At 51.1% G+C, this 57,671-nt stretch carries 51 protein-coding genes (2 of these 51 only partly in view); 21 read left to right on the top strand and 30 right to left on the bottom strand.

Translation table 11 applies throughout. From position 1 onward, the window contains the following. Together VGN67_RS06340 and VGN67_RS06345 are read left to right on the top strand one after the other, a co-directional pair. On the top strand, positions 1–1,191 hold the 3' portion of the coding sequence (locus VGN67_RS06340) for an NAD-dependent succinate-semialdehyde dehydrogenase (RefSeq protein ID WP_327485943.1). The gene continues 261 nt to the left of window position 1, outside the view; the window shows 1,191 of its 1,452 coding nt (coding positions 262–1,452); its start codon lies off the left edge, out of view; it ends in the stop codon at positions 1,189–1,191. A gap of 7 nt (positions 1,192–1,198) precedes the next feature. Continuing rightward, positions 1,199–1,507 carry a GNAT family N-acetyltransferase gene (locus tag VGN67_RS06345; protein WP_327485944.1) on the top strand — a complete coding sequence of 103 codons (309 nt, stop codon included), beginning with the start codon at positions 1,199–1,201 and terminating at the stop codon, positions 1,505–1,507. Positions 1,508–1,523: 16 nt separating this feature from the next. Here the strand turns inward: VGN67_RS06345 and VGN67_RS06350 are convergent, their stop codons facing one another. The 8 genes from VGN67_RS06350 to VGN67_RS06385 all read right to left on the bottom strand — a co-directional run bounded on the left by VGN67_RS06350 (position 1,524) and on the right by VGN67_RS06385 (position 6,936). Then, positions 1,524–2,369 (bottom strand): metallophosphoesterase, encoded by an 846-nt coding sequence (locus VGN67_RS06350; protein WP_327485945.1) that lies wholly within the window; start codon positions 2,367–2,369, stop codon positions 1,524–1,526. A gap of 35 nt (positions 2,370–2,404) precedes the next feature. Beyond that, positions 2,405–2,818 (bottom strand): hypothetical protein, encoded by a 414-nt coding sequence (locus VGN67_RS06355; protein WP_327485946.1) that lies wholly within the window; start codon positions 2,816–2,818, stop codon positions 2,405–2,407. A 394-nt stretch (positions 2,819–3,212) separates the two neighbouring features. After that, a complete protein-coding gene (locus VGN67_RS06360) occupies positions 3,213–3,611 on the bottom strand; it encodes a hypothetical protein (protein ID WP_327485947.1) in 399 nt (132 codons plus the stop codon). A gap of 337 nt (positions 3,612–3,948) precedes the next feature. After that, a complete protein-coding gene (locus tag VGN67_RS06365; protein ID WP_327485948.1) occupies positions 3,949–4,572 on the bottom strand; it encodes a hypothetical protein in 624 nt (207 codons plus the stop codon). A 357-nt stretch (positions 4,573–4,929) separates the two neighbouring features. Further along, positions 4,930–5,295, bottom strand: a complete 366-nt coding sequence (locus tag VGN67_RS06370) for a hypothetical protein (RefSeq protein WP_327485949.1) — start codon at positions 5,293–5,295, stop codon at positions 4,930–4,932. Positions 5,296–5,741: 446 nt separating this feature from the next. Beyond that, positions 5,742–6,164, bottom strand: coding sequence for a hypothetical protein (locus VGN67_RS06375; RefSeq protein WP_327485950.1), 423 nt, complete (start codon positions 6,162–6,164; stop codon positions 5,742–5,744). 442 nt (positions 6,165–6,606) lie between these two features. Continuing rightward, positions 6,607–6,759, bottom strand: coding sequence for a hypothetical protein (locus VGN67_RS06380; RefSeq protein WP_327485951.1), 153 nt, complete (start codon positions 6,757–6,759; stop codon positions 6,607–6,609). Next, positions 6,760–6,936, bottom strand: a complete 177-nt coding sequence (locus VGN67_RS06385) for a hypothetical protein (RefSeq protein ID WP_327485952.1) — start codon at positions 6,934–6,936, stop codon at positions 6,760–6,762. Between the two features lie 355 nt (positions 6,937–7,291). Here VGN67_RS06385 and VGN67_RS06390 point away from each other — a divergent pair, with 355 nt between their 5' ends. Next, entirely contained in the window at positions 7,292–8,644 is a 1,353-nt protein-coding gene (locus tag VGN67_RS06390; RefSeq protein ID WP_327485953.1) for a M28 family metallopeptidase, read from the top strand. A 107-nt stretch (positions 8,645–8,751) separates the two neighbouring features. Here the strand turns inward: VGN67_RS06390 and xylA are convergent, their stop codons facing one another. The 3 genes from xylA to VGN67_RS06405 all read right to left on the bottom strand — a co-directional run bounded on the left by xylA (position 8,752) and on the right by VGN67_RS06405 (position 13,017). Further along, a complete protein-coding gene (gene xylA, locus VGN67_RS06395; RefSeq protein WP_327485954.1) occupies positions 8,752–10,080 on the bottom strand; it encodes a xylose isomerase in 1,329 nt (442 codons plus the stop codon). A gap of 155 nt (positions 10,081–10,235) precedes the next feature. Then, on the bottom strand, positions 10,236–12,353 hold the full coding sequence (locus VGN67_RS06400; protein WP_327485955.1) for a peptidylprolyl isomerase: 2,118 nt from the start codon (positions 12,351–12,353) through the stop codon (positions 10,236–10,238). Between the two features lie 169 nt (positions 12,354–12,522). Further along, the gene (locus VGN67_RS06405) at positions 12,523–13,017 is read right to left on the bottom strand and encodes a hypothetical protein (RefSeq protein WP_327485956.1); all 495 of its coding nucleotides are present in this window, start codon (positions 13,015–13,017) and stop codon (positions 12,523–12,525) included. A gap of 134 nt (positions 13,018–13,151) precedes the next feature. Between VGN67_RS06405 and VGN67_RS06410 the strand changes: the two genes are divergently transcribed. The 3 genes from VGN67_RS06410 (at position 13,152) to VGN67_RS06420 (ending at position 17,233) form a co-directional block, all read left to right on the top strand. After that, positions 13,152–13,451, top strand: coding sequence for an SCP2 sterol-binding domain-containing protein (locus tag VGN67_RS06410; RefSeq protein ID WP_327485957.1), 300 nt, complete (start codon positions 13,152–13,154; stop codon positions 13,449–13,451). A gap of 193 nt (positions 13,452–13,644) precedes the next feature. Then, positions 13,645–15,090, top strand: coding sequence for a Gfo/Idh/MocA family oxidoreductase (locus VGN67_RS06415; protein ID WP_327485958.1), 1,446 nt, complete (start codon positions 13,645–13,647; stop codon positions 15,088–15,090). A 127-nt stretch (positions 15,091–15,217) separates the two neighbouring features. Then, the gene (locus VGN67_RS06420) at positions 15,218–17,233 is read left to right on the top strand and encodes a S9 family peptidase (protein WP_327485959.1); all 2,016 of its coding nucleotides are present in this window, start codon (positions 15,218–15,220) and stop codon (positions 17,231–17,233) included. Positions 17,234–17,380: 147 nt separating this feature from the next. On the opposite strand, the gene VGN67_RS06425 is transcribed toward VGN67_RS06420, so the two are convergent. Beyond that, positions 17,381–19,249, bottom strand: a complete 1,869-nt coding sequence (locus tag VGN67_RS06425; protein WP_327485960.1) for a peptidase M61 — start codon at positions 19,247–19,249, stop codon at positions 17,381–17,383. 207 nt (positions 19,250–19,456) lie between these two features. Beyond that, positions 19,457–20,392, bottom strand: coding sequence for a helix-turn-helix transcriptional regulator (locus VGN67_RS06430; RefSeq protein ID WP_327485961.1), 936 nt, complete (start codon positions 20,390–20,392; stop codon positions 19,457–19,459). Positions 20,393–20,557: 165 nt separating this feature from the next. Here VGN67_RS06430 and VGN67_RS06435 point away from each other — a divergent pair, with 165 nt between their 5' ends. From VGN67_RS06435 to VGN67_RS06445, 3 genes are all read left to right on the top strand, one after another. Further along, positions 20,558–21,217 (top strand): hypothetical protein, encoded by a 660-nt coding sequence (locus tag VGN67_RS06435; RefSeq protein ID WP_327485962.1) that lies wholly within the window; start codon positions 20,558–20,560, stop codon positions 21,215–21,217. 74 nt (positions 21,218–21,291) lie between these two features. After that, positions 21,292–21,465 carry a hypothetical protein gene (locus VGN67_RS06440; RefSeq protein ID WP_327485963.1) on the top strand — a complete coding sequence of 58 codons (174 nt, stop codon included), beginning with the start codon at positions 21,292–21,294 and terminating at the stop codon, positions 21,463–21,465. A 535-nt stretch (positions 21,466–22,000) separates the two neighbouring features. Next, positions 22,001–22,432 carry an EamA family transporter gene (locus tag VGN67_RS06445; RefSeq protein WP_327485964.1) on the top strand — a complete coding sequence of 144 codons (432 nt, stop codon included), beginning with the start codon at positions 22,001–22,003 and terminating at the stop codon, positions 22,430–22,432. Between the two features lie 98 nt (positions 22,433–22,530). Here VGN67_RS06445 and mnmH read toward each other — a convergent pair whose 3' ends face one another. Both mnmH and VGN67_RS06455 read right to left on the bottom strand, forming a co-directional pair. Continuing rightward, positions 22,531–23,571, bottom strand: a complete 1,041-nt coding sequence (gene mnmH, locus VGN67_RS06450) for a tRNA 2-selenouridine(34) synthase MnmH (protein ID WP_327485965.1) — start codon at positions 23,569–23,571, stop codon at positions 22,531–22,533. A gap of 139 nt (positions 23,572–23,710) precedes the next feature. Next, positions 23,711–24,433, bottom strand: coding sequence for a pyridoxine 5'-phosphate synthase (locus VGN67_RS06455; protein ID WP_327485966.1), 723 nt, complete (start codon positions 24,431–24,433; stop codon positions 23,711–23,713). Between the two features lie 169 nt (positions 24,434–24,602). On the opposite strand from VGN67_RS06455, the gene VGN67_RS06460 reads away from it, so the two are divergent. The 8 genes from VGN67_RS06460 (at position 24,603) to nadB (ending at position 33,218) form a co-directional block, all read left to right on the top strand. Continuing rightward, the gene (locus VGN67_RS06460) at positions 24,603–25,055 is read left to right on the top strand and encodes a GatB/YqeY domain-containing protein (protein ID WP_327485967.1); all 453 of its coding nucleotides are present in this window, start codon (positions 24,603–24,605) and stop codon (positions 25,053–25,055) included. Then, entirely contained in the window at positions 25,052–25,603 is a 552-nt protein-coding gene (locus tag VGN67_RS06465) for a CvpA family protein (protein WP_327485968.1), read from the top strand. Before VGN67_RS06460 ends, VGN67_RS06465 begins: the two co-directional genes overlap by 4 nt. Positions 25,604–25,706: 103 nt before the next feature. Then, entirely contained in the window at positions 25,707–26,756 is a 1,050-nt protein-coding gene (gene rlmN / locus VGN67_RS06470) for a 23S rRNA (adenine(2503)-C(2))-methyltransferase RlmN (RefSeq protein ID WP_327485969.1), read from the top strand. 117 nt (positions 26,757–26,873) lie between these two features. Beyond that, entirely contained in the window at positions 26,874–28,295 is a 1,422-nt protein-coding gene (locus tag VGN67_RS06475; RefSeq protein ID WP_327485970.1) for an inorganic phosphate transporter, read from the top strand. A 200-nt stretch (positions 28,296–28,495) separates the two neighbouring features. Next, entirely contained in the window at positions 28,496–30,010 is a 1,515-nt protein-coding gene (locus VGN67_RS06480) for a VCBS repeat-containing protein (protein WP_327485971.1), read from the top strand. A 68-nt stretch (positions 30,011–30,078) separates the two neighbouring features. Continuing rightward, on the top strand, positions 30,079–31,077 hold the full coding sequence (gene nadA, locus VGN67_RS06485; protein ID WP_327485972.1) for a quinolinate synthase NadA: 999 nt from the start codon (positions 30,079–30,081) through the stop codon (positions 31,075–31,077). An 8-nt stretch (positions 31,078–31,085) separates the two neighbouring features. Beyond that, positions 31,086–31,556, top strand: coding sequence for a hypothetical protein (locus VGN67_RS06490; protein ID WP_327485973.1), 471 nt, complete (start codon positions 31,086–31,088; stop codon positions 31,554–31,556). A gap of 69 nt (positions 31,557–31,625) precedes the next feature. After that, positions 31,626–33,218 carry an L-aspartate oxidase gene (gene nadB / locus VGN67_RS06495; RefSeq protein ID WP_327485974.1) on the top strand — a complete coding sequence of 531 codons (1,593 nt, stop codon included), beginning with the start codon at positions 31,626–31,628 and terminating at the stop codon, positions 33,216–33,218. An 81-nt stretch (positions 33,219–33,299) separates the two neighbouring features. Here nadB and VGN67_RS06500 read toward each other — a convergent pair whose 3' ends face one another. The 10 genes from VGN67_RS06500 to VGN67_RS06545 all read right to left on the bottom strand — a co-directional run bounded on the left by VGN67_RS06500 (position 33,300) and on the right by VGN67_RS06545 (position 49,379). Beyond that, positions 33,300–34,808: an arylsulfatase gene (locus VGN67_RS06500; protein WP_327485975.1), complete on the bottom strand. Its 1,509-nt coding sequence runs from the start codon at positions 34,806–34,808 to the stop codon at positions 33,300–33,302. 166 nt (positions 34,809–34,974) lie between these two features. Next, positions 34,975–36,333 (bottom strand): vanadium-dependent haloperoxidase, encoded by a 1,359-nt coding sequence (locus VGN67_RS06505; protein WP_327485976.1) that lies wholly within the window; start codon positions 36,331–36,333, stop codon positions 34,975–34,977. A 253-nt stretch (positions 36,334–36,586) separates the two neighbouring features. Then, positions 36,587–37,123: a hypothetical protein gene (locus tag VGN67_RS06510; protein WP_327485977.1), complete on the bottom strand. Its 537-nt coding sequence runs from the start codon at positions 37,121–37,123 to the stop codon at positions 36,587–36,589. 116 nt (positions 37,124–37,239) lie between these two features. After that, entirely contained in the window at positions 37,240–37,416 is a 177-nt protein-coding gene (locus VGN67_RS06515; protein WP_327485978.1) for a hypothetical protein, read from the bottom strand. A 68-nt stretch (positions 37,417–37,484) separates the two neighbouring features. Then, complete coding sequence (locus tag VGN67_RS06520) at positions 37,485–37,622, bottom strand: hypothetical protein (RefSeq protein ID WP_327485979.1); 138 nt, start codon at positions 37,620–37,622, stop codon at positions 37,485–37,487. 69 nt (positions 37,623–37,691) lie between these two features. Further along, complete coding sequence (locus VGN67_RS06525) at positions 37,692–37,859, bottom strand: hypothetical protein (protein WP_327485980.1); 168 nt, start codon at positions 37,857–37,859, stop codon at positions 37,692–37,694. Then, positions 37,846–41,226: a VCBS repeat-containing protein gene (locus tag VGN67_RS06530; RefSeq protein WP_327485981.1), complete on the bottom strand. Its 3,381-nt coding sequence runs from the start codon at positions 41,224–41,226 to the stop codon at positions 37,846–37,848. The genes VGN67_RS06525 and VGN67_RS06530 overlap by 14 nt, the downstream gene beginning before the upstream one ends. A gap of 36 nt (positions 41,227–41,262) precedes the next feature. Next, positions 41,263–44,634 carry a VCBS repeat-containing protein gene (locus tag VGN67_RS06535; protein WP_327485982.1) on the bottom strand — a complete coding sequence of 1,124 codons (3,372 nt, stop codon included), beginning with the start codon at positions 44,632–44,634 and terminating at the stop codon, positions 41,263–41,265. Positions 44,635–44,800: 166 nt separating this feature from the next. Continuing rightward, entirely contained in the window at positions 44,801–46,282 is a 1,482-nt protein-coding gene (locus VGN67_RS06540) for a RagB/SusD family nutrient uptake outer membrane protein (protein ID WP_327485983.1), read from the bottom strand. A 91-nt stretch (positions 46,283–46,373) separates the two neighbouring features. Continuing rightward, positions 46,374–49,379 carry a TonB-dependent receptor gene (locus VGN67_RS06545; protein ID WP_327485984.1) on the bottom strand — a complete coding sequence of 1,002 codons (3,006 nt, stop codon included), beginning with the start codon at positions 49,377–49,379 and terminating at the stop codon, positions 46,374–46,376. Between the two features lie 450 nt (positions 49,380–49,829). On the opposite strand from VGN67_RS06545, the gene VGN67_RS06550 reads away from it, so the two are divergent. Further along, on the top strand, positions 49,830–50,579 hold the full coding sequence (locus VGN67_RS06550; RefSeq protein ID WP_327485985.1) for a DeoR/GlpR family DNA-binding transcription regulator: 750 nt from the start codon (positions 49,830–49,832) through the stop codon (positions 50,577–50,579). Positions 50,580–50,645: 66 nt separating this feature from the next. Then, a complete protein-coding gene (locus VGN67_RS06555) occupies positions 50,646–53,591 on the top strand; it encodes an FAD-binding and (Fe-S)-binding domain-containing protein (RefSeq protein ID WP_327485986.1) in 2,946 nt (981 codons plus the stop codon). Positions 53,592–53,626: 35 nt separating this feature from the next. Here the strand turns inward: VGN67_RS06555 and VGN67_RS06560 are convergent, their stop codons facing one another. From VGN67_RS06560 to VGN67_RS06575, 5 genes are all read right to left on the bottom strand, one after another. Next, complete coding sequence (locus VGN67_RS06560; protein WP_327485987.1) at positions 53,627–54,865, bottom strand: MFS transporter; 1,239 nt, start codon at positions 54,863–54,865, stop codon at positions 53,627–53,629. Positions 54,866–55,050: 185 nt separating this feature from the next. After that, positions 55,051–55,458, bottom strand: a complete 408-nt coding sequence (gene arfB, locus VGN67_RS06565; RefSeq protein WP_327485988.1) for an alternative ribosome rescue aminoacyl-tRNA hydrolase ArfB — start codon at positions 55,456–55,458, stop codon at positions 55,051–55,053. Between the two features lie 21 nt (positions 55,459–55,479). After that, positions 55,480–55,677 carry a DUF86 domain-containing protein gene (locus VGN67_RS24505; RefSeq protein WP_414717291.1) on the bottom strand — a complete coding sequence of 66 codons (198 nt, stop codon included), beginning with the start codon at positions 55,675–55,677 and terminating at the stop codon, positions 55,480–55,482. A 93-nt stretch (positions 55,678–55,770) separates the two neighbouring features. Beyond that, positions 55,771–56,067 carry a nucleotidyltransferase family protein gene (locus tag VGN67_RS06570; RefSeq protein WP_327485989.1) on the bottom strand — a complete coding sequence of 99 codons (297 nt, stop codon included), beginning with the start codon at positions 56,065–56,067 and terminating at the stop codon, positions 55,771–55,773. 53 nt (positions 56,068–56,120) lie between these two features. After that, entirely contained in the window at positions 56,121–56,630 is a 510-nt protein-coding gene (locus VGN67_RS06575; RefSeq protein ID WP_327485990.1) for a GNAT family N-acetyltransferase, read from the bottom strand. Between the two features lie 102 nt (positions 56,631–56,732). Between VGN67_RS06575 and VGN67_RS06580 the strand changes: the two genes are divergently transcribed. Further along, positions 56,733–57,287, top strand: coding sequence for a DUF1572 family protein (locus VGN67_RS06580; RefSeq protein WP_327485991.1), 555 nt, complete (start codon positions 56,733–56,735; stop codon positions 57,285–57,287). Between the two features lie 86 nt (positions 57,288–57,373). Continuing rightward, on the top strand, positions 57,374–57,671 hold the start of the coding sequence (locus VGN67_RS06585; RefSeq protein ID WP_327485992.1) for a hypothetical protein. Its footprint extends 449 nt past the window's final position; 298 of the gene's 747 nt are visible here — the first part of the coding sequence; the start codon lies at positions 57,374–57,376; the stop codon falls past the right edge of the window.

A 57,671-nucleotide genomic window follows, 5' to 3' on the forward strand; every position in this document is an offset into this window, starting at 1 on the left:
CTGGCCCGGATCATGACCATTGAGTCCGGCAAGGTACTTACCGAAAGCCTGGGGGAAGTCAGCTACGGTGCTTCCTTCGTCGAATGGTTTGCCGAGGAGGCCAAACGTGCCTATGGCGATGTTATTCCTCCACCTACCAAAGACCGGCGGCTAGTGGTCATTAAGCAGTCCATAGGGGTAGTAGCCGCCATTACTCCCTGGAACTTCCCGCTGGCCATGATTACCCGTAAGGTAGGTCCCGCCCTGGTTGCGGGTAGTCCGGTATTGATCAAACCCCCATCAGAAACTCCCCTGACCGGACTAGCCATCGCAGCCCTGGCTGAGCAGGCCGGGTTTCCGCCCGGCGTTTACAACACGATCACAACTACTGACAGCAAAGGCATCGGAAAAGAGCTTTGTGAGAACCCCAAAGTGCGCAAGCTTTCCTTTACCGGCTCCACGCCCGTAGGCAAGGTACTTATGAGCCAGTGTGCCTCTACGCTGAAAAAGCTGTCGCTGGAGCTGGGCGGTAACGCTCCCTTCATTGTCTTTGACGACGCGGATGTGGATGCGGCCGTAAAGGGTGCAATCGTATCCAAATTTCGCCACAACGGCCAGACCTGCGTTTGCGTCAACCGCTTACTGGTACAAGAAAAAATATACGACGAGTTTGTGGAGAAGTTCTCGCGGGCGGTAGCTGAACTAAAGATTGGCAACGGTCTTGATAAAAGTGTGCAGTTGGGTCCTCTGATTAGTGAAAAAGCTATTGAAAAGGTAACCGAACACGTAGAGGATGCCGTCTCAAAAGGAGCCAGGGTTACCTACGGCGGCGAACGCATGAAAGGCCTTTTTTATAAGCCAACGGTACTGGCCGACGCTACCGCAGATATGATCATTGCCAGAGAAGAGGTATTTGGTCCGGTGGCTCCTGTTTTCCGGTTCAGTACCGAGGATGAGGCCATAAAGATGGCAAATGATACCCAGTACGGTCTGGCCTCATACTTTTACAGCCAGGATGTGAACCGCTGCTGGCGGGTAGCCGAAGCCCTGGAATATGGTATGGTAGGGATTAACGAAGGCTTAATCTCGACGGAAGTAGCTCCCTTTGGGGGTATAAAAGAATCCGGCTTTGGCCGCGAAGGCTCAAAGTACGGCATGGACTACTTTATGGAAATTAAGTACCTGTGTTTTGGGGGAGTAGATAAACCATAAATAAACAATGAACAAAGCAGAATTTGTATCCAATGATAAAGGCTCTTTTGTCGTGAAGGAAAACGGCGAGCGGGTAGCCGAAATGGTAATTGGTATAGTAGGCAACGAGATGGCCGTGTACCATACGGCCGTTTTGGAAAGGTTACAGGGCCAGGGGCTCGCTAAAAAACTTCTTGACGCCATGGCCGACTACGCCCGCGACAACAACCTGATGGTAACTACCTACTGTCCTTTTGTACAGGGCCAGTTTAAGAAGCAGGAAGAGCAGTACGGCGACATCTGGAAAAAGGATAAGCCGCAGCTGAAAGCGATGTGAGCAAATAATAAGCTGACTATCCTTGGGCTTTTTGAAGGCTGAATAAAGTAATTTCTGGCCGGACGTTGAACCGAACCTGCCACAGGTGCCCCAGCGCCCGGTTTATGTAGAGCGTTCTTCCATCTTCCAGGTCTATCATGCCAGCCGTATATCTTTTGTTCTTTACTGGTAACAGAGGCGCACGCAGAAAGGGAGGCTTGCACTGCCCGCCGTGGGTATGTCCCGATAGTACCCAACCCCGGTAGCCGTTCCAGACGGGCTGGTCAGCGGCATCCGGGTTATGGCAAAGCAGTACACTGGGCTGCTGTGGATCTACGGAGTTCATAACGGCTTGGGGATTAAAGTTGGGACTCCAGTAGTCGTCAATCCCAATGATATTCAAGCCCTGAAAGTCCTTCTGCTCGTTCCGCAGAATGGTCACCCCCTTTTCTGTAAGTAAGCCGGAAATATGGTCGGCTACTGGCTTTTCGGCCCAATTTTCACCGTAATCATGATTCCCCAGTACTCCTGCGGTACCTAACCGACCAACTACGGCATCTCTGAACACTTCTTCCAGCTGATTCAACTGCTCCTTCGACTCGTAGCTGACAAAGTCGCCCGTGTACACGACAAAGTCAGGGTTGTACTGCTGCGCTTTCTTAAAAGAATCAACGAGGTACTTGCGGTCAAACCGGTTGCCGACATGGATGTCGCTGATCTGCATCAGGGTCTTGCCCACCAGCCTATCGGGCAGGTTCCTGACGGGCATATTGACCCTCACGAATTCCAGCCAGAAGGGTTCAATCTGCCAGGTATACAAGCCCGTGAGCAATCCGGCTGCGCCCATTGCTGCCGCGCCTTTCAGGAAATTTCTTCTGTTCACAATAGTACTGTATTAGTGGGTAAATCTGCCATGGGTCAGGTCGGTAAGTCCTTGTTGGGAGGGGCCACTGCCCGGGCTGCCGGAGGAGTTCTTTCGGCTGCAATGGAAAGGTACTTCTCGCGGCCCAGGGTCAGAAAATAAAGTACTACAACCAGAGCAGGTACCAGCAATAGCAGTAAGAAAGTACTTTCTACGTTAAACAAAAACCGGAGGGTATTGTACAGAACCACCAGAAAAAGGGCGATCACCAGCAGGTTTACATTCCGGAAGCCACTCACGGCATAGGTTATTGTTTCGTTTTCAGAAATATCAAACGTCAGGCCCGGACTTTTCAGCCAGTCAATCCGGGCATAGAGGGTATGCCGACCCGGCGCTACCTTCACCGTAAGGAAACCTTCGTTGGCAAGGCTTCCTACTTTAGTACCATCCATGTAAATACTATATGCCATGAATCGGTTTATCGATTCATCATTCCGCTTGATCCTGACCGTCGCCATAGCCGTTCTCTCTCTACCTGAAACCCAAACTTTCACCAGGTACCTATTCCGTAGGTACCTGCTAACTTCTCAAATATAAAAGTATTACCATAGTTTTTTTATCGTCCGGGTTCTGGAATTTTTCGAATCTAAAAATTTTCAGCGGCCCTGAAAAAACCGGAGCTAAATTTCTATACCGGAAAACTACTTTATGCCTTCGCCTTATACTGCAAACTACCATAGTCGATTTCCAGCAGGTACATGAATAACCCTACCGACCAGCAAAACCAAACGCTATGGACAGAAACAGTGCCATTTTTCAGGTATTCATCAAACTACATCGGATAGTAGAAACAGCACCTGCTTTTCAGGCCCTGCTGGTAGCCAACCGAAAGCAGAATACCGAAAGTAACAGCGTTATGGGTGTAAAAAGTATGGTTTCCAGGGTTGCGACGGCCAGGAGGTTGCCCACGGTATTGAGCAGAAAAAGCGCGAACATGGTCCAAAAGAAAATTTTGAAAAAGAGAGGAGGCAGGTTTACCCGCAGCAGCCCGCCCTTTATGGCTACCATTGCCAGTAGCAGCAAATTGATGGCAATGGATACGGCCTCCATAGTATATAACTGCGAAGAGTTCTGTATCCTACCACCCCATACTATTCCCGAAGGTACTACGCCCAGTACTACCAGCACATGGAACGCTAGTATCAGGGTGAGCAGGGCCAGTACACCATTAATGGCAAATCGTTCAGTAATAAGGGTTTTCATAGCGTGGGTTTACCCGGTACCCTGTGAGGGTACCTATAGTAGTTTAGCGCCTCAAATTTATTGAAAAAATCAGCGTATATGCCAGCTGAAACCTATTTTTAAGCCTTTTTTGGAGTTATCTCCGACAATTATTCTACGGTTTCTACCTTTTTTAAAAGCACTGATTCCAAAGGTGCATTTGAATATCCAAGTCCGGCGGGTTTCTAACTTGGTAGGTCGTTGGAGAGAACTCTGACAACGGCATCAATGTTTTTCTAGTCCATTTAATCATTAGTCCATTTGCTTGATTAAGTCCAATAAATTGGAAACTAGGTTTGAAATAAACTACTTTCCATGTTTAATCATTATTTATCCATTCTATTTTTTCGTCGATAGATTGGATATTTTTGAACCTCATGTTTTTAAAACTTTCGATAAGTTCGACACTTTCTGAAACGACATATTTTTCTAATTCCTTATTTAGACTGTTAATTTCAAGCTTAACTACTATGTAATCTGATTCTTTAAAAGTGATTAAATCATCATTTAAACTAAACCTACTTTTGAAGATAAAGGTTTTATTCCCTGTTTTTCCAAGAGCAAAGTTGTTATATGAATTTGTATCGAAGTAGCGATTGCCATATGGCGGAGCCATATATTCAGGAACTTTTTCGAGTAGCAATATTAAATTAGATTCAATTTTAAAGTTGTTTGAAAATAGCTCTACCTTTTTTATAGCGAAATTGAAATCTTCTAAAGTTGAGTTTTCTAAATAAAATTCTACCCAGTATTCTTTTTCATGAGCATACTTGTAAATTCTGCTTAATCTGTTTAGGCTAACGTATTCTCCTTTGGTTATCGAAACGACAGTGTTGTTATTACTTTGTTCAACTTTATCAATGTCTGAAATGCCATCTGATAACGACCTTATTTTGGCATATAAATCTTCCGTTTCTTGGTTACTTTTCGTCTCTTTCTTCATAGCATAAATAAATGCTACTATAAACAGAATAAAAATTATCGATACTACTAATATTATCATGTTGTAGGTCAATCTGTATGCTATGGTCGTGTTTACGCCTTTGTTGGAGTTATCTCCGACAATTATTCTACGGCATCTCCTTTTTGTAAAAGTACTGATCCCAAAGGTGCATTTGAATATCCAAGCCCGGCGGGTTTCTAACTTGGTAGGTCGTTGGAGAGAACTCCAACAACGGCTGTAAAAAGACTTTCAGAAGGCATACCTTGTTGATTTAAATTACCGCTAACGGTTAGTATAAACAACGTGCTAGGCCGTCGGCCGTAGTATGATGTTTATACAATGTTAGGCATAGGCATTTTATATTTTTTTTACTTCATACAATTCATAGCGTAAATCTTCCATATCACCAACGCCTATATTGTCATACCATGGTTCGTAATTCCAAAAAGTTAGATATTTTTCTTTTTGCTCAATAAAGAAAAGAACATTTGTATTTAAATATCTACTCTTAATACCATCATAAAAATCTAATACATTACCGCCAGTAATTTTTATTTCTATTTTACTATTAACTATGAAAAATTCTTGTCTGATTCTTTCTGGGTAGTTTAACTCAATCGGTAAAGTATAAAAGTTTGGTTCGATGGTTAAAGTCAATATGATGCTATTATTTAATTTTTTAATTGATGACAGCTTGAGAACGTCTGTAATACCTTCTTTCATTGTTCTACTATTTTAAATTTTTTACGCTTTTGTTGGAGTTATCTCCGACAATTATTCTACGGTATCTACCTTTTTTAAAAGCACTGATCCCAAAGGTGCATTTGAATATCCAATCCCGGCGGGTTTCTAACTTGGTAGATCGTTGGAGATAACTCCAACAACGGCATCAAATAGTGCGTTGGAAATACTTTGAAATTTTTATTCTTCGAGTCAACAATTGTATTAGTTTTATCATCAATAATTGTAAAGGACATATCATAGCCACCGAAAGGGCCTGGCTGCGCAACAACACTTTTTATTGAAATAATAAGGAGTATTAAAATAAGTCGTATCATTAAATTATAATGTTTTGTGTCTCCAAAAATTGCACAGAACGTACTGGTGTAAACGGCGGCCTCGGCCGTCGGCCGAGGCTAGCGTTTACACGTTGTTAGGTGCAGGCATTTTTATAGGTCAGCTTTGATTTTCTCCTTAGCAAGCCAGTTAGTCAGTTCTTGTTTTAGTTTTATATTTTCTTCCTCTGTCATTTCACGTTTTGGTTGTGACCATTCTTTTAAACTATCAAAGAAAATGAGTATGTCGAATTGAGGAACCGCTGATAATTCATAATATATTTCGCAAAATTGGTCATTGGAAACATAGTAGATAGTTCCTGCTCGTCCATCCTGCTTCAAATGAAATCCGTGTGTTAACAATATCTCTGGCAGTTTGTCCTTATCCCATTTGTCAATTAGCCATTTGTCTTTTTGTTCTTGAGGAATATGAGTGATATAGTTATCTTCAGAAATCTTAGTTTCAGTCCAACCATCAGGCAGATTGTACTCCCTTGGTTTTCTTTTATAACTGAACAATCTTTTTATAAAGTTCATAGGTTTTTATGCTTGCACCTAACATCTGTATAAACGCAACCAGTTGCGTTTATTTCCGTTATAGATTTAGTTCATCAGGTTTGTCCAACATAATAAAGTTTTCTCCCGCGGCGGCGGTCCGAAATAATCTCTGTGACATAGCGTTTGTTCCCGCTAACCCTGATTTGAAATCAGGGTTATATCTTCTCGCGTTTGCAACGCAAATAATAGCAAAGACATCCTCCAAATCCAAGTAAGCTGATTCAGAAGTTTTATTCTGATACTACCATTTGCGCACCTTTTTTTTCGGGCTTATACCAAATCCTAGCCCTACCAATCCATAACGTCTTTAAAGTGATAGCTGAGTTCATAGGTCATGGAATGGGCCTGGGCGTTAACGCAATCATAGGCCCTATGCTAGTAGACAGACTAAACCAGCAAATAAAGTTAGCAATTCTTTTCATTAAACCTCACTACTCTCTCCTGCCAACGCCGTCACCAGAAACCCCGTTAAAAACAGCCCCATCGTCCCAAACACAATGGCCAGGTAGGAGTGGAACGAACTGGCGTAATCCTGTAGGGTACCTTCTGTCCAGATCAGGGGCGAGAGACTCATTCAGAGGATTAGAAGTACACCAAGTACCACGCTAAGGATGGGTGCCGTTTCTCCCCGTAATGTCTTGTACTGCTGTGGTCCCGGCCCCTGATTGGAAAAAATCCCGGTTGCGGCAGCTATGGTAGCAATCGCCGCTATACTGACAGTGAGCAGTGTAATTGTATTTTTTGGTTTCATGAATTTAATGCTTTTCTCTTCAGGTATTTCTGCACACTATGGCAAAGTAGGTGGTGTTTCGATAAGTTACCTTTCACGACAAAGGTGTCACCAGAGACTCAGGGTACCTATTGACCGGCATTGGGTAAAATCAGCGTATATGCCAGCTGGAAGTTACTTCTCCGTCCACTAAAATTTCTCCTGTATAATAGTGAGCTTTTGCTGTTTGAGGTAGTCTAAAAAGGAGTCTGCCACGGGCGACAGCTTGCCGACACGGGTTCCCCGGCCGAAATCCTTTCTTCTGTTTTCACAACAAGTTGACAGGACTTTTGTATTTTTACTACTTATCCTGAATTCAATTGGTCCTACTACTTCTATGAAACAAGTCTTTTTTCTTTTTTCGATCCTGCTTTTAACCATACCTAATACCCATGCCCAAACCGTCGTTCAGCGTGACCCTGCCATTTCACAAATGGTAGCTGAGATTTCTGAAGACAGCCTGCGGGCGCATATCGACGGACTGGTAAGCTTTGGTACCCGCCACACCCTAAGCGCCACTACCGGCCCGCAGGGTATAGGAGCGGCCCGGCGCTGGACACTGGGCAAATTTCAACAGTACGCCAGGCAGTCGGGGGGCCGCATGACGGCTACCATCGATACCTGGACCTTGCAGCCCGACGGCCGCCGCATTGACAAGCCCGTGGAAATGGGCAATGTCATGGCTACTTTGAAAGGTACCGATCCTGCGGATACACGCGTATTTCTGGTGAGCGGGCACATCGACAGCCGCGTCACTGACGTCATGAACCGTGAAAGCAAAGCCCCCGGTGCCAACGACGACGGCTCCGGTACGGCGGCGGTAATAGAACTGGCTCGTGTGATGAGTAAGTACAGCTTTCCGGCAACCATTGTATTTGTAGCAGTGAGTGGCGAAGAACAGGGCTTGCTCGGGGCAGAGCACCTGGCACAGCGGGCCCTGGACGAAAAGTGGAACCTCGAAGCCCTGCTCAATAACGACATTATGGGTTCCAACAACAGCCATGACACCCGGATTATTAATAACACCGTGGTGCGGGTATTCAGCGAGGGGCTTTCGGGCTTCGAAACCGACAAAAGGGCCGCTAACGTCCGGCAGTATGGTCTGGAAAACGATGGCAAGTCACGTACACTGGCGCGTTATGTCAAAGAGGTAGGCGAACGCTATGTAGATAATCTGGAAGTTCGCCTCATCTACCGCAACGACCGCTACCTGCGCGGCGGCGACCATACGCCTTTTGTCAACCGCGACTTTGCAGCCGTTCGTATTACCGAGATGAATGAGAACTTTGAGCACCAGCACCAGGACCTGCGCACCGAGAAAGGCGTGGAGTACGGTGACTACGCTAAGTTCATGGATTTTGAATACCTGCATAAAAACACGGCGCTGAACCTGGCTAATCTGGCCAATCTGGCTAAGGCACCCGGTCAGCCGCAGAACGTAACCATGGAAGCCCGGAACCTGACCAATGCTACCTCCCTCTTCTGGCAGGCTCCCAAGAGCGGTAAGGTAAAAGGGTACTATGTGCTCATGCGGGAAACGCATTGGCCCTTCTGGCAAAAGAAATTTTTTACCGACAAACTGGGCCTGACCCTGCCCTACTCCAAAGACAACTACTTCTTTGCGGTGCAGGCCGTCAGTGAAGACGGCAACGAGAGCCTTCCGGTACTACCCCGCCCCGGCATGCGGTAAGTACCTTAAATAAGAAGCCCCGCCAGTGCTGGCGGGGCTTCTTATTTAAAATTATAAAAGGCTGTTGCAGCCATTAGCTAAAAGCTAACCCGCTAATACCTAACCACCTAAATAAACCGGGCCAGTAGGTTCTCGAGGTACTCCTGGCGTCCGGAAATCATCGTAGGCTCACCACCGTCTACCGCCATCTGAAAGAGGTCCTCCAGTTGCAGTTTACCGGCCTCGTAGTCGGCGCCCTTACCGCTGTCAAAGCTGGCGTAGCGTTCGGTACGTATTTTATCAAATTCTCCGTGCTGGATGACCTTATCCGCTATTACCAGAGCGCGGGCTACGGTATCCATACCACCAATGTGGGCGTAGAATATATCCTCCATATCGGTTGAGTTGCGGCGGCGTTTAGCGTCGAAGTTGATACCTCCACCGGCCAGTCCACCTGCTTTCAGGATTACCATCATGGCCTGCGTCCACTCCATAAGGTCATTCGGAAACTGGTCGGTGTCCCAGCCGTTCTGGTAGTCGCCGCGGTTGGCATCAATGGAACCCAGCACACCGGCATCGGCCGCTACCTGTAATTCGTGGTCAAACGTATGACCGGCCAGCGTAGCGTGGTTTACTTCAATATTAATAGCGAAGTCGTCCAGCAGGTCAAACTGACGGAGGAAGCCTATAACGGTAGCGCAGTCGTAGTCGTACTGGTGCTTGGTAGGCTCCATGGGTTTAGGCTCAATGAAGAACTTGCCCTTAAAGCCATTTTTACGGGCATAGGCTACGGCCATTTTGAGCATTTGGGCAAAGTGCTCCTGCTCACGCTTCATGTCAGTATTCAAGAGGGTCATGTACCCCTCACGACCACCCCAAAACACGTAGTTCTCACCGCCCAGAGCAATGGTAGCATCCAGGGCCATTTTAACTTGTGCACCGGCGTGGGTTACTACCTGGAAGTCAGGATTGGTGGAAGCGCCGTTCATGTAACGGTGGTGACTGAACAGGTTAGCAGTTCCCCACAGCAGCTTCACGCCCGACTCCTTCTGCTTAGCGCCCAGGTAGTCGGTCATGGTCTGGATGCGCTTTTCGTTGGTACGTACTTCGTCGGCGTAGTCTATCACGTCTAAATCGTGGAAGCAGTAGTAGGGGGCACCCATCTTGGTAATAAATTCAAAGGCAGCATCCGCTTTATCTTTGGCCCGGTCAATAGGGTCACTTTTTTCATCCCAGGGATAAAACTGGGTAGGCCCGCCGAAGGGGTCCAGCCCGGAACCAACGAAGGTATGCCAGTAAGCGATGGCAAACCGCAGATGCTCTTTCATGCTTTTGCCGACAATAATCCGATTTTCATCGTACCAGCGGAAGGCAAGTGGATTATCTGTTTCAGGACCTTCGTAGGCTATTTTGCCAACGCCTTTAAAATACTCCCGATCACCAAGTAAAATACCCATGTTTGTAGTGATAATAGTGGTTAAATATTAGAGTTAGTTTGTTAAGTGTAAAATTGACAATTTTTACTCGAATTACAGTAATAAATTAAAAAGAGTAGGTCAGGGCTATACGCCCTGACCTACTCTTTTTATAAGATAGTCGCTATGTTAATCTACTAAAAGAATCTGGCGCGGTGGTCAGCGATATTGGCCTTATCACGGATGGCCTCACTCAACAGGAAGCTGGTACGGCTTTCGAGCGCCTGCAGAAGCTGGGTTTTGTAAGGTGTATAATCCGCAATTTGGGGGGCGTCGGTGCGTCCTTTCAGCTCAACGACGAACACGCCATTTTCACCGGTGAATACGCCCGTTTTCTGACCTACTTTCAGCCCAAAGGCTTTACCCAGTGCGATAGGGTCAAAGCCGGCACTGCTCAGGAAGCCGGTAGCCAACGAAAGATCTTCGGCCTCTTCAACGAGTGCTCCGGCACCATACTTGGCCGACATGGCAGTCAAATCTCCGTTGAGTCCTTTCAGTTTGGCGGTAATCTGCTCAGCTTTGAGTTGATTACGTACCTTGGCGGTCAGTTCATCCCGGAAATCGTCAACCTTTACTTTGTCCTGGTCGGTTTTGCCGGTCACTACGGCTACTACATACTGCTCGTCCGTTTCGAATACTTCCGATACATCGTTGATATCGGTTTTATCATTGAAAGCCCAGCGTACAATCTCCCGGGCGTTCTGGACAGCGTTAATAGTAGTACCTGTTTCGGGTACGCGGTTAGCCGTAGCTACTACCAGCGACTTGTCTTTCTTAACAGCTTCATCAAATTCTGCTTTGGTATCTACCGAAGTAGCAAATTCATCGGCTTTCCGGTAGGCCTCGTCACGAGTCGCCTGGCTGGGGGCGATGGTCTTACCAATGGCTGCGATGCGGTACAACGTGTTAGTTTTGGCGTCGGTTACTTTGATGATGTGGAAACCAAACTGGCTTTCTACAACCCTGTTCACCAGACCGGTACCATTCATAGAGAAAACGGCATCTTCAAAAGGCTTCACCATAGAGCCGTTATTCTGGAAGTACCCCAAATCGCCACCGCGCTGCGCCGAACCCGGATCGGCACTGGAAGTAGCCGCCAGGGCTTCAAAACTGGCACCGCCCCGGATTTGGTTGATCAGAGCCTCGGCCCGCTGGCGGGCAGCTGATTTAGCTGAGTCCGAAGGATTTTCGGGACGAATAAGAATATGGCTGGCCCGGGCTGTATACACCGAATCTTTTACGGTACCTCCGTACTTATATATAAAATAAGTATTGCCTTCGCGATAAGGACCGTACACACCACCCGGTACAAATGTATTCACCGCTTCTTTAAGCTGATCCGACATATTCGCAAACGACATAGTAGTAGGCATGGGAATATCCGAGTTCATGCGGGCGTAGGATGAATCATTCTCCGCCGCCGCCAGACCACGTGCCAGATCTTTGATGTCGGTATAGAGCGCTGAGCTATCGTCTTTGGCGGGTTGTATCGGGAACGTTACGTACTGAATGGTACGGGTTTCGGCGCCTTTGTATTCGTCGCGGTGGTCGTTCAGGTACTTCTCCAGCTGAGCATCCGTCACCTTTATCGTCGTGTCAGGAATTGAATAGAAAGGCACGTACAGATAACGGATAGAAGCCTTTGTATTTTGGGCTACGTATTCCTTTTCGGATTCGGCCTTGGTCACATACGACGACAACCGTAGCAGGTTTTCGTATTTCTGACGGAGGCGATCGTCCCGCAGACTTTTCTCAAAAGCTACCCACGACTGCTGCTGAGGCAGGGGCAGACTTTTCAGGTTTTTGAGGTAGCTGACAACGGCGGTTTTATCAAACCGGCCCGTGGTAGGATCAGCAAAAGCCTGCTGGATAGCGGGGCTGATATGATTCCCCTGCACCATGTCAAACAATTCTTCGTCCGTTACTTCCAGACCCAGTTTTTCGTACTGCTCTCTGTAAGCAATATCAATAATCATCTGGTTCCAGGCCTGCTCCCGCAGCGCAACCACCTCCTGCTCATTAGCACTACGGCCGGTTTGGGCTTCGTAGTTCTGGCGAAGTACATCCACCCGATTCTGGAAATCTTTGATGTCGATGTCTCTTCCGGCAATCTCTCCTACCGTCTGGTTATTGCCTCCGCCAAACAGGGTGTTGGGGCCCAGCAGGTCACCACCCACGATGAACAGGATTAAGCTCACGGCAATAACCGTAACGGCAATACCTGACTTCTCTCTGATTTTTGTAATTAATGCCATTTTGTACTATTTCAAAAATTTGACCCGCAAAATAAAATCTTTTATTCTTACTATCCAAGATTGTTTGGACTCTAATCCGTCAGGATGTCAATAAAGTCACTTCTTTTTCAAAACTTTTTCCAACCCAACAGGTTACCTACAACGTTCGGGGCGGCCAAAAGACTATATATTACTGCATGTATTTTAAATTCAGCGCGTACAAGCCCAAAAAAATAATACTAAAGAAAGCTTCGCCCAGCGTCACTACTAAGCCCAGCCAACCGCCTATGAGCAGTACCGGTACCAGCAGCGCTACGGCTACCCCGCCCGCGTAAAAGTAAAAGCCCCGTTTCTGAAGCCCCCACATCAGATAGGCCCCAAACAAAGTCAGTGATTCGTAAATGAGCAGGATAATGGCGCTGGTCTGGATGGTATCAGCATCCAGGCGGGTCAGGACCGAGTCAAAAAGGCTATTGACTATATCGGAGTCAGCCTCCTGGCTTCGTTCCTCCATATTTTCCCTGAATGTCTCGAACATCTGCTGCATCTGATCGGCCACCACACCGGGAGTCCAAAGCCGCTCCGACTGCGTCCATAATCCCGACACCGCACTGATAAAAGTCAGCACACACAGCACCGTCAAAAATAAAGGCCGTTGGGCGGGTGCTTCTGTCTGATTTTGCATGAAATTGAAAAATTACTTAAAAAGAGGCCAAAAATTGCCGATTTCAATGAAAACACCAAAAGCATTTGATTTTTATTACTGCGCCGATACATTTACACGTTATTAACAATAATTAACTAAAAACCGACCGAAGAATGAGTTTACAAATCCTGACCGACCGCATACGAAACATAGTAGGAAATGACAGCGGACTCGACGCAACCGTTAAGTTCAAAACCGAAGAAGGGGTGGTGTTTGTAGATTCAACCCAGGTACCAAATGTGGTATCCAACGAAGACCGGGAAGCTGACTGTAACCTGGAAATATCTACCAAGAACGCCCTCCAGCTCATGGACGGAGACCTTAACCCCATGACCGCTTTCATGATGGGCAAGCTGAAAGTAAAAGGCGACATGGGCATTGCCATGAAAATAGCCCAGACCTTCGGCAGCTGACAAGGCCGGTGCTAAAATAGCCGGTGTCACTGGTATAGTAACCTGTAACGACCAGTGGCACCAATTGTACGCCTGCCCGGTGCCACTGGTGAAGACAACCGCAAACCGCCAGTGACACCGATTCTACCTAAGTACCAGTGAGTAAGTTAAAGGCCGCCCGGGCTTTGTCTGCTAAATTACTTTTTGGCTCTTTATGGAAAAGAATAAAGTACCCTCCCCGACCCGGCGTCAGTTTATAAAAGGTAGTACCCTGGCAGCGGCCGGATTCATGATAGTACCCCGCCATGTACTTGGCAAAGGGTACATAGCCCCCAGCGACAAGCTTAATATAGCGGCCGTAGGCTGCGGTGGCAAAGCCGACTACAACATTCAGCAGGCCTATAACAAAGGTACCGATAACTTCGTGGCCCTGTGCGACGTGGACGACCGGCAGTCGGTCAAGTACCGGGCGCAGTTTCAGCAGGCTCCCTACTACCGCGACTACCGCCAGATGCTGGAAAAGGAAGCTAAAAATATTGACGCCGTTATCGTCACTACGCCCGACCACATGCACTACCCTATAGCCATGGCCGCCATGCAACTGGGAAAGCACGTGTACGTAGAAAAACCCCTGACCAAGGATATATGGGAAGCCCGTATGCTAACCGAAGCCGCCAAAAAATACAAGGTAGTAACCCAGATGGGCAACCAGGGCAGCAGCGGCGACGGTACCCGCCAGACCGAAGCCATTGTGCAGTCGGGTATGATTGGTGACGTGCATACGGTAGAAGTATGGACTAACCGGCCGGTGTGGCCGCAGGGGGTCAAATCGCCCAAAGACCGGGGGGAGTCACAGCCCGTTCCCGAGGGAGTAGACTGGAACCTGTGGCTGGGTACTGCGCCTCAGCGCCCCTACCACGAAGCATACATGCCCTTCCGCTGGCGCGGCTACTGGGACTTCGGTACCGGTGCGCTGGGCGACATGGGCTGCCACTTTATAGATGTCCCTTTCCGGGCGCTGAAGCTGGGGTACCCAACCTCCGTTGAATGTAGCGTGGGTTCGGTATACGCGGATTTCTTTCAGGAAGCCTTCTTCGATGACGTCTGTCCGCCTTCTTCTTCCATCCACCTCCGTTTTCCTTCGCAGGTGAAGAATGGGGAAGAAATCCGGCTTAACTGGTACGACGGCGGCATTCGCCCCGCCTTACCCGACGGCTGCGACTACCAGACTGTATTTGGCAGTTCCGACGGCGGTATCATGTTTATTGGTACCAAAGGTATAGTAAGTGCCGAGCTGTTTGGGGCTAATCCGCGGCTGTGGCCGGAGGCAAAGTTTAAGGGTACCAATTTGCCCAAACCTACCCGCCCGCTCGTGGAAGGTGGCTGGCCGGGGCACCAGCAGCAGTGGGTAAAGGCCTGCAAGCAGGGGTACGGCGCCTACACCAGTTCGTCATTTGACCAGTCCGGCCCCCTCACCGAAACAGTACTGATGGGCAACCTGGCGGTGCGGTCGTTCCTGTACCGGGAGCCCAAAGCCGACGGCAAGGGCGTTACTTTTCCCGGCCGTCAGAAGCTGCTCTGGGACGGTCCCAATATGAAAATCACCAATTTTGCTCCCGCCAATGGGTTTGTGAAGCGCGAGTACCGCACCGGCTGGTAGATTTCCGCAGAACTTCTTCTAAATATTAATCAGAGGTACCTTAGTAGGTACCTCTTTTTGTTTTCCAATCTACTTTTCACCAAATTGTTGACTTGTTTCAATCCATAAAGTATCAGGGTAAATCTCTATGAGAAAAGTATCATTATTCCTCTCTCTCTTTCTATTCCTGGGGCTCACCGCCGGACTACTGGCTCAACCGGCCAATAAGCGAAAACTGAAGCCTTCGGATGTATACCGGCTCAAAAACATCTCCAGTCCGCAGGTATCGCCCGAAGGCAAATGGGTAGCCTATGTAGTGTCAACGGTTGATTCGGCCAAAAACAAACGCAACGCCGATCTCTGGATGATCAGCTGGGACGGTAAAGAAAACATTCAACTCACCCACAGCCCCGACGGCGAGTCGCAGCCGCGTTGGAGCCCCGACGGCAAGTTTCTTTCTTTCGTATCGTCGCGGGGCGATCTGGACCAAAGCCAGATTTGGCTGATGGACCGGCGGGGAGGCGAAGCCAGAAAACTCACCGACCTGAAACACGAACTGGAAGACTATGCCTGGTCGCCGGACGGAAAGAAAATCCTGCTGGAAGTAAAGCAACTGGCCGATACTTCCACCAAGAAAAAAGTACCCGACCCAATAGTAACGGACCGTTTTAAGTTTAAGCAGGATGTGCAGGGGTACCTCCAGCGCGAGCCCATTCACCTGTACCTGCTGGATGTAGCTACCAAAAAAATAGATACCCTGACTACAGGTACCTACAGCGAAACCGGTGCGGAATGGTCGCCGGATGGTTCGCAGATTGCCTTTGTCAGCAACCGCACCGAAGACCCCGACCGTAACGTAAATTCCGATATATGGGTAATGGATGCCAAACCCGGTGCTACTCCCAAAAAAATAACCACCTGGGGCGGCTCCGACAGCCAGCCCCGCTGGAGTCCCGATGGCAGGCAGATTGCCTACCTCCGTTCCTCGTCGGAGGCCTATAGCATGTACGGACAGTCGCACCTGGCGGTGGTAGCGCGGGAGGGAGGCACTCCCAAAGTACTGTCCCAGACGCTGGACCGCGATGTTTCGAATCACCGCTGGACCGCCGACGGACAAGCCCTGACCACCTTGGTCGACGACGACCGGCAGAGTTATGTGGCGCAATATGACCTAAAATCGGGCAAGATGACGAAAGTGGCCAGTGGCGAGCGCGCCTTTAACTATCTGGAACTGCACTCTGCCGGTAATTGGGTAACCTCGGTTAGCGAGCCGCACGTTCCCGCTGAGCTTTACGCCCTGGAAGGAGGCAAAACCCGCCGCCTGACCCACCACCACAACGAGTTTGTAGATGGACTACAGCTGGCGAAAGTAGAAGGCTTCACCTCGAAGAGCAAAGATGGTACCCAGGTTTCCAGCCTGCTGTTTTTGCCGCCGGGCGCCGGAGCGCCCGACGCATCGGCGCCCGACGCCCCGGCGGGAAAGAAACTTCCCCTCATTGTATTTATTCACGGTGGACCGGTAGCCCAGGACGACTGGGGCTTTGACCTGAGCCGGCAAATGCTGGCTGCCGCCGGTTACGCCGTAGCGGCGGTCAACTATCGGGGCAGCAATGGCCGTGGCCTGGCCTATACCGGTGCCATCAACGCCGACTGGGGAAACCTGGAAGTGGTGGACCTGCTGGGGGCGGTGGATTATCTGGTTGAAAAGGGCATTGCTGATCCGGAACGGCTGGGAATTGGCGGCTGGAGCTACGGCGGTATCCTGACCAACGCCGCCATTGCTACCGACACCCGCTTCAAGGCCGCCGCCAGCGGTGCCGGGGTATCGTTTCAGCTATCAATGTACGGGGTCGACCAGTACATTCTGCAAAACGAAAATGAACTGGGTCGCCCGTGGGAAGGGATTGACAAGTACCTGAAAGTAGGTTTTCCCCTGCTCCACGCCGACCGTATCAAAACTCCCACCTTATTTATGGTAGGACAGAAAGACTTTAACGTACCCGCCGTAGGTACCGAGCAGATGTACCAGGCCCTAAAGTCGCTGGGAGTACCTACCCAGCTGGTAATTTATCCCAACCAGTACCACGGCATAACCGTACCCAGCTATCAGAAAGACCGTTTCGAAAGGTACATTAACTGGTTTGACAAGTACCTGAAACCGTAGACGGAAATTTCGAAGGTGGATTTCGGATTGTCGGTTGTTAGCATATCTAATAAATAGAAAAGCGCGGGAAGGAAACTCCCCGCGCTTTTCTATTTATTAGATTAGGTACAGTTTTTAAAAAGCAAACAGCTAATACCTAACGGCTCATCACTTGCCCGCCTGCCCCATCCAGGACTGGCGAAGCTGCAGTTCCTGAGGCGTTGGGTTGGCCTCGGGTTTCAGCGTGGGAAAGGTAATGGTAGCTTCGCGCAAATCGGCGGTCAGGGTTTCTTCCCTTGTTTCATCTTCTGATACCTTCCGCTTTACCACAAACGTTACGTTATCACCCAGTTTAAAGTCCTCATCGTAGCTTTGCAGTACCGAAGCATACGTTTCCAGATTAAACGGCTGGCCATTGACCGATTGGATCTGGTCCATTTGTTTCAGTCCCAGGCGCTGACCCAAATCCGTCGCGTTGGCGACGTTGGCAATCATGATGGTTTTGGTACCGGGTACCAGCGCGAAGTTTACTCCGAAGCCTTTTTCCAGCTCTTTCTTCTCACCGGCGGGGTCAAACTCCACCCCAATGGCACCGAACAACTCACCCAGGGGCAGCGGTTCGCCTCCTTCTACGTGCTTCCGGAAATACTCCCGGATTTCGGGGTAGGTCAGCTGGGCAATTTTATCAAAAAGCTCCTCATCCTTAAAGGACCGGTCTTTGCCGTAGGTCTTGGACAAGTCACGCATCAAATCCTTGGTACCGTATTTCCCACCCGAAAGCTGGCGCAGCCGCAGGTCCAGACTCAGGCCAATCAGGGCGCCTTTTTCGTACACGTTCTGGTATTCGTCCTTGTAGGTATCCAGTACATTACGCGACATTTCGGTAAAGGAAAGCGTATCGTTGTAGCGGGTCAGGGCGTGCTCAATCTTTTCTTCCTGTCGGCCCAGGTAGGTTTCCAGGTCAATAATACCGGCCTGTAGCTGAGCGTGGTGGGCTGCGTACTCCGTCAGCCCCTCGTACAGCCACAGGTGCTGCGACATCCGGGGATTAATATAGTCAAAGTTGCCAATCTCTTCGCTGTGGATGTTGAGCGGGGTCAGGATATGGAAAAACTCGTGCGCGGCTACGTCCTTCATAGTTTTGGAAAGCTGCTCGGACGACATGCTTTCGGGCAGGTAGTAAAACGACGACAGCGAGTGCTCCAGCGCTCCGTAGCGGGTCAAATTCTTATTGTCCGACATATAAATGATAAAAGCGTACTTGTCAATGGGCAAGGTACCACCCAGATAGTCTTTCTGCGCTTCCAGCACCGGCTTGATATCCGCCGCCAGGCTTTTGGTAGCTACTTTACTATTGGGCGAAAACACCGATACCAGAATATCCGCATTCCCTACTTTCAGCCACACGGTATCGGGGCGGTTGTACATGATAGGCGCGTCGGCCAGCTCGTGGTAGTCGTTAGTAACAAATACATCCTGATTGGAAGCGCCGTTAGCTCCTTTGTTCTGATTAACCAGTGAGGTAGAGCCGTAAAAGCCACTGGGTTTGGTAACGGTCACCTGGTAGGGCTGCCGCTCCATACCCTGGAAGTACCCGAAGAAGCCAAACGGATTCAGCACAAAAATGGTATCCTGCTGAATATTGGTACCGCTGGGTTCAAATACATCTTCCTTGATTTCGGGCGAGTCCCAGGTATCATCAACCTGGTAGGTAATCCGGTGCAGCTTGTTCGCATTCGCAATTTTCCAGCTGTTTTTCTCAATTCGCTCTACGTTCAGCGACTTGCCCTTTTTATCAAAAGCCTGAAAATTGCTGGCGTAGGAGCCGTAGTTATTAATAGAATAGGTACCGGGTATAATCTTCGGCAGATTATAAACTGCTTCTTTCTGCTTAATGGCGGGCGTCAGTAGGCTCACCGTCAGCTTGTCGTTCTGCGGCTGCGTCAAGTCCACCGAAAACTGATATTGTTTTTGAGCAAATACATGCTGGCTTGCCGTGAGCAGGACCAACAGTACTAGATAATTAGCTTTTTTCATGCAGGTAAAGAAAATTAGTAGGTAATCGGTAAGGCTAAACTACCTTTAGTTGGCAGTAGTAACGTAAATAAAACATAAATACTTATTAAAAAGCTCCTATATCTTTATAAGCGGCGTATTACCGGGTTGAGGAGGCACAGTAGGGCAAGCCAGCCGGAGGTACCGAAATGTGAAGTAGTAAGTAAAAAGAGGAGAAAAATGTTTGGCTTAGAGCTGAAATTCCCGCATCAGCGAAGCCAGCTGCGACCGGCTTTTGACGTTGGTTTTCTGATAGATACGGTGCGTATGGTCTTTGATGGTCTGCACCGTTACAAACAGCTGATCCGCTATTTCCTTGTTGGCTTTGCCCTGGTATATCTCCCGGACTACCTCCGCTTCGCGGGCGGTAATACCGTACTTCTCAATAAACAGCTCAAAGGTAACCAACTCCACCGTGGGCAATGCCCGGGAATCCCTCTCCTGCACCACCGGTAGTTGAGCCTTGTAGGCGAAATAGACCCCAACGGCGGTATGGCCCAGAAAATACAGGAAAATGAAAGCCAGCTCAAAGGCAGGAGGTACCGTGGCACTCAAAAGCAGGGGTACATGTACCGCCCCCACCAGCAGTACCAGCCCAATGAGTACCCGTCGGGAGGAGACGCTGAGGTACCTGACCCGAGAAAAAAGCAGCAGCGCCCCCACCACCGCCATCACCAGCAGTACCCCGGCGGCGTACAACTGGTAGGTAGTAAGCTGCCCCTGGTAAGAGACAAAAACAAGATACAGCAGGGCGACCAGCAGCAACAGACCCACCGCCGCCGGATAAAGGTATGAGCGCGCGTGGCGTTCCAGCAGATGCACCGCCCACAGTACCAGCATACCTTTACCGGCTAGTAAAAAAGGAGTACTTATCACTACCAGAAAATCAGCGAATACCGCCAGGGTACTGTAGCTGTCGGACGAATAGAATAAGATTCGAAACCACAGCTGACTCCAGAGGGCGTAGAAGCCGAATGTATAAATCAGGATAAGGTAGTACTGCAGGTACCGGAACACTGGGTACTGACGGTAGGCCTTGTTTCGAAACAGCACTAGTACTCCTCCGGCGGCCAGAGCCATGCAGAAGATGAAAATAATCCAGCTATATATTCGGCTTATCTCCATAATGATTACAAAGGATTAGTTGCTCCAAAACTATCCATGCGCTCTATTTTAAGTACAATACTTAAGTAGTGTTTCTAAAAATCACTACTTAAGTAGCTGTTCCAGCCTGCTATCAAGCCCTACATTTGAGCAGAAAATAACTCATCAGATAAATTTGTAAACGCTATGGAAAATGTAAGCCACTTAGTACCTCCCAGTTGGAACGGCAGCCTGTCATTCGGTTGGGATAAAACGAAACAGTACTTTCTGCCGCTGCTGCTGGTAGTACTGGTCATTGCTTTTGCCAACGCCCCGCTGGATAATATCAAGAAGAATACCGAAGAATATACCTCCGCCCGAATCCTTCTGGAAATACTGGGGGTGGCCTACTGGCTGTTATTGCTGCCGGTATTTGAATACAGCGCCGACCTGATGTTTGTGCGGGCTATCCGGAATGAGAAAATCAATTTCCGGGAAATCATTGCTGGTTTCAACAACTACCTTAACGTGGTACTGGCCCACCTGCTGGTGACGGCCCTGATTGGTATCAGCCTCATAGCCCTGATTATCCCCGGCATTATAGTGGCGTGTCGTCTGGTGTTTGTTTCCTACCTGGTTATGGACAAAGGCCTGGACCCCATCGCGGCGGTAGAAACCAGCTGGAAGCTGACGAGCGGGCACGGCTGGCGCATTTTTGGTCTGGCCATGACTTCCATCTTCATTTTCATTTTGGGATTACTCTTCCTCATTGTAGGCATATTCCCGGCCCTAATCTGGATCAAGGCCTCATTTGCCTCGCTGTACCGGTCGGTACTTATAGAAAAAGAAGGAGGCGCGGGGTATTAGTCTGTGCCTTGGTACCTGTGGCACCCCTTTGAGGTGTGCCACAGGTCTCTTACTTTTAAACCACTTACGACCATATGAAAAAGAACATCTGGGTTATTATGGTTATTGTTGCTTCCTGTAAAAACCACTCAAGGCAAGAAACCTCTTATTATAGAGATTTGAGACCAGATAGTTCTGTAAGAGAAATAGGCATGTTAATTGGTGAGAAAAAAGTGGGTCTGTGGGTAGAGCTTAGAAGCAGCGGATAAATTATAGGGGAGACTTACTATAATAATGGCCTGAAACAAGGTCCTTCCTATATCTATTCTGATAATGGAAATATCACCCGTAAAGAACACTACCATCAAGGTGAGCTGAACGGCTATTATGAGAATTATAGCGAAGGAGCGTTACTAGTAAAAGGGTATTATAAGGAAGGCAAGATGCACGGTAAATGGGAATTCTACTTCCTTGGTGAACTTGCTCGTAAAGTTGGATATAAGGATGGCGAGCCTACTCATGTAGAAATACTTATTCAGGAACCATCTCCACCACCATTAGATTAACTTGAAGACTAAAATCTTATCCTACTCCGAACCTGTGGCACACCTCAAATGGGTGCCACAGGTTATTAGCTCTCGAGCTGATTAGGGTAGAGAATATTGGCACCAAAAATCCTCATAAAAAGCGGGCTCCGCTTAAGTTTACCGTTTTTTCTACTCTTACTGCATTGGTACGATACTTTTAGCAGGATTGAAGGCTAAGATCTACCAGGGTCTGCTGAAATCTTTAACCTAAAAACGTATGTGGATTGTCTTTGGTCTTTTAGCAGCTCTTTCGGCCGGTGTTGCTGTAGTACTTTCAAAAGCCGGTATAAAAAATATTGATTCAACGCTGGCCTTTGCCATTCAATCCGTCCTGATTTTGCTCATCTCCTGGACCATCACATTAGTCGAAAAAAGTGCATCGTCCATTTCTACCATTGATAAGCGAACCTGGTTGTTTCTCATTGGGGCGGGTATAGCTACTACACTTTCCTCACTTTTTACATTTCGGGCTCTTAAATTAGGCGAGGCCTCCCTGGTGAGCTCCCTGGAACGGGTTTCGCTGGTTTTTGCGGTAGCCTTTTCCGTCATTTTTCTCAAAGAACGACTAAGCTGGCAAGTTATACTAGGCGTATTACTAATGATTGGCGGTGCCGTCATGATCGGCCTTTCTCCGCGGGCTATCGACTAAGGATAGGGTTTTAAGTAATTAAGTAAATGTCGATGGCTATGGTAGCATAGACCTTCTACCTGTACCTGTGGCACGGCTTTGAGCCGTGCCACAGGTTGTCAGGCTATAGTAGTATGCAGCTTTTCTGCCCAAACGATCAACTCCTGCGCAGTTTGGACTGGATTATCTTCCGGCATCTCAATGGTATGTACTGTACCGCTGTTACGTAGAGAGAGGCCGTGCAGGTAGGCTTTGTCGTAGTAGGTAAGCGTTATGTCAGCCACGGTAGCGTAGTCCTGCTGGTCGAGCGCCCGCAGGGCCGCCTGGTGGTGCTGCCCGCCGAGGCGCTTCTGAATACGGTCGGTGGCTTCGTACAGCAGAGCGGGATCAAAGCAGGCGTACTCACGAACGAGCCGCCGGATACGCACCTCTTTAGGTACATCTATAAAGGCTACGGGTGCCTGACGCATCTGCTCCCACATGGCCAGGGGAATAAAGCAGCGCCCCACGGTCCGGCTTTCGTCCTCCACCCAGATTCGGCGGTTAGGGTCAAGCTGCTGCCATTCCCTGAAGATATCATTTTCATACTGTTCAGAAGTAGGCTGCGGAGCTTGCCCGATAGCCCCGTACGAGGAGCCTTTGTGGTGGGCCAGCGCTTCCAGGTCCAGTACCTGCTCGCCCAGCTTTCGAAGTTCAGCCAGTACTTGGGTCTTGCCGCTGCCCGTTTTTCCGCCCAGTACTACCAGGTGGCGGGGTTGGGTGAAGCTGTCAAGTACCTGGTTGCGGTAGGCTTTGTAGCCTCCCACCAGCGTAGCTACTTTCAGCCCGGCCGTTTCCAGCAACCAGGCAAAAGAGCCGCTGCGCATTCCCCCGCGCCAGCAGTGCACCAGTATTTCTCCCCCGGGAGCCAGAGCCTTTGACTGACGAACGAAGTCCGCCATTTTGGGCCCTACGTATTCCAGCCCCTGTACCAGCGCCTCGTCTTTGCTCACTTGCTTGTAAGCAGTACCTACCACCGCGCGCTCTTCGTCCGAAAACAGCGGAATATTTACGGCTGCCGGAATATGCCCCTGCCCAAACTCCCCCGGCGAGCGCACATCTACCACGGGTAGGGTAGCGGCACGTTTCAGAAACTCATCAGGAAGCAGGGTTTGGGGCATGGGTAAGTTGGCAGGTAAATAGGGTTTTGGTAATTGGAGTTAGCTTTGAAATTTACTTAATGGAAAAGGCCCAAAACGTGTCGCCGCTACCGCAGCTTAAAAAAATTCAGAATTCCTACTTCAGCATTCAGAACTACTCTTACTGTTCTTCTAACTCCCGCAGGTACATCTGTATTGTGTTCTCGAGGCCGTAATACAGGGCATCCGAGATCAGGGCGTGGCCGATTGACACCTCGTCCAGCCAGGGTATGCACTTTTTCAGGTATCGCAGGTTGTCCAGGCTCAGGTCGTGTCCGGCGTTCAGCCCAAGACCAACCTTTTTCGCCATTTCAGCGGCTTGTACAAAGGAGGCTACCGCTGCTTCGCGGTCCTCGAAGTAGTGGTGGGCGTAGGGTTCGGTATAGAGTTCTACGCGGTCGGCTCCGCAGGCTCTGGCCCCCTCTACCATGCGTTCGTCGGCGTCCACAAATACAGATACCCGGATGTTTACCTTTTTGAATTCCCCGATCAGCTCCGTCAGTAGCTCCTTATTATTAATTGTATCCCAACCGGCATTTGATGTGATGGCCCCAAGAGCATCGGGTACCAGTGTTACCTGCGCCGGCCGGGTGGCCAGTACCAGGTCCACAAACTTCCGCTCCGACGGATTCCCCTCAATGTTGAACTCCGTCGTCACTACCTCTTTCAGATCATAGACGTCCTGGTAGCGGATATGCCGTTCGTCGGGACGGGGATGCACCGTAATACCCTGAGCGCCGAAATTCTCACAGTCGAGGGCTACCCGCACTACGTTGGGGTTGTCTCCGCCGCGCGAATTGCGCAGCGTGGCAATTTTATTGATATTTACACTTAGACGAGTCATACGGAAAGCAGGGTTTCGTAACTTTGTTCCAAAGGTACCTCATCCGGGCAGATCTTGCCAGAGAAATGTTTTTCTTTGTCCCTGCCGCGCGGGGTAATTCTGAAAACCGCCGGAAGCAGGTACTTCGTTTTGCTTAAAAACATAATTCCAATCGACTAAAATACCACTCATGTCACTCAAAAGTCAAGTAGAAGCGGGTATTAAAGATGCCATGCGAGCCAAAGATCAGGATAAACTCCGGGCGCTGCGCGCCATTAAATCCATGATCCTGCTGGAAGAAACCAAAGAAGGAAGTACCGGTGGGGAATTATCCGGTGACGAGGAAATTAAGCTGCTGACCAAAGCCGCCAAGCAACGGCGGGAGTCGGCCGAGGTGTACCATACCCAGGGCCGCGAAGACCTTTGGGCCAAGGAAGAAGCCGAGTTGGCCATTATTGAGCAGTTTCTGCCCAGGCAACTCACCGAAGACGAAGTAAGGGAGCGCCTGCGGGAAATCATTCAGCGCGTCGGCGCCACCGGTCCTTCGGACATGGGTAAGGTCATGGGGGTAGCTACCAAAGAGCTGGCCGGACAGGCCGACGGACGCACGATTTCTACCCAGGTGAAGAGTATGCTGGCATGATGCTACTGGATGTCCTCATCCTGATTCCCCTGCTGTGGGGGGCCGTCAATGGCTACCGCAAAGGACTGCTGATCGAGATAATCGGGGTGGCAGGACTGGTGGTAGCCATGGTAGTTGGTTTTAAATTTCTGGGGCTGGGTATGGAAGTACTCTCCCCCTATATCAGCGCCTCGCTGGCCCGCCGTATACTGCCGTACATTGGCTTTTCGGTTATCTTCTTCCCTACTGTTTTCCTGCTGAATCAATTCGGCTACTCCATCCGGCGTACGCTCCGCTACTCCATGCTGGGTACCTTCGACAGCCTGGCGGGGGCTTCGGTAGGCATATTTACCTGGGTGTTCGGAACGAGTGTATTCTTCTGGTTGTTAAGTACTATCGGGGTCAGGATGCCCGCGCACCGCACCCAGGGTACCTATCTTTTTCCGGTTATTACACCCATTGCTCCCAAAGTCATCACCACCGCGGTGGAGTGGTGGCCAGCCGGGAGTCAGCTCATCCGGGACTGGAAAAGCGAGTACCTAGACGGAAAAAGTAACGGGAACGGTTGAACGGCTTTCCTTGTTTGTGCCAAGGGTACTGTGTATCAGATTACAGGTTCACTATTTCCTCCCTACGTTTCAAATTGATTTTACTCAAGAATAAAATAAAAAAATGGTAACCGAAGTAAAGGAGAAAGCCGATATTCGGAAGCTCACGGTAGAGCAGATGAAGCAGTGGCTGACGGGACAGGGTGAGCAGGGCTTTCGGGCCAAACAGATCCACGAGTGGTTGTGGAAGAAATCGGCGCGCTCCTTCGGTGAGATGACCAACCTGTCGCTCAGTACCCGCGAGCTGCTCGACGCGCATTTTACCATTAATTCACTTACTACCGATAAGCAGCAGAAAAGCAACGACGGTACCGTGAAGTCGGCCTTCCGGCTGTACGACGCGCACCTGGTGGAAGGGGTACTTATCCCCGCCTCCGACCGCATGACCGCCTGCGTAAGCAGTCAGGTGGGCTGCTCGCTGACCTGTAAGTTTTGCGCTACGGGCTACATGGAGCGCAAGCGCAACCTCGAAGCCGCCGAAATCTACGACCAGGTGGTAGAGATAGCCCGGCAGGCCGAGGCCAACTTTGGCGCGCCGCTGACCAATATTGTGTACATGGGCATGGGCGAGCCCCTGCTCAACTACGCCAATGTAATGCAGTCCATCGAGCACATTACCTCGCCGCAGGGCCTGGGTATGTCCCCCCGGCGGATTACGGTGTCGACGGCGGGTATTGCCAAGATGATTAAAAAACTCGGCGACGACGAGGTACGCTTCCGGTTGGCGCTGTCGCTGCACGCGGCCAACGACGCCAAGCGCAACCAGATCATGCCCATTAACGAGTCCAATTCGCTGGAAAACCTGGCCGAAGCGCTTAATTACTTTTATAAAAAAACCGGCAACCGCATCACCTTTGAGTACATTGTGTTTCATAACTTTAATGATACCTTACAGGACGCCAAAGAGCTGTGGGAATTTACGAAGAAGGTGCCCGCCCGGGTCAATATCATTGAATATAACCCCATTGCGGAAGCCAGTTTTAAAAATACCGAAGCCGACAGGCTGGACAAATTTGCGGCTTTTCTGGAAAATAAAGGCGTAACGGTGAGCGTGCGCCGGAGCCGGGGTAAAGACATCGACGCCGCCTGCGGGCAACTTGCCAACAAAGACTGATTTTTGGGCCACCCGACGGGGTGGCTCTTTGCTTTTTCAGGTACTTAACAATTTCTTAACATTGCCCCGAATAAGATTGCGTATTTTTGCACAATTTTTATAATCAACCCTCATAATATGTTTGGCTTAGAAACCGACATTTTCCTTCTTCTGGCGTTTAGCCTTTTTGCTGCCTGTGCTTTTGAATTTGTAAACGGTTTCCACGATACGGCCAACGCTGTAGCTACCGTTATTTATACCAATTCGCTCAAACCCAACGTCGCCGTGGTATGGTCGGGGTTCTGTAACTTCCTGGGCGTGTTTTTTGGCGGAATAGCCGTGGCCATGGGTATTATTAACCTGCTTCCCGTCGAGCTGCTCATTGACCAGAATGTGTACCACAGTATTGCCATGGTACTGGCGCTGCTGTTCAGCGCCATCGTCTGGAACCTGGGTACCTGGTACTTTGGTCTGCCCAGCTCCAGTTCGCATACGCTTATTGGTTCTATCCTTGGCGTAGGACTGGCCTTTACGTTTATGCCCGAAAACACCACCGGGGTTGGTGTAAACTGGACCAAGGCTCAGGAAATAGGAATATCGCTGCTGGCGTCGCCCCTCTTTGGTTTTTCGCTGGCAATAGTACTTATGTTTATTTTGCGCCGTATGCTCGACAAGCCCCTGCGCAATATTGTATTCAGCGAGCCCAAGAAAAACCAGCCTCCACCGACCTGGATCCGGGCTATTCTGATCGTTACCTGTACGCTGGTTAGTTTTTTTCATGGTTCCAACGACGGACAAAAAGGCGTAGGGCTGGTGATGTTGATCCTGATTGGTATTACGCCCGCTTACTTTGCCCTCGATAACAGCAAAGACCCCCTGCTGATGCAGGGCAACCTGTCCCGCATTGAAAGTACCCTCAGCCGGGTAGACAGTACCCTGTTATCGGCCAAGCAGCGGGTGAGCCTGCGCCAGACGCGGGAAGAAATAGACCATCTGCAGAGCCAGTTGAGCCGCCCGATGGCTGACCATATGTTTCAGGAAGGCGAACGCCTCGAGGCCCGGCGCTCCCTGCTGCTGATCAACCGGAATGTAAAAGAGATTGCCGATAGCGGGAACGCCAACCTGAACGATGCCGAAGCCGCTGAGCTCAAAGCGCAGACTGATAACGAAATTGGCCTCCGCCGCTTCACCGACTACGCCCCCGACTGGGTAATCCTGATGATTTCGCTGTCGCTGGGCCTGGGTACCATGGTAGGCTGGAAACGAATTGTGATCACCATTGGCGAAAAAATCGGAAAGCAGCACTTAACCTACGCGCAGGGTGCCTCGGCCGAGCTGGTAGCCGCCAGTACCATTGGGGTGTCGTCGTCGCTGGGGCTGCCGGTAAGTACTACGCACGTACTGTCGTCGGGGATTGCCGGTACTATGGTGGCCAACAAGGGAATCAAGAACCTACAGGCCGGTACCGTCCGGAATATCCTCATCGCCTGGATACTCACGCTCCCGGTTACCATGTTTCTTTCGGCTACCCTGTATGCCTTTTTCCGCTGGGTACTGTAAGACAATAGTACCTGCTTTATCTATTGCAAAACCCGGTACAACTGCCGGGTTTTGTTTTTGAAATTACCTCTCCTATCCTTTTATTCCCGAAGTACCCCGTAAAGCAGGCCGGTCGGCCGGACTGTTATTCCTCAAAAATTGATCGTATTTTTACGTCTTTTCCGGGACTAGCGCTATTTTATCTTACAACCCTCGTCATCTTGATCTTACAAAGTACTATACTGATTGTCTTTTCTGTGGCGGTACTGGCGGGATGTACCGGCGAGTATCAGCCTACAGCAGCGGATGAAGAACTGGCCAAAACCCACTGCGGTAGCTGCCACCAGTACGCCGACCCGGCTCTGCTTCCCCGGGCTGTCTGGGAAAAAGAGGTACTGCCGTACATGGCGCTGCGGATGGGCGTGCAGAGTGAAATAGAAAAGCTGGACTCCCTCAATAGTCTGGAAAAAGGACTGAAGCCGCCGCGCCCTCAGGTCACGGAGGAGGAGTGGGAAAGTATAAAAAACTACTACCTGGCTCTGGCTCCGCAGCAGCTCGAAGACCCGAAGCTCCCCGCTCTCCAGCCCCAGCGGGGGCTGTTTGAACTGCGCCGGGCGCAGCTCTTTTCGCAGCAGATGGCGAATATTTCCTGCATCAAAATAGACCCCGAGAAAAGCCTGGTCTATGCCTGTGACGATGTAAACGGCGAAATATGGGCCCTGAAACCGGATGGATTCCCCGAAAACAGATTTAATAACCAGCTGGCGGTGAGCGATATTAACCTGACGAAGCAGGGGCTGCTGGTGACCTACATTGGCAAGGACGTCCGGCTGACGACCAGCAAGAACGGTTTCAGCCAGGTAGTAAATACGGCCCAAAATGTTCAGAACAACGCTTCACTACTGCTGACCGGCCTGTACCGCCCTACCCAAACCCTGCCTGCTGACCTGAACGGCGACGGAATTGAGGAGCTGGTTACCTGTGAGTTTGGGGTGGTAGAGGGAGCCTTCTCTATCTGGCACCGGGAACCGGATGGTACCTACCGCCAGCAGGTACTTAGTACTACACCGGGAGCCCTGCGGGCCCAGGTAACCGACTGGGACCAGGACGGCAAGCCGGACCTGCTGGTGCTGTTTGCACAGGGCGACGAGCGGCTGGTCTGGTACCGGAACAAGGGGAACCATAGGTACGAAGAAAAGGTACTGATGCGGTTTCCGCCCGTGTACGGTTCGAGTTATTTTGAGCTAACGGATTTGAACGGTGACAAGCGTCCCGATGTTATATATACGTGCGGCGATAACGCGGATTACTCGCAAGTACTTAAACTCTATCACGGTGTGTACGCCTTTGAACAGCAACCGGACGGCAGCTTTACCCAAAAATTTCACCTGCCCATCCACGGAGCCTACAAGGTAGTAGCGCGTGATTTTGACCGGGACGGGGACCAGGATATGGTAGCGATTGCCTACTTTGGCAACTATGCGTCCAAAGCGCCCAACGACCTGGTATACATTGAAAACCTGGGGGGCGGGCAGTTTGCCCCCAGGCTCCTGCCGGGCGTTGGCCGCGGGCGCTGGATGTGCCTGGACGCGGCCGATCTGGACGGGGACGGGGACGAAGACATTGCGCTGGGTAGTCACCCGCTGGGCCTGATGCCCGGGGGCTTCCGCGCCGATTGGGCCAATGGACCGGGGGTAATTTACCTGATAAATCAGGCAATTCGCCCCGTTCAATAACCATTTTTCTTTGAGTGAAGTACTATAATAGTAGCAGACTAATTTTAGCAGGAAAAACAAAAACAAACATGACCAACAACATAGCGGAGCAGGTGGCTCGTTACGGTTACGTCAACGAAGCGGTTGCGGCTAACATAGATTTGGTGGCGGAAATTAACCGCCTCCGGAAAGAGAAGAACGCCGTTATACTGGCGCACTACTACGTAGACGCGGACATTCAGGATATTGCCGATTACATCGGGGATAGTCTGGGGCTGTCGCAGCAGGCAGCCGCTACGCAGGCCGACATGATCGTGTTCTGCGGAGTACACTTCATGGGCGAAACCGCCAAGGTACTTAGCCCTAACAAGAAAGTAGTGATTCCTGACCTGAACGCGGGCTGCTCGCTGGCCGATTCGGCACCGGCGGATAAATTCGCCGAGTTCAAGGCGCAGTACCCCGACCACATGGTTATTAGCTATATTAACTGCTCGGCCGAAATAAAGGCGCTGACGGATATAGTTTGTACTTCGTCCAACGCGCTACAGATTGTGAACAGCCTGCCCCCGGACCAGAAGATTATCTTCGCCCCCGATGCCAACCTGGGCCGGTATGTTTCCAAGAAAACCGGCCGCGACATGGTACTTTGGGACGGAGCCTGTATTGTACACATTGACATATCGCGCGAGAAACTACAGAAGCTACAGGAAGAGAACCCGGAGGCATTGCTCATTGCGCATCCCGAATGTAAAGAGGATGTATTGCTGCAGGCCGACTTTGTCAGCTCTACCACCGGGCTCCTGAAATTTGTGCAGGAGTCGCCGAACGATACCTTTATTGTGGCTACCGAAGCGGGTATTCTGCACAAGATGAAGCAGGCGGTCCCCCACAAAAGGCTGATTCCGGCTCCCGCCACCGAAAACAATACCTGCGCCTGTTCGGAGTGTCCTTACATGAAAATGAATACGCTCGAAAAGGTATACAAGGCGCTGCTGTACGAGCAACCGGAAATTATAGTACCCGAGAATACCCGTAAGAAAGCCTACGAATCAGTAGCGCGGATGCTGGAACTGAGTAAAGGAATCTGAAAACGGGAATGAGACGCCTTATCCCGCTACTGTTTTTAGTGACCACGTTGGCCTGCCATAAACCGGCCGATGACGTACAGGAAGCCCAAAAAAGGCTTATGGCCGAGCCAACGTGGTACCTAAGGGAAATAGCGATGGATGAAGTACCGGTCCTGAAAGAAGGCAGGCACATTCCGCATATCAGTGGTGTTCGCTTTGATGAGTATCTGGATTGGGTCAGGTTCGGGCCGGATGGTTCGGTGGAAGGGCATTTCAAGGGGGCGGGTACTACGCAGCAATTTCAGTGGAAAGCGTATCCGGTACAGAACGTAATTGCCCTCCGTGATTCCGTAACCAAAACCGGTGGCTGGAATATTTATCCCCGCAATGTTTACAAGGATTATTTCGTCATGGAAACCCGAAGTACCATCTACGACCCGCCGCGGGTGACGAAGCTAACGCTTCGGTTTTCAATTTTGAATGATAGAATGAGTGAATGACAGAGTATTTTTTCGTTAATCTATCATTCATTCACTCAATCACTCATTCACTCAATCAAAATTCATCTCATGCCCCAATTCGATTTCCTTGTTATCGGTTCCGGTATTGCCGGATTGAGCTATGCCGCCAAACTGGCGCGGCACTTTGAAGCCAGCGGTGAATCGGTTTCCATTGGTATAATAACCAAAGTACAGGCCGACGAAACCAACACCAAGTACGCGCAGGGAGGTATAGCAGCGGTTTGGGCCGAGTCAGATTCGTTTGACAAGCACATTGAAGATACCATGGATGCGGGGGATGGCATCAACAAACGGAATGTTGTAGAAATAGTAGTGACCGAAGCACCCGAACGTATTCAGGAGCTGATTGACTATGGTACCCGCTTCGACAAAGAACCCGACGGCGACTACGACCTGGCCAGGGAAGGTGGACATTCGGACCATCGCATCCTGCATTTTAAAGATATTACCGGTGCCGAGATAGAAAGAGCCCTACTGGATGAGGTTAAAAGCCATACATCTATTCAGCTGTTCACCCATTACTACGCCGTGGAACTGATTACGCAGCACCACCTGGGCGAGACCGTGTACCGCTACCGCGAAGACATTGAGTGCTACGGTGCCTACGTTCTGAACCTCGAAACAGCGGGCGTGGAGAAGTTTCTGGCCCGTACCACGGTACTGGCGACGGGTGGTATTGGTAATATTTACCAAAGTACCACCAACCCGACCATCGCAACCGGCGACGGCATCGCGATGGCCTACCGCGCCAAGGGCATTTGTGACAATATGGAGTTTATCCAGTTTCACCCGACGAGCCTCTACCAACCCGGTCAGAAGCCCTCGTTCCTGATTTCCGAAGCGGTGCGGGGCTTTGGTGGTATCCTGAAACACGCCGACGGAAGTACCTTCATGGAGTACTACGACGACCGCCTCTCCCTGGCTCCGCGCGATATAGTGGCCCGGGCCATCGACTCCGAAATGAAGCGAAATGGCGTCCAGCACGTCTACCTCGACGTCCGCCACCTCGACTACGATAAGTTCGTTGAACACTTCCCCAATATCACGCAGTACTGCCTCAGCATCGGCATTGACGTCCGTCAGGATATGATTCCGGTGGTACCCGCCCAGCATTACCTTTGCGGCGGTGTGAAAGTAAACGAATGGGGACAGACCAATATCAACTACCTCTACGCCGTGGGTGAATGCGCCTGCACCGGCCTGCACGGGGCTAACCGCCTGGCCTCCAACTCCCTGCTGGAAGCCGTAGTATTCGGCCACCGCGCCTACCTGAGTACCCTCGACCATGTCGCTCAAGCCAAGGTACCTGACAACATTCCCGAATGGGACGACTCCGGTACTACCCACCCGGAAGAGAATGTGCTGGTAACCGAAATGACCCGTGAGCTGAACAGCATCATGTCTAACTACGTAGGTATTGTGCGTACCAACCGACGAATGAAGCGGGCTTACGACCGTCTGGAACTGCTGCACACCGAGCACGAACAACTCTACCGGGAGTCGAAAGTATCGGTTCCTATCTGCGAACTCCGAAACATGATTACGGTGTCGTACCTGGTCCTGAAAATGGCCATGGCCCGCCGCGAAAACGTAGGCCTGCATTACAACCAGGATACGGTAAAGCAGGAAGCGGGGGTTTAAAGGAGTAAAGGAAAAAAGGTAAGAAAGCAGGAAGGGAGGAGTGTTATTATAAAATTCTCCTTTTGCTCCTTTCCTGCTTTCTTACATCCATTCCGTACCGGGCCAGACATCTGACTGCACATAGGGTTGTGGCTTCCCTTTTGTACTCCTGCCCTCCCGGATATATTTAGTTAGTAAGGTTTTCAGCTCGGCTACCTTTTGGGGATGCTGAGCGTAAACGTTCGTTTTCTCAGCCGGGTCCTGGGCCAGGTCATACAGCTGCACCGCCGGTAGCCCCTCCGACTCCTTACCCGGCTTGGGATAGCTCCATCCTCCCGAACCGGGAGCCAAAACCAGCTTCCAATTCGCCTGACGTATCGCAAAAGCGCCTTCCACGGAATGGTGCACGGTGGCCTCACGGATGTTCGGCGGTACCCTCTTTCCGGTCCATACCGGACTCAGGTCGTAGCTGTCTCCCGCGGCATGATCCGGAAGCTTCTTACCCAGAATTCCCGCGCAGGTAGCCATCAGGTCGGTAAGGCAAATCGTTTGGTCACTCCTGGAATTGGGTTTGATTCTGTTGTCCCACTTCACAATAAAGGGTACCCGGTGGCCTCCTTCGTAGATATCGGCTTTGTAGCCCCGGTACCCATTGCTCGAAAAATGCCCCTTCTTTTCCATATCGGCGGTTCCGGCGTAGGGCGCACAGCCGTTATCGGCCGTGAATACCAGAATGGTATTCTTATCCAGTCCGTTATCAATCAGCGCCTGCTGGATTCGTCCTACCGCATGGTCTACCATGAGTACAAAGTCCCCGTACTCGTTCAATCCTGATTTGCCGGCCCAGGCTGAGGTAGGTAAGATAGGCGTATGCGGCGCCGCCAGCGGCAGGTACAGGAAGAAAGGCTCCGACTTGTGCTGACCGATGTAGTCAATGGATTTGTCAATAAAAGTATCAAGTACCTCTTCGTGTTTGAAATCGGCCCCGGTAGGTCCTTTGCGCCACCAGCCAAATTCGGTTTTGCTTTCGGTCTGCCGGTTGGGCTGGGCCGTTACTTTGCCATTTTCTACGTATACATAGGGTGGAATATCCAGGGAAGCCGGAATGATGTAAGAATAGTCGAATCCGTAGTAGTTGGGCGCTTTCTGAACGGGTTTAGCGAAGTCGACGGGTTGGGTGGTATCGGAGGAGGCCGCCCAGTTCAGCCCCAGGTGCCATTTGCCGACGCTCGCCGTGTGGTAGCCATTTTGTTTCAGAAAAGAAGCTACCGTCATTCGTTTGTCTTCAATCAGCGCCGAATCATAGCTCCACGTTACCCCTTTTTTCAGTTTACTCCGCCACGAGTACCGGCCCGTCAGTATGCCGTAGCGCGTGGGCGTACAAACCGCCGAACCCGAGTGCGCATCCGTAAACGACATTCCTTCCGACGCTAGTTTGTCAATGTGTGGCGTCCTAAATCGGGCGGCGGCATTATACGCTGACACGTCGCCCAGCCCCATGTCATCGGCCAGAATGTAGATGAAATTAGGCTTGGTGACGGGTGCCTGGGGAAGCTGCCGGGGAAGCATGCCTACACAAAGTACCAGAATCAGCAGGTAGACGAGTCTCATGGGTAAAGGGGTGAATGACAGCAGCCGGAAAAAACTTTTCTCCGTTCTATCCATAAGTACCTCCGTTCCCTTTTTTACTTCTTTGTACCCATCCGGGTACCTACAAAAACTCCCCGGACGGCTTACACCATCCGGGGAGTCAGGCAAATTAATACAAAGTACCTGCTCAGCGCTTCGCTATCACCTCGCGACTTTTGCGGGTAACGGCTTTCATCCACACCCACTGCCCTACGCTTTCGCCCAGGTGAGTACCTTCTTCTACCCCGTCGCGGTAGTGAATGCCGCCGTACATGCGGCTGTACGAAGCATCCCAGTAAGCTTCCTTGAACGACTTAAACGATTTTACGCCGTGGCCGTACTTCTTCTCGGTAGTATCGGTGAAGGCTACGTTATCTCCCCAGAGTTGGGTAAGTACCGTGCCGCAGGAGGCGGAGATGGTACTGTGTCCGCTCACGTACTCCGGGAAAGCGGGCGTTTCGAGGTAGGGACGCCAGTTGGGGTCCCAGTTGTTGTTGATGACCGTTTCGGGCCGTATGCGTACGCTCTTGTATTTCTCGTCCCAGCACGACACAAAACCGTCGAACATGGCAATGGACGCCAGCGCATAGGCTTCGGTAGCTTCCATCAGGCTGAGCTTTTTATCGTTCGCTATGGTGCGGGTAATCGCCAGCCAGTGGCCCGGAGGGGTCATTTTTTTATTGGCAAACATCACGTGACCCACCACGTTGGTCACAAACGGATTATCATCCCAGAAGTAAGCGGTCGTGCGCTGGTCTTCGGTCAGGTTCTTGCCGGTTTCGTATACTTCGCGGGTAAGCTGCATAAACTTGCTCTTCTCATTGAGGTCGTACTTAGCGGGAGCCGGACATTTAAACTGACCGGCCGAGTCCAGCGTGAAGGTACGTACCGTGTTCCACATCGGTTCGCAGGCGTCGGCGTAGGTGGGAGGGGTAGGTACCCAGGTACCGGGCGCGTTGGTGACGGTATAGCGGAAGCCGCGGATCTCCTTGTAGTGGTCCTTGGCGGCGTAATCCAGTACGTGCTTGGCTACCTGCTCGCCGTAGGCAATGGAGCGCTCGTACACCTCGTCGGGTATACCCATTTCCTGGTACTTCTTGAAGAAGTCAGTCTCGTACTTGTCCCACATATCGCTGGAGAAGGTCAGGGCGCGCCCTACAACGGTAAAGGCTTTCGCGCTGGCCAGCGGATAACAGTACTCCTTGCCTTGCTCGGGGCGGGGAGGTACCTCAAATTTATTCAACTGTCCGCCCAGCGTCTGGTACTCCGAGTCGCTGGGAGCCAGTGCTTCGTATGCCGCCAGAAACGAGTACGAGTAGATACGGCTCGCGACGGGTGGCTTAAAAATATCGTGAATAATGACATTGGTGAGCTGCATGCTGGTGTTATGAAACAGCTGCGGGTCCGACGCCAGCTTGTTGTATACTTCGGGCGGAGCGGATTGCTTACATCCGTTCAGGACGGCAGCCAGGCCAAAAGCCGCGGCCAGGAGGAAAATATTTTTCATTGGTCTACGCTGATTTTTTTATAAAGCACTGAAACCTACTAATAAAGTTCCGGTAACTCACTGACTTACGCCAATACCTGCGAAGAAACCGGGCTGCACTTTGAGCCGGTTAGCTTCTTTATCAGGAATCATATTGAGTACCGAAAGTCACCACAGCCCCCGAAGGTGAACGAGCCGCTAGTCAAAGCCTGCCAAGTACCGGGTACTTTACCGAAGCGCTGACGTACTACAGCTGTGGAGAATAAAAGGCAGGTCAGGCCAACTCCGGAGGCGGAGTGGAAGGGGTAGCTAAGGAAGAAGGCACGAAGGCTTGAAAGGTAGGTACCGGCGCGTTTTCGGGTACCTGCTCCCACCAGAACAGCGTGACATGGTACTGCGTAGGCAGGTAGTGTTTGAGGGCACCGGAAAGTAGCTTGGCTGATTTTTCAACCGGATTACTTTTTTCGGAATCCTGCCCGAGCTGCTGCTGGAGCTGGTCGGCAATGGCAAAGAACTGCTCGCGGGCGCTCAGGTTGGAGCGCATAACGGTATAGAGCGAATCATTCTCGTACCGCTGCTCCACGATATTGTAGAAGTTGCCCTTGTACTGAATCAGGCCCGAAGGCTCGTCGTTTTGCCAGGAAGTACCGTAAGGAATAGAAAGAGGTACCTTAAGTACCACCCAGTCGTCACCCAAGGTACCCCGGTCCGAAGTCTGGTACATTTCTTCAATACACAATACCGCCACCGACTGCCCCAGAATGTTGAGCAGCAGAAGAAGAAAAAAGCCGATGGCTAGTAGTCGCTTCAAGTGGTACGGTTCAGGGAAAAACTTTTCATTTACAAAGATAAGCGATTAATAATCTGTACGCAAGTAACGAATTTGGCGTCTATACATTGCTTACTAAAGGTACTTACCGCCGAACTCTACCTATTCACAATCAACGGCTTGTCCGCAACTACCTGCTGCTTCGGCTTTATCAGCAGCAAAGGAGCGTTATTGCGCGCCACTACCCACCGCTCACCCACTTTCAGGATATCCTTGGTATCACCGGTTATGCGCACGCCCGACTGGTTCATCGGCAGGGGCCTGCTGTACCACACGCGGTAGCGGCCTTGGTACCAGCTTTCCTCCCTCGTTAATGAGCAGCCTGGTTTGCAATTCCGTTACCTTACGTATTTCGGCCGATTTCAGTTCCATTTCGGTCAGTACTTCGCCAAAGGTCGCTTTGGCGCAGGGAGAGTAGCTGTTCCAGCGCCTCGTCCCGGCTTGCCAGCGGGTACTCCCTGCCCCGTAGGTAGTAGGTCATGAACGGGCCGATGGTACCGTTGCGGTCGAAATCGTTGACGTAAAGCGTACAGGTTCGGCCGCCGCGGGTTTAAAGGGTAGGTTGAGCCCTAGTTGCCAGCCACAAAGTCAGTATCGCTTTCCTGCAAACTTTTTTCGAAGGCAACGCCATCTGCGAAGCCTCCAGCCGCTCAAACAGCGTCGGCTCCCTGGCCGTCCAGGTGGCCAGCACAAGTACCAGGTACCTACTGATGCGCATAGATCGGGGGGCTGCTGGCTCTGAAGAACAACGGACGGGCATTGTTTCGGACGACGGTGTACATAGTACCCGAAGAAGTACGTACCGGCCGGATGTGGCGTACTTCACCGTCCAGCACAAAACCCGCTTCGGTTGGTAGCACGGTTTTCCACTGGCCTTTTCCCTCATTCAGCAGTACCAGCCCGTAGCTGGCGTCGTAGCGGCCCTGGTAGGTACTTACGTTGTGGAAGTTACCACCCAGCAGCAGGTCGGGTAGTTTGTCGTGGTTGACATCGGCCACCTGAATCGCGAAGATCTTGGAGACCTGCGCCATGTACGGCAGGTGGTGTACCGCAAAAGTACCCTTGCCCCGGTTCTCGATCCAGATACTCTCAAAGGTGTTGACTTCCCGGAGTTCGGCCGCATTCAGTTCGTTGGATTTGAATATCTTCTCAATGGTTTTGCCGGAAAAATCGCGGTAGTTGGGGAAGCGCTGGTTGACGAACGGAATGGTTTTGCCAATTTCATCTTTGAGCGAAACCGGATAGAAATGCGCTCCTACACCGTAAGCCAATATCTGATCCGTTTTGTTGACGCCCAGGAAGTCGCCCGCGTACATGCGGATGCGGCCGTCCCAGCCGCGCCGAAACTTGGTATTAGTACCCATATTCCCCACTACGTAGTCTTCGTCGCCGTCGCCGTCCAGGTCGGCTTTTTCGATGGTCTGCCAGAAGCCGTATATTCCTTCCAGCCCCGATTCCACCAGCGTGAGCTGTCCTTTTTCGTTTTCAAATACCCGTACCGGCATCCAGTCACCCACCACTAGCAGGTCGGCATCGCCGTCGCCGTCGTAGTCGCTCCAGGTGGCGTCGGTGACCATACCCACCTTCCGTAAAGACGGTGCCAGGGCGTCGGTTTGGTCCGTAAACTTACCTTTGCCGTCGTTGATGAGCAGGTACGAATCGGGCGTGCGGCCGTAGCTGTAGGCCACTACCCGGCCGCCCACGAACAGGTCCAGATCACCATCTTTGTCAAAATCAACGGCGGCCACGCTACCCTTATTGGTGTACATGGCGGGCAGCGCCGCCGCGTCGCGGGTGAAGTTGCCCTTCCCGTCGTTGCGGTACAGGCGGTCGAAGAGTTCCGGACTCTGCCCGAAAAACTCATTGCCCCCGCTGACCACGTACAGGTCCAGGTCCTTGTCGCCGTCGGCGTCGAAGAAAAGGGCTTTAATATCCTCAAAGGTAGAATCGGCCCCGAATACCCGCTGACTGGTAGGTACCCAGTTGCCTTCCGGCGTCTGCAGGTACAGCGCTGAGGTTTCAAACTTAGCGGAGCCCAGGTACATATCATCCAGCCCGTCGCCGTTGACATCACCCACCGCCAGCGCCGGACCTTCGGTCGATACCTTGAAGGGCATCAGCGGTTCGCGGGTAAAGTCATAGTAGGTGTTTTCCTTGTGGGTATAGTCAAGAGAAACCTGTTGGGTTACGTCGTCAAAAAGTTGTTGCTTCGAACCCGGTAGCCGGAAACTACCCGCAGCCCCCGACTGGGTAAGGCTAAGCGTTTGATTGGGTTTTACACCGGTCAGTACCTGGGCTTGCTGGTTGGGCCATACTACAGCCACGGAATCAATGGAAGTACTTTTCTCCACCCCAAACGTCAGCCACGGCTCCACCGACGACATAAAACCGCGCGTGGGCATGTTGTGCTGGTACTGCCAGCCCTTGGCGGTTTTTACGTATACTTTGGCCCCCACGCCGAAGGTATTCAGCCCCCCACCTTTCAGCTTTACTTTCAGAAAATTATTCTTAGCTATCTCATCCTGACGGTTCTGGTACAACCCGGCTACGCCGTTGATATTATTGGTAATCAGGTCCAGGTCACCGTCTCCATCCAGGTCAGCGTAGGCGGCCCCGTTGGAGAAACTGTCTTCGTGAAAACCCCATTTCAGCGACTGGTCCACAAACTGCAGGCTATCGGTCCCTTTGTAGAGGTAGTTGTGCATGAGGCCGTCGGGCATACGCGTAATGGCTTCAAAATCCACCGATTTGCCCTGCATCAGCCGCGACGACACCTCCGGGCTGGAGACAAACTTGAGGTACTCGAGGTCGTTGGGGCGGCGGACAATGCCGTTGGTTATGAACAGGTCCTTAATACCGTCGTTGTCGTAGTCGGCCAGGAGCGGTGACCAGCTCCAGTCCGTAGCGGCTATGCCCGCCATGGCGCCCACGTCACTGAATTTCTGTCCGCCCTGGTTGAGCTGTAGGGTATTGCGGGTGTACTGGTTATAAAAGCCAAACTGCAGTTTGTAGAGGTACACATCCAGCGGGTCTTCGCCGGCCGAGGCTTTCTCGACCGTCGGGTCTTCGGGGTACATGTCCATGGTCACCACATCCAGCAGGCCGTCGTTGTTGACGTCGGCCATGTCGTTGCCCATCGAGAACTTACTGGTGTGGGCAAAGTGCTGCCGCAGGGCCTCGGTAAAGGTACCGTCGTGGTTATTGATGTAGTAGTAGTCGTCTTCGTGGAAATCGTTGGCTACGTAGATATCTTCCCAGCCGTCTTCGTTGAGGTCACCCACCGATATACCCAGGCCGTAGCCCATGGGCGCGGCGTAGATACCCGCCTTTTCGCTGACGTCGGTAAAGTGCTGGCCGCCTTCGTTCCTGAACAGGTAGTCACCCGCTTCCTTGTCGCGGTCGAGCCCCCGGGCCGATACGCGGCCGTAGGAAAGCGACGTATGCACTGCGTGCGTAAGCAGGTAAGCGTCCAGGTCGCCGTCGTGGTCGTAATCAAAAAAAGCAACCTGCGTGGCGAAGCCCTGGAAATCCAGCCCGTACTCTTTGGCTTTTTCAGTGAAGGTCGGTACGTCGCCACGGCCATCGCCGTTGTTGATGTAGAGTTCATTGCGGCCTTTGAGTCCTTTGTAGTTACTGACGGCGCAGACGTAGATATCCAGGTACCCGTCGCCGTTCACGTCGGCCATGGTCACGCCCGTCTGCCAGTCGGCCCGGCCGGCTACGCCCGCTTTTTCGGCTACTTCTTCAAACTTCCACCCGCCTTTATTGAGGTACAGCTTGTTTTTGCCTTTATTAGAAACAAAGTACAGGTCGGTCAAGCCGTCGTTATTGACATCACCGGCCGACACGCCGCCGCCGTTGTAGAAGTAGAGGTAGTCCAGAATGCTGAACTCCTTCGTATCTACTACTTCATTGACAAAATCAACCCCGCTCTGGTCCGAGTTCATCCGGGTAAAAAGCGGTTCTCCGTCGTACTCCTGCGGCTCGGTTTGCTGGCAGGAAAAAAGACCGACTCCTACGAGGACTAAAGGTACTACGCCCCGGAGGGAACGCAGGCAAGTTTTTACTACTTTACTTGAAATCATTATCAATCACACAATTTAAATCTGAGGGTCGGGTACTTACTTTTTGGCGGCCAGCGTGGAAGTAAAAGGCATATAGCTGAACACCTGCGCCTTGTCGTTATTCTTCGCTGCTATAATCCACCGCTGGCTGCCGCTGCCCCGGATTACCTGCATATTGCGCACCTGCCCGCTGATCCGAAAACCGGTTTCGTTGGGCCTCAGGGCTCTGAATTCATTATTGCCTTTAGCCCGAAGTACCAGTCCATAATTGGAATCGTATCGCCCCAGTTCCGGCAGTACATCAAAGAAATTACCCGCCAGCAGGATGTCCTTGCTGCCGTCGCCGTTGTAATCAACGGTACTGATGCCGTGGATAGGCGACAGCTGCGCTTCCAGCGGCAAAGCTTTCATTTCAAACTTGAACCCGCCGTTGTTAATCATCAGCGACGTATTGGGGTTATACACAACTTTCTTCACTACACCCCGCATCTGCTCCTGGGTAAACAGCTCGTCAATGGACTTGCCGGCGTAGTCGGCGTGTTTGACAAATTTCTTTTTAATAACCGGCAGTACCTTCTGCAGGTCGGGCTTAAGTACCATCGGATAGCTGCGGCCGTCGCGGTTGTAGCAGGTAATAATCTGTTCCACCGAACCATTCCGGTCAAAGTCGTTGGTATACAGTTGGGCGGGGCGGTCCGGGGAAGCTACCAGGCGCGAATTGCGCCCCAGATTACCGAGTACAAAATCCGTGTCGCCGTCGCCGTCCATATCTTCGGGATAGATGCAGTTCCACCAGCCGTTGCTGTTCATGAGCGAAGGCAGGTCCAGGCGGGTCAGCTTCTTTCCTTTTTCATTTTTATAAATAGTTACCGGCATCCAGTCACCTACCACAATGAGGTCCGGCCAGGAGTCTTTGTCCAGGTCTTCCCAGCGGGCGTCGGTGACCATACCCAGGTCCGACATCTGCGATAACAGCGCCTGCGAGCGGTCCGTAAAATGGCCCCGTCCGTCATTAACCAGCAGCTGACTGAGAGGGTCGTACCCGTACTGGCCCGGTACCAGTCTTGAACCCACAAAAAGGTCCAGGTCGCCATCTTTATCAAAATCAGCCGCCCGTACGCAGGCACCGCTGCTGGTGATAGCGGGAAGCGCGTTGGCTTCGTAAGCAAAGCCGCCCCGGCCGTCGTTACGGTAAAAGCGGTCCCGCAGCAACGGATTATTTATTGTAAATTCATTACTTCCCATGACCACGTACAGGTCCAGGTCTTTGTCCCCGTCGGCGTCAAAGAACAGCGCTGCTACCTCTTCCGAAGCCTGAGCCCCTTCAAAGGCCACTGACGCTGCTTTACTAAAGGTACCCTTGGTTCCCTGTAGGTACAGTTGACTCAGCTGCCCGGCGGCTCCACCAAAATATACATCGTCGAGCCCGTCGCCATTCACGTCGCCTACGGCCAAAGCCGGTCCCTGGGTTGAATACTTCTGTTTCAGCAGCCCGTCGCGGTTGTAGTCCACAAAATCATTTTCGGTATGTTGGAAGTCCAGCCCGCTGGTTCCGGTCACATCGGCGAAAGGGAGTACCTTGTTAGCAGCTGGTGCGGGCGCCGTCCAGGTACCCGTGGCGTTGGTATAGCTAAGTACCAGAGTCGTATCGGCCGTGGGTTTGTGAAGTATCTGCCGACGGTCGTCGGGCCAGATTACCGTAAGGGAATCAATAACAGGATTTGAATTCAAACCAAAAATCAATGTCAAATCACTTGACGACTGGAAGCCCCGGTTGGGCATCTGCTGCAGGAACTGGGTTGCCTCTCCCTGGTGTACGTACACCTTGGCTCCAATGGCGTTGGGATTTCCGCCGGTTCCTTTCAGCTGCACCCGCAGGTAATGCTTCCCGTACCGCTCCACCGAATGGTTGCGGAATACCCCCAGCGGCTCGTTATTATTATTTACGACCAGGTCCAGGTCGCCGTCACCGTCCAGGTCGCCGTAGGCGGCTCCGTTAGAAAAACTAGCTTTACCCAGGCCCCAGCTTTTGGCCTTGTCGTCAAACTTCAGCCCTCCCTCGTTCCGGAAAGCATAGTTGGGAATGGGCGTAGAGCTGATCATATTCACAAACTCGCGGTAGTCAAATTTCATCCGGCCTTCAATCATGGCCTGTATATTGTTCTGGTCGGCCAGGAAAGCGACGTAATCCTGATCGGTAAGGTTCCTGACGATACCATTGGCCACAAACAGGTCTTTCTGCCCGTCGCTGTCCATGTCAAAAATGAGCGCCCCCCAGCTCCAGTCGGTGGCGTGTACACCCGCCAGCTGCCCTACTTCGGTAAAGGTACCGTCGCCGTTGTTGAGGTGCAGCATGTTGCGCATGTACTGGTGCCAGTAGTCACGGTCGCGTTTCAGGGCGGTCACTTCGTGCCCTTCAAACACGGAAGTAGTTTTCAGTCGGGCGTCGTCCTCGGGGAGCATATCCGTTACGAATATGTCCAGATTACCATCGTTGTTGATGTCGGCAATATCGGCCCCCATGGAAGAAAGGCTGATGTGGGGCATGTGGCTTTCGAGCGATTCCTTAAAGGTACCATCCTGCTGATTGATGTAGAGGTAATCGCGCTCGTAGAAATCGTTGGAGATGTAAATATCCAGCCAGTTGTCGTGGTTGACGTCGCCGATGGTGATGCCCAGCCCAAAACCAATCAGACTCCCGTAGATACCTGCTTCTTCACTGATATCGGTAAAACGATTGCCATCGTTGCGGAAGAGTTTATCACCCCCCAGCTTATCCCGCATGTTCCGGAAGTTCTGGTAGCCCAGCTTGTCTACGGGTGTGAAGCTGTTGTTGAGCAGGTACATGTCCAGGTCGCCGTCGCGGTCGTAGTCAAAGAAAGCGGCGTGGGTGGAGAATCCGCCATCCTGAAGGCCGTACGGAACGGCTTTCTCTTCAAAAACCGGTACGCCCTCGGCATTATTTCCTTTGTTGATAAAGAGCTCGTTGCCCCGGCTGTCGCCCTGTACATTGCCAGCATTGCACACATATATATCCAGCCGTCCGTCGCCGTTAACGTCTGCCAGGGTAGCACCCGTAGACCAGGCCTTAGTACCACCCACCCCGGCCGACTCGGTGGCGTCTTCAAATTTCCACTCGTTACCGGGAATACCTCCCTGGTTGAGGTACAGGCGGTTTTTTTCAAAATTGGAGGTAACAAATATATCCGCCTTTCCGTCGCCGTTGACGTCGCCAATGGCTACTCCGCCTCCATTGTAGAAGTTGCGGTAGTTGAAAATATTAAGTTCTTTCTTATCAAGAATCCTGTTTTCAAAGCTAATACCTGTAACAGAGGGAGAGAGGGATTCAAATAGTTGATTGTCAGCCGAACGCTTACATCCTGTCAGGAGCCCCCCCACGACTGCAACACACCATAATAAAGTACGCATATTGATATTTAAAATAGAAAAGAATGCAAAATTACGTATTCTGCCTCTATTCTCATGAGTTGACGACCAACAGATTAGGGTTATTCTGAATAAAATAAAACGGGTTTTTATAGAAACAGAAAAGGGAGCCAAAAGACTCCCTTTTCCAATACGAAGAATTATTTAATTAATTGTATCCGGGGTTCTGCTTCAGACCGGGGTTGGCATCCAGGCGCTGCTGCGGAATCGGGAACAGCGTGGTATGCTTAGCGGGGTTCTTCATGAACTTGCTGGTAAAGCGACCACCCACATCAGTAAATTTATCGAAGCGGATAAGATCACTCCGACGCCACCCTTCCCAGGCCATTTCACGGCCACGCTCAGCCAGGATCTCGTCCAGCGTCAGGGTAGTCATAGGCGCTACACCGGCCCGGGTCCTTATCCTGTTGATATCAGCTATGGCATCCGCCGTTTTACCCAAACGGAAATTAGCCTCACCACGCATCAGGTATACATCGGCCAGACGAATCATAGCCCAGTCGTTATCCTGATCAGCCACGGAGTTATTGCGCTGGATTTCGTACTTACCCAAACGGGCACCGGCTCCCTGGTAGTCAGGGTCAGAAGAGACGAACTCATCTTTGCGTACTTCCGGCGTAAATACCAGCGGCAAGCCTGCATCAGTCAACAGTTGGGTCTTACCATCGGCTGCGAACTGAGGACCTGCAATAAACATTTTCTTACGAACATCGGCGTTGTCAAATGAGTTGTAGAACTCGGCCAGGGAACAGAAACCATTCCAGGGCTGGCCTGACAGACCGTACGTCAACTGGCTTTGGTAGTGCAGCGTACGGTAAGGAATGTTCATTCCCCCCGCCTGAAAGCGGTCAAAAGGCAGGGCCCAGATGTTTTCCTTGGAACCTTCGTTGCGAACGGCGAAGTTATCAAAGAAGCTGGCTTCCAGAGAGTACTGGCCCGAGTTAATGATCTTGTTGGAAACATCAAGTACTTTTTGCCATTCGGGGGCTCCTTTGTATATCTGAGCATTCAGGTATAGCTTAGCCAGAAGACCATTCGCCGTCATTTGATTGATCCGGCCGTAAGCGGGACCATCAACCAGATTAGGTATGGCTTCGGTAAGTTCCTTCTCCACAAAGGCATATACCTGAGCCCGGGTACTGTTGGTTACCTGACCTGTGCTGCTTTCAGTAATGATAGGTACGTTACCAAAGGTATCCAGTGCGATCAGGTAGTAGAATGCACGTACCGCCCGTAGCTCAGCAATCGCGTTGGTATTACCTTCTACCTGTGGAATTAACTGGTTGATGGTGTTGATACCTGCTTCGTATAACCAGCCCCAGATACCATTAATAGGGCCGTGGGTAGTGGGCCAGGTATGGCGGTGGTAGTTAAGCCAGTCACCTCCATCATACCAGTCCTTTCCACGTGTAGGAACCAGCATTACATCGGTTGTAGTTTCGGCGTTATGAATGTTCCAGGTGTAGTCGCGTATACCCGAGTAGGCAGGACCAAGGAGGGCGGCTAATTGTTCCGGAGAACCCCCAAAACCCTCTTTTGGAATTACGCCGTAAACCGATTCTTCCAGATTGGTACAGGAAGCCATCGTGATAGCGCCTGCCAATGCCAGATAGATAATTGATCTTTTCATAGAGAATTGTATAGTTTAAACACTCTTTACGTTTTTTTGAAATCTTTGTTGTTGGCAAACTGATTTTCAGTTTGCCAACATATACGGTATTTTAGAACGAAAGGTTTACACCCAGCTGGAATCCGCGTGATTTAGGAAACTGCTGCTTGGTGTAAATTCCTGAGTTTTGGGTACCGGTATTAAGTTCGGGATCAACACCCTGAAACTTAGTGAGTATGAACAGGTTGTTACCTGAAACGTACACCTGAGCACGGCTTAGCAGACCTTTAACCGGGAAGTTATATCCCAGGCGGAAGTTAGCCAGACGAACAAAGCTACCATCTTCTACAAAATAGCTGAATGCGTTGGTAAGCTCAGAGGTAACTGGTGAATCAGCCGCGCCACGCAGGGTGTTTTCATCGGGGATACGACCTACCTGGCGATCATACTGCATACGCTCAGCGTTAAAGATTTTGTTTCCAAACTGGCCGTTCAGCAGGAAGCTCAGGTTAAAATTACCGTAGGTAAAGTTGTTGGTTAATGAGGCCGTGACCTTTGGTAGCGGGCTACCTATGAAGGTACGATCTGCTTCTCTTACCTCGGCCGTTTCCTTTCCATCAGCGCCACGAATGATGTACTGACCTTTGTTGGCTCCTTCGGTACCAATGCGCGCTACATCATAACCCCAGAAGGAACCGATTGGATAACCCGCCTGAATGACGTTGAAGTTTACGTTAGAAGTACCACGGGTAGCAGCCCCCAGATCGGTTCCGATAAAGATCTGGTTGGATGCGATAAATTCACCACTGGCAAGACCTACTACTTCATTTTTCAAAGTAGCCGCTGCCACTACAGCTTCCCATTTGAAATTGGTTTTGTCAACTACCAGTCCGTTCAGGGACAGTTCAACCCCGCTGTTGCGCATTGAACCTACGTTACCCAGAATAGTTGGGAACAGGGGCTTGATCGAGAGAGGGGCTGTTACGTTAAAGAGCAGGTCACGGGTATTCCGGACGAAGTAGTCTACGGAACCACTCAGGCGGTAATTCCACAGTGAGAAGTCAACCCCTACACCGTAGTTCTCGTTTACTTCCCATCTCAGGTCAGGATTGGGGTTCTGTACAGGACGATAAGAAGGCAACCAGTTGCCGTTGTCGTAGTACTTGGCACCGGGGCCCAGCAAGGCCAGCGTAGTGTATGGTCTGATTCCTTCCGAGTTACCGGTCTGACCGTAGTTCACGCGCAACTTCAGGTTATTGATGATAGCATTGTTCTGTAGAAAATCTTCTTCGCTCAGCGTCCAGCCTACTGAAGCTGATGGGAAAAGACCCCATTTATTGTTAGCTCCAAACTTAGTAGAACCATCCTGACGCACGTTGATGGTAGCAAAGTACTTTTCGCCGAGAGCTGCCGTTATCCGACCAAAGAAGGAAATCAACTTGTAGTTGTTACGGTAAGAACTTACGGCGTCGTTGGCGCGCTGTCCCAGCGCCAAACCGGCACCAGCACCCAGGTTATCGAATGAAATGTCGTCGGTAATAAAGTTATTATTACGGGCCGCAAAACCTTCAAAGGTAACATCCTGGTACGAATAACCTCCCAACGCTCCAAAGTTAAGCTTTCCAAATTGCTTGTTATAGTTTAAAGTAAACTCAAGCAGTTTGTCATCGGTTGGCCCCAGGTCCGGACCAAAATTAAATGAGCGTTGAGCCTGTCCTTGTCCGGCTAAGCCAGCTTTCGGAACGCGGGTCTGGTAGTAGCTACCATTTTGCTGATAGCCCTTCATAGCTCCGTTTACACCAAAAACCAGGTCATTGGTAATGCTGTATCGCATATTAATATTACCAAGGAATTCCAGCGTCTTAGCGTTATTAGTGGTTTCGTTCAGTTCAGCAACCGGATTAAAGATAGAGAAAGCACCTGGCCGCTCAAAGTAAGAACCATCCGGATTGTAAACCGGGTCAGTAGGCAGGTTGGTGATAGAATAGGCAAAAGCCGCGTAGTTCACAAAGTCCCGCTTACCCGTAATAGCCGAGAGGCTGGTAGCAATCTTAAGTTTACCATTCAGGGCAGTCTGGTCCAGGTTGATACGGGCGCTTACCCGCTCATAACCTGATTTGCGTACTACCCCCTGCTGGTTCAGATATCCCAGTGAAGCGCGGTAGCTGAAATTGTCACTACCTCCTGAGAAAGCAAGATTCTGGCTGTTAACAGGAGCCGTCCGGGTAATTTCTTCAAACCAGTTGGTATTGGCTTTGCGGTCGTCGAGCGTAAAGCCCAGCTGACGGGCCGCCGCACGATACTCATCCGCATTCATATAGTTAGGCGCTTTGGCTACCATATCCACGCCGGTGTAGGCGTTATAGTCCACCGTGGACCGTCCGCCTCTACCGCGCTTGGTAGTAATGATAATTACCCCATTGGAAGCGCGTGAGCCGTAAATAGCCGCCGAGGAAGCATCGCGCAGTACATCTATGGTTTCAATATCGTTAGGATCAATATTCTGGATGGGTACACCCGGTACCCCGTCCACTACGTAAAGCGGATCAGAACCCGCGGCCAGTGAGCCTACACCCCGCAGACGCACCGTTGGGCGGGAGTTGGGATCGCTACCCGTCTGGTTAATCGTCAGACCGGCTACTTTACCTTGAATAGCTCCGAGCGGGTTAGTAACCACCCCCGCGTTAAACTCCCGGTTGCTGATGCTCGATACAGTACCTGAAATCTCTTTGCGCTTCTGAGTACCATAACCCACTACCACTACCTCTTCCAGTGCTTTGGTGTCTTCTGCCAGCGTGACGTTTATAATAGAGCGGTTGTTCACGGGAACCTCTTCTCCCTTATAACCCACAAAACTGAAAACCAGGGTAGCGTTTCCCGGCGCGGCAATGGTGTATCCTCCGTCAACGTCGGTAGTAGTACCACGCGCCGTTCCTTGGACTGTAATAGCCACCCCTGGCATACCCATACCAGTTATGTCTGTTACTTTTCCCGTTACGGTCATATCCTGAGCCAGCACCATACCAACTGAAACCAACAGCGCCAGTGCTGTTAGCCAGAGACGGTTAAAGCCCACATACTCCCGTTTACGATTAGTTGTGTAGCATTGATTCATCATAGGTTGATTGATTATTGGTTAAATTAAAATTATTACTGCAAGTTTTTCGAATAGCGGTATACTTCTTTTATCAATGATTATCAGGCTTTCCTTCTGGCTGTAATTATACATATCGGGGAGATGACCAGGTACGCAGGAAGTTTTGTTCTTGGTATTTTTACACTCTTTTAGTTGTTTATAAGAGGAATATAAGGTTAAATAGTTGCATTTAACGCAATTCCCGCTCAGCAAATTACTATAATTAGTATGGATAATACAACCATAACCTTCTTTAAATCTTTTTGTCGGCAGTAAACCTTGCACTTATTCGCTTTTATATAAGATTCAAGGGGGATAAACACAAAAAATTACTGGAAAACTGCAATATATATGCAAATATATGCAAATATGTAAGTAGAAAACAAGGGAACTCTGCATTTATTGATACTTAATTCGCCTACTTTCTCCGTTATGTTAAAAGACGAACGTCAACACTGGATTTTAGATAAACTGAACAAGCACAAAAAGGTATCACTGGTCGCAATCAGTCAGGAGCTGGAAGTATCGTATGATAGTATCCGCCGGGACATTATCGAACTGGAAGAACAGGGGTTACTAAAAAAGGTACACGGAGGAGCCATCGCAAACTCGTATCTGCCGATGCGGGTGCGCCGGGCCATGGGGATACCTAATGCTGAAATTACCGCAATTGCCAATAAGGCCAGGTGCCTGTTCAAAAACGGCCAGACGGTGCTGATGGATGGCGGCACTACTAACCTGTACATAGCCGAGCAGATTCCCCACCAGTTGGAAGCTACTATTATTACCAACAGCCTGCCCCTGGCTACTTCCCTGGCCAATCATCCCAAAGTAGAGGTCATACTGCTGGGGGGATCCTTTTATAAGCGCTACCAGATTACCCTCGGCAGCGAGACCTCGGCGCAGCTTCGTCACTTCCGGGCCGACCTGTACTTTATGGGTATAGTAGGTATACACCCCGACGAGGGCCTCACCATCCGGCATTACGAAGAGTCGCAGCTGAAGCGCCAAATGATGGGAATAGCCGGGCATACGGTAGTTTGTGCCACCGCCGAAAAGATAAATAATGTCGAAGCCTACCAGATATGTCAGTTAAAGGATATACATACCCTTATCACGAGCCCGTCCGACGTACTTTCTTCTGTGAGAGAATGGCCCAATCCAGATGTGCAAATTCTGTAAATTTTACTACCTGAGGTAGCTAATCGTGCGTAACTTTGGGAATATTTTGGTTCTTAGTACTTAAGCATGACACCTCTTCCCTCTGTTACGAATGCGGACCTGGAGCAACTGGCCGGTCAGCTCGACGGTGAATTATTCTTTGACAATACCATGCGTACGGTCTACGCGACCGACGCCTCGGCCTACCGCGAAATGCCTCTGGCCGTGGCTATGCCCGCTACGCACGAGGACCTGAAGCGTCTCATTGCCTACGCCGGTCAGAAGGGCATATCCCTGATTCCGCGCACCGCAGGTACCTCCCTGGCCGGACAGGTAGTGGGAAGTGGCCTGGTGGTGGATGTTTCTAAAAAATTCAACCGCATTCTGGAAATTAACGCGGAAGAGCGTTGGGTACGGGTAGAACCGGGCGTCGTGCGGGATGAACTGAACATAGCCCTAAAGCCCTACGGCCTGTACTTCGGCCCCGAAACCTCTACGGCCAACCGCGCCATGATTGGAGGTATGGTGGGCAATAACTCCTGCGGATCTAACTCAGTCGTATATAGCAGTACCCGCGAGCACCTGCTGGAGGTAAAGGCGTTGCTGTCGGACGGTACCGAAGCGACCTTCGGTCCCATGACGCCGGAAGAACTACGGGCAAAATCGCAAAGTACCCGTGGGGTGGAAGCGCAGATTTACCGAAAGACGGTGGAGGTACTGGCTAATCCGGTGAACCAGGCCGAAATCCGTAGGAACTTTCCCAAACGCTCTATCGAACGGCGCAATACCGGCTACGCCCTGGACATGCTGCTGGACTGCCAGCCTTTCACGCCCGAAGGACCTGCCTTCAACATGTGCCGGCTCATTGCGGGTTCAGAAGGTACCCTCTGCTTCCTGACCGAAATTAAGGTTAATATAGTACCCCTGCCGCCCAAAACGCAGGGACTGGTATGCGCCCACTTCAATACCATTGATGAAACACTACGCGCTACGATCATTGCGCTGAAATACAAGCCGCAGGCCGTGGAGCTGATTGACAGCTATGTACTAGAATGCGCCGCTACCAACGCTGAGCAGCGTAAAAATGCCTTTTTCGTAAAGAATACGGACGCGGGCGAATACCCGGCCATCCTGGTAGTAGACCTCTCCCGCGAAACTACCGAGGAGGTAGAGCAACTGGCTGCCGGTCTGGAAGCCGAATTGCAGGCTGCCGGACTGGGTTTTCACTTCCCGCTGTTGTTTGGAGAAGATACCAAGAAAATATGGACGCTGCGCAAGGCCGGTCTGGGCCTGCTGGCCAACCTACCCGGCGATGAAAAGGCCGTGGCGGTAATTGAAGACACGGCCGTAGACGTATACGACCAGCCGGCCTACATCAGCGACTTCAACAAGATTCTTAAAAAGCATAATATGTCGGCGGTGCACTACGCGCATGCCGGCTCCGGCGAGCTGCACCTGCGCCCCATCATCAACCTCAAGACCCGGGAAGGGCACCAGCAGTTCCGGATGATTGCGGAGGAAATCGCGGCCCTGGTGAAGAAGTACGACGGCTCCTTATCGGGCGAGCACGGCGACGGTCGCCTGCGGGGCGAATTTATCCCCAAAATGGTGGGTGAACACAACTACCAGCTTTTTAAAGAAATAAAACGCGCCTGGGACCCGCAGACTATTTTTAATCCGGGTAAGGTGGTCGATACGCCGCCCATGGATACCTTCCTGCGCTACGAAGCCGACCAGCAGACGCCCCAATTTAAGACCTACTTCCGCTATCCCGACCAGGATGTACTGCAGCACGCCGAGCAGTGCAACGGCTCCGGCGACTGCCGCAAGACCCAGCTCAGTGGCGGTACCATGTGCCCCAGCTACATGGCGACTCGTAACGAGAAGGACACCACCCGCGCCCGGGCCAATATCCTGCGCGAAATGCTGACCCGCTCGGACAAGGAAAACCGCTTCGACCACCACGAGATCAAGGAGGTGTACGACCTGTGTCTGGCCTGCAAGGGATGCAAGGGAGAATGCCCCTCTAACGTCGACGCGGCCAAGCTCAAGATGGAGTTTCTGCAGCAGTACCACGATGCGAATGGCCTACCGGTGCGCTCCTGGCTGGTGGGTAACTTTTCCCGAATGACCGGCCTGGCCAGCTACGTACCCTGGGGTTATAATCTGATTTATAAAAATGATTCGCTGCGCCGCATTGCCAACAGGATTGTGGGTTTCCATCCCGACCGCACCATGCCGCTTCTGCACGCTACTACGCTGGAACGCTGGCATAAAAAGCGGAAGAAGCCTACCCAAAGCGACCGGCAGGTGTACCTGTTTTGTGACGAATTCACCAACTACAACGACGTAGAAATAGGTCAGAAGGCCATTATGCTGCTGGAAAAAATGGGCTATGAAGTCATCATTCCCGACCACCTGGCATCGGGCCGTCCGCAGTTGTCGAAAGGAATGCTGCGCGATGCGAAGAAAATTGCCGACCAAAACGTCCGGATGCTCAAAGATGTAGTATCCCACGAAAAGCCTTTGGTTGGTATTGAGCCATCAACCATCCTGACTTTCCGCGACGAATACCCCGACCTGGTGAGCGACGAGCTGGTACAAGACGCCAAAGCCCTGGCCATGAATGCCCTGCAACTGGATGAGTTCATAGCCCGCGAGATTGATTCCAAGCGCATTTCTAAAAGCATATTCAAAACGGAGAAAAAGCTCATCAAACTGCACGGCCACTGTCAGCAGAAGGCTATTTCCAGTATGGTACCTACTAAGAAAATGCTCTCCCTGCCCGAAAACTATACCGTACAGCTCATTCCAAGCGGCTGTTGCGGCATGGCGGGCTCGTTTGGCTATGAAACCGAACACTATGATGTGTCCATGAAGATCGGCGAACTGGTCTTGTTCCCAACGGTACGTCAGCAGCCCGAGGAGGTTATTATTGCCGCGCCGGGTACCAGTTGCCGTCACCAGATTCACGACGGTACCGGCCGCCGCGCCATGCACCCGGCCGAGATCCTGTGGGAAGCGTTGCTGTAACAGGTACCTCCGTGGAGACGCAAGATGTTGCGTCTCTACGTTTCCAAATAGTCCAGTTCTTTGCCGTAGGTTTCCTCCATGTACCCGAGCGAAAGTACCCCCAATCCAAAGCAAAGTACCCCCACCATAGCCCCGGCTTCCAGCACGCCCCAGCCGGGCTTGAGGTACTGGTACAAAGGTAAAGTCAGGAGTACGGTAGCCCGCACATTATTGGCTACGGAGGTAGTAACGGTAGCCCGCAGATTAGTACCAAACTGCTCGGCGGTAGTGGTCAGGAACATGGCTATGTACCCAATCGAAAAGCCCAGCCAGGCGTAGCAGACGTAGAGCGTAGCGGCGCTACGAATGCCGCCGTACAGCAGCCACAGGCAGCCCAGAAAGGTCATGCCCATCATGAGGCCGATGGCCCGGCGGCGCGAGCGCAGCCACTGGCTCAGCAGCCCGCTAAAAAAGTCGCCCAGTACTATACCGATATAAGTATATAGTACGCAGTTTCCTGCCTGTACCTCTTCGGCCAGCCCCAGCGCTTTCCCGAACTCATTGCCGAAGGTAGCGTAGATGCCAATGACCAGGTAGGTAGGGAGCGCAATCCCCATGCAGCGCAGGTACCTTATCAGGCGCGAACGTTTCGAAAAGATAGTCCACCACTGCGCCCGCTTCACCCCCCGTTCCATCCGGTCAAAAAGTATGGATTCCAGTACATTCACCCGCATAGCCAGCAGTATCAGCCCCAGGCCACCACCAACCCAATAGGCTGTGCGCCAATCGGACAGGGAAACGGTAAAGAAGGCCGCAATAGCTCCTAGTAAACCTACGCCCGCCACCACGGAGGCTCCGTAGCCCCGTAGTTCTTTGGGAAGTATCTCGGCAATAAGCGTAATACCCGCTCCCAGCTCCCCGGCCAGCCCCAGACCCGCCACAAAGCGCAGCAGCGCGTAGGTATCCGGACTGCTGACAAAGCCGCAGGCAATATTGGCCAGCGAGTACATCAGGATAGAACCAAACAAGACCGAACGGCGGCCCATCTTATCACCCCAGATACCCCAGCCAAAGCCGCCCAACAGCAGGCCCGCCTGCTGCCAGTTATATACCTGCGCCCCCACTATTGACACCTCCTCTTCCGAAAGTCCAAGGTCACGCAGACTGGGTACCCTTACAATATTAAAAAGTAGTAAATCATATACATCCACGAAGTAGCCCAGAGCCGCCACAATTACGGGCAGACTCAGTACCGTACGCAGGGTACTTGTGGTTTGGGAGGAGGTAGTAGTCATAATAAAGGTGTTAGCTGACAGCTGTTAGTGATTAGCTTTTTTGTCCGAGGAACACAAAGCTAAAAAGAGTAAAGAAACTCAGCGTACCTCTGGGCTTTCCTCCTTTTTACTTCCTGGTAAAAATAGTAGTTTCCGGTATCTACTCAAGTACTACCTACTGCTACTAAAAATAAAACCGCCTAGGTTTACTCCATCGGCGGTTTCTTCCGCATGCTTTTCACGTCAGACTTTCGCTGCTTTTTCTGTAATCGGTCTACGACAGAGGTGTAGGTAGGCCGGGTGGCTTTGCGTTTCTTCTGAACCACAAAAGCCTGGCGAATGAGGTTATTGAATTTTTGAACTACTTTATCCTTATTGGCCAGCTGCGAGCGCTCCGTCTGGTGGTACAGTACAAGTACCCCCTCCTGCGTCACTTTATTAGCCAGCTTTTCCAGCAGCAGGGCTTTATGCTCCTCGCTTAGCAGGGCCGATTTTGGAATATCAAAGCGCAGCTCTACTTTGGTTTCTACTTTATTCACATTCTGCCCGCCTTTCCCGCCACTACGGGCGGTCTGGAAAACGAGTTCAGGATAGAGTTCTTCGGGATTGATCACAATCAGCTATTATTTGTTGTATTATTTCTTTAAAATTGGAAGCTCCTTAATTACTACAAGCCAAACCATCTTCACTGAGACTCCAAAATATTCATGAATTATGATATTGCGAAACCCTTTAATACCCCGCCAATCTATGGTAGTATATTTTGTGCGAATTGTATCGGTGAGTGCACTAACCGCTTCACCAAGTAATAATAAGCTGGCGCTCTGTTGCACTTTTAAGATTGAAAATTATCAAAATCAATACCTGCTACGTAGGCTTCTATCTCTTGTATAGAGTCAAGAATATGCCTGGCTCGTTGACAATCGTCAAGCTGATTTCTCATAAATCAATTTTTTATCCCGCTCAATGAATGGGCGCAGGTAAGGTGACATACCATCTTCGGTTACCAGGTCCACGTCTTTACCCAGTAAATCTTTAAGATCTTCCAGAATTCGACCTAAATCAAACAAGCTGACCATCGCGTCCGGAGCGAAATCAAGAAGCAGATCTACATCGCTATCGGCGGTTTGTTCATTACGGGCGTACGACCCGAAAACATACGCTTTTTGCACCGGTGTATCCCGTAGATAATCTACTATTTTACCCTCAATTTCCTGTGTCATAGATAGTATTCATTACCACAACTTTACACCAAGATACAAGAATACCAGTAACTCTATTCCATTTTCCACTTCATAAAATTCCGTACCTCCGTAAAGTTCAGCTGCTCGTACAGGGGTTTTCCAACGCTGGAGGCGTTGAGGGTTACGGAGCCCACTCCCTCCTGACGGCACCAGTCCAGGATGGTTTCCATGAGGTACTTAGCCAGCCCCAGACGACGGTACTCTTCTTCCACGTATACATTTAGAATATGCGCCTGCTTGTCGGAGGGGCACACGCCGCCCTGACTATCCGGGAACGGCGGAATGCAGCGGAGCAGCAAACCGCCGCCTCCGGCTATGGTTTCCTGGGCGCGGAGCGGCACAAGTACCCAGCCTATGTAGGTACCAGCGGGAATAGCCTCCCGGAAGTAGTCCTGGCTTTGGCGGTACATGCTGTCGTAGCTCTCGGGGCTGATGTCTTTCATGGCGAGCCACATCTGGCTGCGATGTCGGCTTACAGCTTCTACATCCTGTACGGTAGCACGCCGGATTTCAAAATCAGAAGGGGAAGATTGGGTAGTCATTGAATAATAGGCCTGTTCCTGCAAATTACAGCGTTTATGGCTGCATTATAAAATCTTTCGCCAATCTGCTTTTTCACTATCTTGTAAAAAACTACGTAGCCTATGGAAACCAACTACCTCGACAGCGTAAAGAAGCTGTTTCTTTACTATAAAACAACGGGAGAGAGAGCAATAGCGCAGGTACCTGACCCGGGGCTTTTCTGGCAGTATAACGGGGAATCGAACAGTATAGCCATTATTGTAATGCACCTGTGGGGCAACATGCTCTCCCGCTGGACCGACTTCCTGACCGCTGACGGCGAAAAAGACTGGCGCGACCGCGATGGTGAATTTGAGGTGAATCAACTCAGTCGGGAAGAATTAGTGCAAAAGTGGAATGAGACATGGCAGTGTGCGCAAACCGCGCTGGACTCCTTACAACCCGAGGACCTGACCCGCACTATCTACATACGAAACGAAGGGCACACGGTACTGGAAGCCATCAACCGGAACCTCACGCACTACGCCTACCACGTCGGGCAGATCATTTACATCGCCAAGCAGCTTACGGATGCGGACTGGCAGTCGCTGACCATTCCCCGCAACCAGTCCAGAAGCTTTAACCAGGAGAAGTCGGAGCAGCTCAGGGAGCGGAAGCACTTCACTGATAATCTCTGAAAAGAGCGTTTTTCTGACGAAGTAGTGGCAACATTGGCCCTTCACAAAATGTTGAAGGAGAGTACCTGCCACGAATAAACCACCCCATGGCGTTCCGCTTTTTAAGAAAAGACCACTTTGCCGGCCCGGTTGCCACCTATACCCTATTGCACTTTCCGCTGCGGCATATCCGCTGGGCGCTGGCCCGGATGGGCGAACGTCGCCTTACCCTGACACCGCCCCCGGGGGCCATTTTCAGCCGGATGCTGGGGTGCGGCCTCCACGGCTTTAGCCCGCTGCCCGACCTGCGCCTCTACGCACTGGTAGCTTCCTGGGAAAGTACCGAAGCGGCCCTCCACTTTTTCAATTCTGGCTACTTTGCCCCCTATACCGCCCACACTACCG

It is taken from the genome of Telluribacter sp. (genome assembly GCF_035998675.1).
GTDB lineage: Bacteria > Bacteroidota > Bacteroidia > Cytophagales > Spirosomataceae > Telluribacter.

Coding starts and splice junctions, on each gene's coding strand:
- VGN67_RS06415 (WP_327485958.1), top strand. CDS start 13,645: ATGGAAAAGAATAAAGTACCCTCCCCGACCCGGCGTCAGTTTATAAAA.
- VGN67_RS06560 (WP_327485987.1), bottom strand. CDS start 54,865: ATGACTACTACCTCCTCCCAAACCACAAGTACCCTGCGTACGGTACTG.
- VGN67_RS06550 (WP_327485985.1), top strand. CDS start 49,830: ATGTTAAAAGACGAACGTCAACACTGGATTTTAGATAAACTGAACAAG.
- VGN67_RS06400 (WP_327485955.1), bottom strand. CDS start 12,353: ATGGCATTAATTACAAAAATCAGAGAGAAGTCAGGTATTGCCGTTACG.
- VGN67_RS06390 (WP_327485953.1), top strand. CDS start 7,292: ATGAAACAAGTCTTTTTTCTTTTTTCGATCCTGCTTTTAACCATACCT.
- VGN67_RS06465 (WP_327485968.1), top strand. CDS start 25,052: ATGATGCTACTGGATGTCCTCATCCTGATTCCCCTGCTGTGGGGGGCC.
- VGN67_RS06345 (WP_327485944.1), top strand. CDS start 1,199: ATGAACAAAGCAGAATTTGTATCCAATGATAAAGGCTCTTTTGTCGTG.
- VGN67_RS06530 (WP_327485981.1), bottom strand. CDS start 41,226: ATGATTTCAAGTAAAGTAGTAAAAACTTGCCTGCGTTCCCTCCGGGGC.
- mnmH (WP_327485965.1), bottom strand. CDS start 23,571: ATGCCCCAAACCCTGCTTCCTGATGAGTTTCTGAAACGTGCCGCTACC.
- nadB (WP_327485974.1), top strand. CDS start 31,626: ATGCCCCAATTCGATTTCCTTGTTATCGGTTCCGGTATTGCCGGATTG.
- VGN67_RS06525 (WP_327485980.1), bottom strand. CDS start 37,859: ATGCGCATCAGTAGGTACCTGGTACTTGTGCTGGCCACCTGGACGGCC.
- VGN67_RS06430 (WP_327485961.1), bottom strand. CDS start 20,392: ATGGAGATAAGCCGAATATATAGCTGGATTATTTTCATCTTCTGCATG.
- VGN67_RS06555 (WP_327485986.1), top strand. CDS start 50,646: ATGACACCTCTTCCCTCTGTTACGAATGCGGACCTGGAGCAACTGGCC.
- VGN67_RS06545 (WP_327485984.1), bottom strand. CDS start 49,379: ATGATGAATCAATGCTACACAACTAATCGTAAACGGGAGTATGTGGGC.
- VGN67_RS06405 (WP_327485956.1), bottom strand. CDS start 13,017: ATGCAAAATCAGACAGAAGCACCCGCCCAACGGCCTTTATTTTTGACG.
- VGN67_RS06380 (WP_327485951.1), bottom strand. CDS start 6,759: ATGAGTCTCTCGCCCCTGATCTGGACAGAAGGTACCCTACAGGATTAC.
- VGN67_RS06500 (WP_327485975.1), bottom strand. CDS start 34,808: ATGAGACTCGTCTACCTGCTGATTCTGGTACTTTGTGTAGGCATGCTT.
- VGN67_RS06385 (WP_327485952.1), bottom strand. CDS start 6,936: ATGAAACCAAAAAATACAATTACACTGCTCACTGTCAGTATAGCGGCG.
- VGN67_RS06460 (WP_327485967.1), top strand. CDS start 24,603: ATGTCACTCAAAAGTCAAGTAGAAGCGGGTATTAAAGATGCCATGCGA.
- VGN67_RS06445 (WP_327485964.1), top strand. CDS start 22,001: ATGTGGATTGTCTTTGGTCTTTTAGCAGCTCTTTCGGCCGGTGTTGCT.
- VGN67_RS06570 (WP_327485989.1), bottom strand. CDS start 56,067: ATGACACAGGAAATTGAGGGTAAAATAGTAGATTATCTACGGGATACA.
- VGN67_RS06355 (WP_327485946.1), bottom strand. CDS start 2,818: ATGGCATATAGTATTTACATGGATGGTACTAAAGTAGGAAGCCTTGCC.
- VGN67_RS06580 (WP_327485991.1), top strand. CDS start 56,733: ATGGAAACCAACTACCTCGACAGCGTAAAGAAGCTGTTTCTTTACTAT.
- VGN67_RS06420 (WP_327485959.1), top strand. CDS start 15,218: ATGAGAAAAGTATCATTATTCCTCTCTCTCTTTCTATTCCTGGGGCTC.
- VGN67_RS06425 (WP_327485960.1), bottom strand. CDS start 19,249: ATGAAAAAAGCTAATTATCTAGTACTGTTGGTCCTGCTCACGGCAAGC.
- VGN67_RS06490 (WP_327485973.1), top strand. CDS start 31,086: ATGAGACGCCTTATCCCGCTACTGTTTTTAGTGACCACGTTGGCCTGC.
- VGN67_RS06365 (WP_327485948.1), bottom strand. CDS start 4,572: ATGAAGAAAGAGACGAAAAGTAACCAAGAAACGGAAGATTTATATGCC.
- VGN67_RS06375 (WP_327485950.1), bottom strand. CDS start 6,164: ATGAACTTTATAAAAAGATTGTTCAGTTATAAAAGAAAACCAAGGGAG.
- VGN67_RS06540 (WP_327485983.1), bottom strand. CDS start 46,282: ATGAAAAGATCAATTATCTATCTGGCATTGGCAGGCGCTATCACGATG.
- VGN67_RS06455 (WP_327485966.1), bottom strand. CDS start 24,433: ATGACTCGTCTAAGTGTAAATATCAATAAAATTGCCACGCTGCGCAAT.
- nadA (WP_327485972.1), top strand. CDS start 30,079: ATGACCAACAACATAGCGGAGCAGGTGGCTCGTTACGGTTACGTCAAC.
- VGN67_RS06410 (WP_327485957.1), top strand. CDS start 13,152: ATGAGTTTACAAATCCTGACCGACCGCATACGAAACATAGTAGGAAAT.
- VGN67_RS06575 (WP_327485990.1), bottom strand. CDS start 56,630: ATGACTACCCAATCTTCCCCTTCTGATTTTGAAATCCGGCGTGCTACC.
- VGN67_RS06440 (WP_327485963.1), top strand. CDS start 21,292: ATGAAAAAGAACATCTGGGTTATTATGGTTATTGTTGCTTCCTGTAAA.
- VGN67_RS06505 (WP_327485976.1), bottom strand. CDS start 36,333: ATGAAAAATATTTTCCTCCTGGCCGCGGCTTTTGGCCTGGCTGCCGTC.
- xylA (WP_327485954.1), bottom strand. CDS start 10,080: ATGGGTATTTTACTTGGTGATCGGGAGTATTTTAAAGGCGTTGGCAAA.
- VGN67_RS06360 (WP_327485947.1), bottom strand. CDS start 3,611: ATGAAAACCCTTATTACTGAACGATTTGCCATTAATGGTGTACTGGCC.
- VGN67_RS06370 (WP_327485949.1), bottom strand. CDS start 5,295: ATGAAAGAAGGTATTACAGACGTTCTCAAGCTGTCATCAATTAAAAAA.
- VGN67_RS06535 (WP_327485982.1), bottom strand. CDS start 44,634: ATGCGTACTTTATTATGGTGTGTTGCAGTCGTGGGGGGGCTCCTGACA.
- rlmN (WP_327485969.1), top strand. CDS start 25,707: ATGGTAACCGAAGTAAAGGAGAAAGCCGATATTCGGAAGCTCACGGTA.
- VGN67_RS06475 (WP_327485970.1), top strand. CDS start 26,874: ATGTTTGGCTTAGAAACCGACATTTTCCTTCTTCTGGCGTTTAGCCTT.
- VGN67_RS06520 (WP_327485979.1), bottom strand. CDS start 37,622: ATGACCTACTACCTACGGGGCAGGGAGTACCCGCTGGCAAGCCGGGAC.
- VGN67_RS06435 (WP_327485962.1), top strand. CDS start 20,558: ATGGAAAATGTAAGCCACTTAGTACCTCCCAGTTGGAACGGCAGCCTG.